Raw genomic sequence first — 55985 nt, 5'->3', positions numbered from 1 at the left:
GAGTCCTTGAACTTGCGCACCGCGGCCTGCGTCTTGCGGTTCATCACGAAGCTGGCGTTCTGGCGATAGCCGGCCTTCAGCGCATAGACGAGATCGACCAGGATGTCGGACGGGTTCGAGGCGGCAAAGGCGCCGGCGACGCCGGTCTTCAGCGTGCCGATATTGCCCCAGCTCCAGCTCGTGTCCGCAACGGTCGGATAGGCGAGGAAGCCCTTGGGCTTGTCGACGCCATCGCCCGTGACGAAGGCGGCGCCCTCCTGCTCGGCGAAGGCGCTCTCGACCTCCTCGGCAATCCACTGGTCGATGTCGACGATGGCGTCGTCGAGCAGGGTCTGCGTCGCCGCCGGCATGGCGTAGAGCTCCATCGCCGGGAAGGAGAGCTCGGCCAGCGTCGGCGTGCCGGTCTGTGGACGCGCCGCCGTCTCCGCCACCCAGCCGGAGGCCGGGCCGGTGGTCGAGAACGCCTTCTTGTAGGTGCCGGAGGAAATGGTGCGCACCGTCGCGATCGAACGGATCGGCGAGACGCTGGCGAGGCGCCGCAGGATCTCGCCTTCGACGGCCGAGGGCGCCAGATAGCCGCCATCCGGACCGGAGCCGGCCGATAGCGCCTTGGCTTCGAGCCGCTTCAGGCCGGTGGCCTCGCCATGGCGAACGTAAGAGGCGAAGGCCGCCTTGTGCTCGGCCACGGCCGGGTCGCGCTCGTCGCTCGCGCCCAGCGCCGGGCGGCGACTGTCGAGGCTGAGCCGGTCGAGCCGGCGGCGGGTCTCGTCGAGCGCACCGTCGAGGCGGGCGAGCTTCTCGCCGGTGAGCACGTCGCCGCCCATGCGGGTCTCGAGCTCGGCCAGGCGCTCGTCATTGGTGACGCGATAGGCCTCCAGCGTATAGCGCAGATCGTCATAGATGGCGGCGGCCTCGCCGGTCGCCTTGGTCTCGGGAGCCTGGTTCAGCGCAGTCATGGAATCTCCTGTGGTTCTGCGGCTTCAGGTAGTTTTCAGGCGAAGGCTGCATGGCTAGAGCCGGATCCGATCAGGTTGGAACAACCTGATCGGTGAATCCGTCTCTCACTTTGAGACAGAGGCCGTTTTTGCCGATCAGCTAGCGATGCAAGCTGATCGGAACGGGCTCTGGCGGGCGCAGCGCCTTGACGGCGCTGACCCGGGCCTGCGGCAGCATCGGGAAGGTGACGAGTGAGATCTCCCAGAGGTCGACCTTCTCCAGCCGGCGCAGGCCGGTGCGCGGTTCGCTGCGGGCACGCTGCGAGCGGAACCCGATCGAAAGCCCGTCGACGGCGCCGTCGCGCATCAGCGCATGCAGCTCGCGGGCCCGCGCCACGGCGAGCGAGAGCCGGCCGCGGACATAGAGGCCGCGCGAATCCTCGCGCAGTTCGAGCCAACGGCCGATCGGCTGCGTCGGATCATGCTGCCAGAGCATCCGGATGCCGCCGGCGCCGCGGCGGGCAAGGCTGTCGCGGAAGGCGCCAGGCTCGACCACGTCCTTGCCGAGATCGGCGATGCGGAACAGGCTGGCATAGCCCTCGAAGGCGCCGTCCGGCTCGATTCTCGCCAGCGGCTGCGCCAGGAACTTGGCCTCCCGCGCCAATGCGGGATAACCGGGCGTCGCGGTTCTCATCGCGCACCTCCCCGTCCGCTGCGGCCATTGGCGTCGAGCTGCCCGAGCGTCTCGAAGAAGCGGCCGAACACGTCGCGCGGCGGCTGGCGACCGGGACGCGGCGCCGCCGCGCTCGATCTGACAGCTGCCGGAGCCGGCCTGGGCGGCGATTTGCCACCAGTCTTGCTCATGAATCTCCTCCCTCGTAGCGAGCGTTGAAGCGGGCGAATTCGCGCACGAACTCGTCGAAGCGCCGGTTGGCGGCAATCAGCTCGCGCAGGACGAAGAGGGCGAGCCCGGTGGCGCAGAAGGCCCAGAGCAGCAGCGCGAGATGGCCGAGATCGCCGCGCGCGACGATCCCCGCCGCAGCTTCATCGAATGGGCTCATGACGACACCTCCCGGCGGCCGTAGCCGACCGCTTCGCGTTTCTCGTCTTCGCTAAGGAAGCCGGCGGCGGAGACCCGCCGCCAGAGAGATTCTCGCTCCTCCGCCAGCGCCTCGACGGCATCGAGATCGGGCTCGAGCACCAGCGCATCGCCGAAGGCCGGGCCGAGCCATTGCGCCAGCGACTGGGCCGTGCGCCTGACCAGCGGGATCAGCGTCTGGCGCCAGAAGGCGCGGTTGGCCTCGGCGAAGTTGGCGTGAGTGTTGTCGCCGGGCAGCCCGAGCAGCAGCGGCGGCACGCCGAAGGCGAGCGCGATCTCGCGGGCGGCGACGCCCTTGGCGGCGACGAAATCGAGCTCGGCCGGCGACAGCGACAGCGGCTTCCAGTCGAGCCCGCCTTCGAGCAGGAGCGGGCGCCCGGCATTGCGCGCGCCCTGGAAACCGTCCTCCAGCTCCTGCTTCAGCCGCTCGAACTGCGCCTCGGTCAGCGTGCCGCCTTCCGGCCCGTCATAGACCAGGGCGCCGGAGGGCCGCGCCGCATTGTCGAGCAGCGCCTTGTGCCAGGCGCCGGCGGCATTGTGGACATCGAGCGAGCAGGCGGCCGCCTCGACCGGCGAGAGACCGTAATGGTCGTCGACCGGATGGAACAGCGACAGATGCAGGATCGGCGGCAGCGCGCCCTCGTCCTGCCGGAAGCGGATGGTCTGGGCGCCGACCGTATAGTCATAGCTTTCAGGCCAGCCATCGCGGCCTGGGACGACGCGCATCCGGTCGGGCCGGAGCGCATAGAGCTCGCGCGGCTCGCGGTCGATACTTGCCGCCTCGACATAGGCATTCCCGGCGACGAGCAGGTGGCCGTAGAGCATCTCGCGGAAGGCGATGCCGCCCTGGCGCGGATTGGGCCGCTCGATCAGCGCCAGCGCCGGATGCTCCGGCATCTCGCGCCCATCGACCTTAGCGATCAGCTGAGTCTGCGCCGCCGCCTCGGCGATCAGCCGGACGCAGCGATGCACCACCGGATTGCGCTGGTAGCCCTCTCTTGCAAGGGCGCCGTAGTCGCGCGGCGTCCAGACCGGGCGGCCGGCCTCATGCAAGGCGATCAGCGGCCCGACGCGCGAGCGCTTCTGTTCCGGCGCGGCAGGACCGCGCAGGTTGCGAAGGAAATTGAGCATGGGTTTCTCGCTATGAAGTGCAGATCACGCTCGGGCTTGGCCCAGACATCCCATCAACCATCCGAGTCATCCCGGGCGACCGAAGGGAGACCCGGGATCCATTCCTGAGCTTCTCCGAAAGAGGTTCAGGCATGGATCCCGGATCTCCCTTCGGTCGTCCGGGATGACCTCGGAAGTTGGACTAAAGTCCCCTCACCCGCGGCCGGCCCTTCGGCCCGAGCATCAGATGCGTCAGCGCCCAGACCAGGGCGTCGAGCCGGTCGGGCGAGCGGCCTGAGCTCAGCCCCGTCGGGCCGAAGTCGCACATCTCGTCTTCCAGCGCGGGAAACGCGCCGGCATGACGGACCCGGCCCTGCGCATACAACGCCGCCACAGGCTCCGCCCGGAGGAATTTTCCGCGCGAGGCGCGAACCGGCGTCACCGGGACGCCCGGATCAACCTCGCGGATGACGCTTCCCGCCATCTCGCCGCCCTGGTTGACCTCGACGACCAGCGCATCGGCCTCCAGCCGGCGATAGAGCGCGACGGCCGCTTGAGCCCATTCATGCGGCCTGGCTCCGGCAAGCGTCCCATCCGCCAGCACATGGCCGATGCCGTCGCGATCGATCCCGGCTGCGACGAGCCCGCAGCTATCGGCCCGCTTCGACGAGGAGGCCGGCGGATCGATCGCCACCACGATCCGCGCCAGCGGCGGCGCTTCACCCTCGCGGCGCTCCTCGATCAGTGCTCGGCTCCAGAGCGCATCCGCGCTCTCCTCGACGATCTCGCCTTCGAGCTCCTGCCGGCCGAGCCGGGTGCCGCCATACGCCTGCTGCACGCTGTCGAGAAAACTCGGCGCCAGGTTGAAGCGGTTGGCGCTGGTCGCCGCCCGGCTGACCGCGACACGCGGGTCACCGAGCAACCGCTTGATCAGCGGCAGCGGACGCGGCGTCGTCGTCACCACCTGACGCGGCCGGTCGCCGAGTCTCAGGCCGAGTTGCAGCATGTCCCAGGTCTCCTGAAGGTTCGGCCACTTCGCCAGCTCGTCGGACCAGGCGGCGCCGAATTGCGGCCCGCGCAGTCCCTCCGGGTCCTCGGCGGTGAACACCTGCGCGATCGCGCCATTGCCCCATTCGAGCCGGCGGCGCGATGGCGACCAGACCGGCCTCTCCCAGCGATGATGGATCGCCAGCAGGCCGGAGACGCCCTCGATCATCACGTCGCGAACCTGCGCCTGCGTCTCACCGACGAGGGCAATACGACCGACGGGTTCGGTCGCGAACGGCCAGCGCCCCAGCGCCGCACCACGCACCCATTCGGCACCGGTTCGTGTCTTGCCGGCGCCTCGTCCGCCAAGAACGAGCCAAGTGAACCAATCGTCATGTGAGGCGGGGAATTGATCCACGCGCGCCCAAGTGGCCCAGGTCGTCAGGATAATCTGTTGTTCTTCAGGTGAGGCCGTCTCCATGAGGCGGCGCACCAGCCGTGCCCGCCTCCTCGGCGGCAAGGACCGCAAGACGGCGTCCAAGCTCTCGGCGAAGCTCATCGACCCGGCGCAATCCTTCGGCGGGGCTGGGCTCATCCTCGGATTTTCCTCCCTCCCCCGCTGCAGCAGAATCCAGTGCGACCAGCTCGCGCACGGTGCGAGCCAGCGTCGCCAGCGTCTTGGCGTCGACCTCACTTGCCGCGGCGCCAGCCGGCAGTTCGGCCAGGTGCGCCTCATGCGCTTCGAGCTGCGTCTGCGCCGCCTTCCAGAGCTTGCTGATCACCGCCTTGCGGCCGCTCGGCGCGGGCTTGCGCTTCGCCGCCGGCCGAGCCGGGGCGTTCTCGTCAGTCTCGTCGGTCATCGGAAACCTCGGCTCGGCCCGGACACGCAAAAGCCGCCGGCTGGGCAGCGCGGCGGCTTCGTTCGTCTCAGGCGCAATTCGTGAGCGTTCCCGATCTCTACCCGATCAGTGTCACGATGTCAAGGACAAAATTCCCAATTATATACTTGACAAAGCAATCTTCGACGGTATCCTGATACCGCGTGACAGGCCGGCATCATCGCCGCATCAATGCGACGGATTTGCAAAGTTGATTCGAGAATCAGCGTGACGAGTGCGATGACGCCCCGGTGACGAGGAACGCTGAATTATCCAGTGTGATAACTCAGTGGGTTAAGCGAAGCGTTTGACAGGTGGTCAATTTGGATGCTTGCTTATTTCCAACAAGGCAACGCGCACGCGCCACATGGCGCTAAGCGGAAAACCGCATAGCGTGCCAACGGGAGGAACAAGCAAGGTGAGCATTCGTTAACATTCTGTGGCGATGCTAGGACGCCGACGGCGCATCCTAGTTGGGCCCGTGAGGGCTCGCCAATTCCTGGCCCGAGAAGGCGTGCGCTGCTGGCAGGCGATTCGCACCCGTCGAAGGAACACGAGATGCTGAGTGATCGACGCAGAACGAGTCAAGGAGACGGCCCGGCCGTGTCCACAGACGATCTGTTCGCGCGCACGCTCAAGACCATGCTGAATTCGCCGCCCTCGCCGGCGGTGAAAAAAGAGGGGGCCCAAAGGCCCCCCAAGGTAGTAGCAGCTACTAAGACAGTCCGGCTCAGCGCTCGTAAACCAGCGCAGAGCCGGACTGACACACAAGGCCGATAGCGTGATGGCAGTCGGCCTTGTTGTGGTAGCCCTCGCCGGAGTTCGCAATCTTCCGATTGTTCGCGGCGTAGAGAGTCCACCGCCACTGGCGGTCAGCATCGATATAGACGACGTAGTACATGCCCGAATCTCCTGATCAGGCGGTTGCAGAAAGGCGGTATCTCTTCGAGTACCGCCACGACGGTGCGGAATGGGGTGTCGAGATAGCCGCCCGCTCCCCGGAAGAAGCCAAGCGCCGTCTCCAAGCGATGACTTGGGCCCGCTTTGAAGGCGAGATCAAAGCCAGTGCGCGCATTCCTGGCGCGGGCACGATCCACCGAATCGTCACGCGCTGCCGCCATCTTACCAAGCGAATTGGTTTGTAAATACCCTATCGTTGCATTGTCCACATAGCCGCCCACCGTATAAAGACTTGCTTATGTCTTTATGGAACGGCGCCAGCGCAAGAATGCCTTGGCGGTTTGCTTATGCGATCACGGCATTCGGAGGTCTGCGATAGGTAAGGCGCTTGCCGGTGATGCCCTTCAAGGCGTTCTCAGCGCGCATCGTGTCGTTGATGCCGAGCTTCACGCGGTTGTTGTAGCGAAAGTCGAACTCGGCAAGGTAACGGTGCAGGTGCTTCTCAGCGCAGTGCTGATAGATGCCCTTCATGCCGCGCTTGAAGATTGAGAAGACGCCTTCGATCGTGTTGGTGTGAACGTCGCCGCGAGCGTACTCCTTGGCGCTGTGGCGCACGGTGTCGTGGCGGGCGAACTCAGTGCCGACAACGGTGTAAAGGCGGCTCTCGTCCGTGTGCAGGCGGCTTTCGCGGCGAATGTTGGTGACGACGATCTCGCGCACGCTCTCAGCGTTGGCCTTATCGACATGGAAGGAACGAACACGGCCGCCGCGCTCGACCAGGGCGACGACCGCGCGCTTACCTGACGGGCCGCCCTTGCCCTTCTTGATGAAGGGCTCGCCGCGCGTGTTGAGTTTGGGCTGATACTCGGTCTTGCCGAAATAGGTTTCATCGGCCTCGACAATCTGGCCTTCACCGCCCATCGGGCCGCGCGTGTCATCACGCATGGCCTCGCGGATGCGGTGGCACATGAACCAAGCGGTCTTGTAGGTGACGCCAAGCATGCGGTGGAGCTGATGGGCGCTCATGCCCTTCTTGCTGGCGCACATGAGGTGCACGGCGAGCATCCACTTGTTGAGCGGGATTTTGGAGCGCTCGAACACGGTGCCGACCGTGACGGTGAACTGCTCGCGGCATTCGGCGCACTGATAGAGGCCGGCGCGGTGGGCTTTGCCCTTCAAGCCGGTGATCTTCGCAGGATCTGCATTGCCGCAATGAGGGCAGATCGCGCCGTTCGGCCAACGCTGCGCTTCAAGGTGCTCGCGGGCCTTGTCGGCGTCTGTGAAGATCGGGTTGTCGAGGGCGGCAGACATGGGCTTGCTCCTGTGGTTAGGAGCATAGCCCTAAGGTTTGCTTTGTCAAGTATATAATTGGGACAAAATTCCTATCTAACGGAGAGGCCTCAAACCTCCGTCTTCTCCACCCATTTGATCTGGGTCTGCGGCTGGTAGGCGTCCATCTTGTCGAGCAGCGCCGCCGGATCGGTCTCCATCATCGCCATGTCGCGATGAGCCTGCCACATGAAGCCGGCCTTCGTCGTGTTGTCGAGGAAGGCGGCGAGCGCGTCGTAGAATCCATCGATGTTGAGGAAGCCGAGCGGCTTGCCGTGGATGCCGAGCTGGCTCCACGTCCAGATCTCGAAGATCTCCTCGAAGGTGCCGATGCCACCAGACATGGCGATGAAGCCGTCGGAGAGCTCGGCCATGCGCGCCTTGCGGATGTGCATGGTCTCGACCACGTCGAGCCGGGTCAGCTTGTTGTGGCCGACCTCCTTCTCGCGCAGCGCCCGCGGGATCACGCCATGGACCTCGCCGCCGGCTTCGAGCGCGGCATTGGCGACGATGCCCATCAGGCCAACGGCACCGCCGCCATAGACCAGCGTCAGGCCGCGCTGGGCGATGGCCGTGCCCATGGCGCGGGCGCGCTCGGCATGGATGGGATCATGGCCCGGACTCGAGCCGCAGAAGACACAAACGGATTTCATGAGGCGAGTGCTTGCAAGATGCGGGCCCAAGAGCGCTGGCCCTTGTGGAAGGAGGACAGATCGTACTTCTCGTTCGGCGAGTGGACGCGGTCGTCGTCGAGGCCGAAGCCGACGAAGAGCGTATCGAGCCCGAGCGTGCGCTTGAAGTCGCCGCCGACGGGGATCGAGCCGCCGCTGCCGATCGAGACGACGCGGCCACCCCATTCCTCGGAGAGCGCCTTGCGCGCCTTCTGCAACACCGGCGAATCGACCGGCACCGCCAGCGCTGGCGAGCCGGAATGGCTGATGAACTCGGCGGTGACATCCTCCGGCAGGCGCTCGCGCACGAACTGGTGGAAGGCGGCGGCGATCTTGGCCGGGTCCTGATCGCCGACGAGGCGGAACGAGACCTTGGCCGAGGCCTTGGCGGCGATCACCGTCTTCGAGCCCTCCCCGGTATAGCCGCCCCAGATGCCATTGACGTCGCAGGTCGGGCGCGACTGGATCTGCTCGATCAGCATGCGGCCGCGCTCGCCGACCGAGTGCTTCAGCCCGACCTGGCCAAGAAATTCCTTCTCGGTCAGGTTGAGATCGGCCCATTCGGCCTTCTGCGCATTGGTCGGCTCGTGCACGCCGTCATAGAAGCCGGGGATGGTGATCCGGCCGGTCTCGTCATGGATCTCGGCGATGATCTTGGTCAGCACATGGATCGGGTTCGCGGCGGCGCCGCCGAACAGGCCCGAATGCAAGTCGCGATCGGCCGCGGTCAGCCTGACCTCCTGATAGACCATGCCGCGCAGGGTCGAGGTGATCAGCGGCGTGACGCGGTCCCACATGCCGGTGTCGCAGACCAGCGCGAAATCGGCCTTCAGCTCGGCGGCATTGGCCTTGATGAAGCCCGGCAGGTTGACCGAGCCGGATTCCTCCTCGCCCTCGACCAGGACGGTGAGGCCGATCGGCAGGTCGCCGGTCTCGGCGAGCGTGGCGCGAATCGCCTCGATGAAGGTCATGACCTGACCCTTGTCGTCGCAGGCGCCGCGGGCGAGGATCGCTTTCCGCCCGGGCTCGATCTCCTTGACCGCCGGCTTGAATGGGTCGTTGTCCCAGAGCTCGAGCGGATCGACCGGCTGGACGTCATAGTGGCCGTAGAACAGCGCATGCGGCGCGCCGGGCTTCGGGCGATGCGCAAGCACGACCGGATGGCCGCCGGTCTCGCGCAGTTCGGCCTTGAAGCCGAGGCCTTCCAGATCACGACGGAGCCATTCGGCTGCCTGGCGCGTCTGCGTATCGAAGGCCGGGTCGGTCCCGATCGAGGGGATTTCGAGCCAGGAGGAGAGGCGCGCCAGCGAAGCGTCGAGATCGGCGTCGAGGCGGGAGAGGACTGCGGGAAGCTGGGACATGGCACTCACTGGAGGCTGATTCCGGTGGCGACATCATGCCTAGTCGCGCGCACGATGCCAGCCGTCCTGACGCATAGCAGCTTGCGTCGCGGCGGCGTCTACAACTCGTCCATATCCTCAGGCCACATCCGTGCGCCGTGCAGGACGCGAAGAACCCGAATCTTGTCTGCGGTCACAGCATAGACGGCGATATAGGGCGTGCGCTGAACGACCAATTCGCGGGTCCCTGCGATCCTGCCTGGCCGACCGCTTTCCGGAAACCGAAGGAGCCGGCGCACGGCGAAAGCGATCCGCTCGTCGATCTCGGCGGCGGCCTTCGGATTGTCGGCTTCGATGTAGCTGAAGATCTCGTCGCGGTCGGCAAGAGCGAACGGCGACCAGACCAAGCGCATCATGCTTTACCGCCGGCCTTGCGAAGGGCCGCAGCACGGCGCTCGGCAAAACGGGCCTCGGCCTCGACGTCCTCGACATCGGGACGCTCATCCGCCAGCGCCTGGAGCACTTTCGCGCGGAACCAGGCGTCGTGCGCGTCACTATTGCTGACGAGTTCGAGAGGCAGCGCGCCCTCGTTTGCCGTCCGCGTCAGCAGAATGCGCACGGCGTCCGATACAGTCAGGCCCATGCCCTCGAGAACTGCCGTCGCGCGGTCCTTTACATCAGCATCGATACGCGCCTGCACCAAGGCATTCTGAGTCATGACGAGGCTCCCTGCAGGAGTCTCATGTAATGCATCTGAATGACAATGGCCAGATACAGCGTCTGATCTCGCTACCGCCGCCCGCCTGTTAGGCTCCCGAGCACACCACGCAGGATGGCGGTACCGACCTGCCGGCCGATCGAGGTGGCGGCCGAGCGCGCCGCCGAGGTGATGATCTTCTCGGTCATGCTCTGTGGCAGCGGGCCGCCACGGCTGCCCGGACCGGTCTTCGGGCGCTCCCGAGTGCCGCCCAGCCAGCCGCCGATCGTGTCGAGAATGCCGCCGCCGCCTTCGGTCGAAGCTTCGATCGGCGAGCCGTCGGCATTCATGCCCTTGCGCTTCATCAGCGCCTCATAGGCCGACTCGCGGTCGACCATGGTGTCGTATTTGCCGGTAAAGCCGGAGTCGCGCATGCATTGCGCCCGCTCCTGCGGCGTGACCGGGCCGACCTGCGCCATCGGCGGGGCGATCAGGCAGCGCTCGACCATGGTCGGCGAGCCCTTGCCTTCCAGCGTCGAGACCAGGGCCTCGCCGACGGCGAGCTGGGTGATCGCCTGCTCGGTGTTGATCTTCGGATTCTGCCGGAAGGTCTCGGCGGCAGCCCTGACTGCCTTCTGGTCACGCGGGGTGAAGGCGCGCAGCGCGTGCTGAACACGGTTGCCGAGCTGGGCCAGCACCGTATCGGGAATGTCGAGCGGGTTCTGGGTGACGAAGTAGACGCCGACGCCCTTGGAGCGGATCAGGCGCACGACCTGCTCGACCGCGGTCAACAGCGCCTTGGGCGCGCCGTTGAAGAGCAGATGCGCCTCGTCGAAGAAGAAGACGAGCTTGGGCTTGTCGAGATCGCCGACCTCGGGCAGCTGCTCGAACAGCTCGGAGAGCAGCCAGAGCAGGAAGGTGGCGTAGAGCCTGGGATTGGCCATCAACTTGTCGGCGGCCATGATGTTGATCACGCCACGGCCGTCGCGATCGGTCTTCATCAGGTCGTTGATATCGAGCGCCGGCTCGCCGAAGAACAGGTCGCCCTTCTGGTTCTCCAGCACGAGCAGAGCGCGCTGGATCGTGCCGACCGAGGCGGAGGTGACGTTGCCGTATTTGGTCGTCAGCTCCTGCGCGTTCTCGGCGATGAAGCTGAGGATCGCGCGCAGGTCCTTGAGGTCGAGCAGCAGCAGCTTCTGCTCGTCGGCGATGCGGAAGGCGATGTTGAGCACGCCTTCTTGCGTGTCGTTGAGGTCGAGCAGGCGCGCCAGCAGCAGCGGGCCCATCTCGGAGATGGTGGCGCGAACCGGGTGGCCCTGCTCGCCGAACACGTCCCAGAACACGGTGGTGAACTGGTCGGGCTCGTATTTGAGCCCAAGCTCCTCGGCGCGCTTGACGAAGGGCGGCTTGGAATTGCCGGGCGCGGCGATGCCGGAGAGGTCCCCCTTGATGTCGGCAGCGAAGACCGGCACGCCATGCTTGGCGAAGCCTTCCGCCAGCACCTGCAGCGTCACCGTCTTGCCGGTGCCGGTTGCGCCGGTCACCAGGCCGTGGCGGTTCGCGAGCTTGAGCAGCAGCACCTCCGGCTTCTCGCTCTTGCCGATCAGGATCGTGCCGTCATCCGCCATGGTCGCGCCTGTTCCGTTGCCATAAGGTCGTGCAAGGGATGTAGCGAAACGCGAGGTTGGGCGGAAGCATGAAGATCGCTTCCATCCAAGATAGTTTATGTGTAAACTATCTTGAGAGCACCAGCAGGCTCGTCATAAGAGGATCGCACGATGGAAGAACTGATCTCCCGCATCACGGCCGTTTCCGGCCTCGACGAGTCGCTGGCGAAGAAGGCGATCGGCATCATCCTCGCCTTCCTGCAGAAGGAAGGCCCTGCGGCGGAGATCGGCCAGCTGATGGCGGCGCTGCCGGGCGCGCAGGAACTCGCCGAGACCGAGGGCGGCGCCAAGGGCGGGCTTCTCGGCACGATCGGCGGCCTGATGGGCGGTGGCGGCGGCGTGATGGCGCTCGGCGGCCAGCTGATGGGCGCCGGCCTGTCGATGGGCCAGATCCAGAGCGTCTCGAAGGAGATGTTCGCCGTCGGCCGCGAGCAGGCGGGCGAGGACACGATGGGTGCGATCGTCGGCGCGATCCCGGGCCTCGGCCAGTTCGTCTGAGCCAACGCAACCCTCACAAGTTTCCGGAACGCCGCCCTATCGGGCGGCGTTTTCGTTTGCAGGCATAGGAGTTCCCTGTCGCGGGGATCGGCATTTCGGCACGGCTTTCCGACCAAGGGGGCATTTGCGTTCGCGCCGAGCCATGGCAATCAGGACTTCGCGGTTGCACAATGGACCGCCAACTGGCGTGTGCTCCACCGCCTGACGGAAGTGGCGGGAGGAACGCGTGCAAGGAGTTCGTTGCTGATGACCTCGACAGTCCTCGCCGATCTGCCCTTCATGGACGCCTTCGCCACGCCGGGCGAAGCGCAGTGGCGTGCCGCGGTCGACAAGGTGCTGAAGGGCGCCGATTTCGAGAAGAAACTGGTCGGGCGGACGGCGGACGGTGTCCGGATCGAACCGCTCTACGAGGCGGCAGCCGAGGAGGGCGCACGCCCGCTGCGCGCCGAGGCCGGACGTTGGCGCGTCGCGGCGCGCGTCGATCACCCTGATACGGCTGAGGCAGCAAAGCTCGCTCTCGCCGAACTGGAAGGCGGCGCCGATTCTCTCAGCCTGAGTTTCGCCGGCGCGCCCGCGGCGCGCGGCTTCGGCCTCCAGGCGACGACTGTCGAAGAACTCGACGCCGTCCTCGACGGCGTCATGCTCGATCTCGTCCGCCTGCGGCTCGATCCATCGCCTGGCGGTCGCAAGCAGGCGCTGCTGCTGGCCGATCTGGCCGGGAAGCGCGGCCATGCCCCCTCCTCCCTCCAGATCGATTTCGGCATGGAGCCGATCGGCGTACTGGCGAGCTCGGGGGCGCTCACCCCCTCCTTGCCCGAGCTCGGCAAGCGCATTGCCGAGACGATCGCCGCGCTGAAGGCGCGCGGCTTTGCCGGTCCCTTCCTCGCCGCCGATGGCCGGATCTGGCATGAGGCCGGCGCAACCGAGGCGCAGGAGCTCGGCGCTGTGCTGGCCACGGCGGTGACCTATCTGCGTCTGCTGGAAGCTGAAGGACTCCCGCTCGCCGAGGCGCGCGACGCCATTTCCTTCACCCTCGTCGCCGATGCCGACGAATTCGTCACCGTTGCCAAGTTGCGCGCCGCGCGGCTGCTCTGGGATCGGGTGCAGCGCGCCTGCGGGCTCGACCCCAAGCCCGTGTTTATTCATGCCGAGACGGCGTGGCGCTCGCTGACACGGCGCGACCCCTGGGTAAACCTCCTGCGCGGCACCATCGCCGCCTTCTCGGCCGGCATCGGCGGGGCGGATTCGATCGGCGTGCAGCCCTTCACTGCGGCGCTCGGCCTGCCCGACGGCTTCGCCCGGCGCATCGCCCGCAATACCCAATTGATCCTGCTGGAAGAAGCCAATCTCTGGCGCGTCGCCGATCCGGCCGCCGGGGCCGGCGGCTTCGAGGCACTGACACAGGCGCTATGCGAACAGGGCTGGCGCAAGTTCCAGGATCTCGAAGCCGAAAACTCCGGAGACCTGACCGGCATCGTCAGCGCACTCGCCAACGGCCATATCCAGAAGGGGCTGGCGCGAGAACGCGACGCCCGGGCCAAGGCGATCGCGACCCGGCGCGAGCCGATCACCGGCACCAGCGAGTTCCCGAACCTGTCGGAAGCCTCGGTCGCGGTGCTGGCACCGCCGCCGGCAGCCACGCCGAGCAGCGACACGAGCGGTGATGCGATCACCGTGGAAGCCCTGCCGAGCATCCGTTTGGCCGAGCCGTTCGAGGCGCTGCGCGCCAGCGCCGACATTGCGGAAGCTGCCGGTGAGCGGCCGAAAGCCTTCCTCGCCACGCTGGGGCCGATCGCCGGCTTCACCGCCCGCTCGGGCTTCGCCCGCAACCTGTTCGAGGCCGGCGGCATCGCCGCGCCCTCCGGCGACGGCTTCGCCAAGGCCGGCGCGACCGATCTCGACGCGCTCGTCGCGGCCTTCCGGTCCTCCGGTGCAAAGCTCGCCTGCCTGTGCGGCTCGGATGACAGCTATGCCGCCGAGGCAGTCGCTGCTGCGAAAGCGCTGACCGCGGCTGGCGCAACCGTCTGGCTCGCCGGCCGCCCGGGCGACCAGGAGGCAGCGCTGCGCGAAGCCGGTGTGACGAACTTCGTCTTCGCGGGCGGCGACGCCATCGCCGTGCTGCAGGACGCGCTGGCGATCGCCATATCCCCGGTCAGCACCAGCAAGGGATAAGCATGCCGATCGCTCTCACCATCGCCGGCTCCGACTCCAGCGGCGGCGCCGGCATCCAAGCCGACCTCAAGACCTTCGCGGCGCATCAGGTCTACGGCGCCAGCGTCATCGTCGCGCTGACCGCGCAGAACACCACCGCAGTGACGGCGATCCATCCGGTGCCGGCCGATTTCGTCGCCGCCCAGCTCGATGCCGTCTTCGATGACCTTGCGGTCGATGCGGTCAAAATCGGCATGCTCGCCACCGCCGAGCTGATCGAGACCGTCGCCGACGGGCTGGAACGCCACAATGCCAAGAACATCGTGCTCGACCCGGTGATGATCGCGGCCTCCGGCGGACGCCTCCTGCGCGAAGACGCGATCGAGGCGCTGAAGCGCCGCCTGCTGCCGCTCTGCACGATCGTGACGCCGAACCTGCCCGAGGCAGCCGCCCTGCTCGGAACCGCCATGGCGGAAACCGAGGATGCCGCGGCCGAGCAGGCCGAAGCGCTACTCGCGCTCGGCCCGGCCAATGTGCTGGTCAAGGGCGGCCATGGCACCGGCGACGACAGCGTCGACATCCTGGTCGGCAAGGACGGTCGGCACGAGCGCCTGGTCGCGCCACGCATCGCCACGCAGAACACCCACGGCACCGGCTGCACGCTGTCCTCGGCGATCGCGTCGGGCCTCGCCCATGGCATCGCCCTCAACGAGGCGGTGGTGCTGGCGAAACGCTATATCTCGGCAGCGATCGCGGCCTCGGACACGGTCAAGGTTGGCCGCGGCCACGGACCGGTGCATCATTTCCACCATTGGTGGGACAGGACAGACGGGAGCAAGCCATGACCGCGATCCCGGATTTCACGAAGCTCGCCTTCGCCGACACGACGGCGACCGCGACCACTCCGCAGAGCACGGGCGATCTCTGGCAAACGCCGGAGGATATCCCGGTCAAGCCGCTTTACACCGCGGCCGATCGTGACGGCCTGCCCTTCGTCGACACATTGCCCGGCATCGCGCCCTATCTGCGCGGCCCCTACCCGACCATGTACGTCAACCAGCCCTGGACGATCCGGCAATATGCCGGCTTCTCCACGGCAGAAGACTCGAACGCCTTCTATCGGCGCAATCTCGCAGCCGGCCAGAAGGGCCTTTCGGTCGCCTTCGACCTCGCCACCCATCGCGGCTACGACAGCGACCACCCGCGCGTCGGCGGTGATGTCGGCATGGCCGGCGTCGCGATCGACTCGATCTACGACATGCGCACGCTGTTCTCCGGCATCCCGCTCGACCAGATGAGCGTCTCGATGACGATGAACGGCGCCGTGCTGCCGGTGCTGGCGCTCTACATCGTCGCGGCGGAAGAACAGGGGGTGCCGGCGGCCAAGCTCTCGGGGACGATCCAGAACGACATCCTCAAGGAGTTCATGGTCCGCAACACCTATATCTACCCGCCCTCGCCCTCGATGCGGATCATCGGCGACATCTTCGCCTACACCTCGGCGAACATGCCGAAGTTCAATTCGATCTCGATCTCCGGCTACCATATGCAGGAGGCCGGAGCGACGCAGGACCTCGAGCTCGGCTACACCCTCGCCGACGGCGTCGAATACATCCGCGCCGGGCAACGGGCGGGCCTAGGCGTCGACGTCTTCGCGCCGCGGCTCTCCTTCTTCTGGGCCATCGGCATGAACTTCTTCATGGAGGTGGCGAAGCTGCGGGCGGCCCGACTGATCTGGGCCAAGCTGGTCAAGGATTTTGGGGCACAGAACGAGAAGTCGCTTCCCCTGCGCACCCATTGCCAGACCTCGGGCTGGTCGCTGACGGCGCAGGACGTCTTCAACAACGTGCCGCGCACCATGATCGAGGCGATGGCGGCGACGCAGGGGCATACCCAGTCGCTGCACACCAACGCGCTCGACGAGGCGCTGGCGCTGCCGACCGATTTCTCCGCCCGCATCGCCCGCAACACCCAGATCGTGCTGCAGCAGGAGAGCGGCACCAACCGGATCATCGATCCCTGGGGCGGTTCCTATTATGTCGAACGGCTGACCGCGGAACTCGCCGCCAAGGCCTGGGGCCACATTCAGGAGGTCGAGAAGCTCGGCGGCATGGCCAAGGCGATCGAGGCCGGCATCCCCAAGCTCCGGATCGAGGAGGCCGCGGCCAAGACGCAGGCGCGCATCGACGGCCGCCAGCAATCGATCATCGGCGTCAACATCTTCAAGCCGGAAAACGAGGCGGCGATCGACGTGCTCAAGGTCGACAATGCCTCGGTCCGCGCCCAGCAGCTCGACAAGCTCCGGCGACTCAAGGCCGAGCGCAACGAGGCCGAGACGCAAGCGGCGCTCATCGCGCTGACCAATGGCGCACAGGGCGGCGGCAATCTGCTCGACCTCGCCGTGAAGGCGGCACGGGCGAAGGCGACCGTCGGCGAGATCTCGCTGGCGATGGAGCAGGTCTTCGGGCGTCACCGCGCCGAGATCAAGGCGATCTCGGGCGTCTACAAGCGGGAGGTCGGCGAGATGAACCCTGCCGTGACGCGCGTGCAGTTGATGTGCGAGGCCTTCGAGGAGGCGGACGGGCGCCGCCCGCGCATCCTCGTCGCCAAGATGGGCCAGGACGGCCACGATCGCGGCCAGAAGGTGATCGCCTCAGCCTTCGCCGATCTCGGCTTCGACGTCGACATCGGCCCGCTCTTCGCCACGCCCGACGAGGCGGCGCGGCAGGCTGTCGAGAACGACGTCCACATCGTCGGCGTCTCTTCGCTGGCAGCCGGGCATCTGACGCTGGTGCCAGAACTGAAAGCCGCGCTCGCCAGCGCCGGCCGGCCGGACATCATGATCGTGGTTGGCGGCGTGATCCCGCCGCAGGATTTCGACGCCCTGATCGAAGCCGGCGCGAGCGCGATCTTCCCGCCCGGCACCGTCATCGCCGACGCGGCCGAGAAACTGCTGGAAGAGCTCAACCAGCGCCTGGGCTACTCGCAGAAAAACGCGGCGGAGTGATCCGCCGCGCTCTCTTGGCTTTCAGAGCTTACCAGCCGCCGCGCCAGCGGTGATAATAGCGCGGCGGGGGCGGCGGGCCGTAGAAGCGCGGACCCTCGTAGTGGCGGCGCCAGCGCGGCACGCCCCAGTAGCCATAGGCTGGCGGCGCACGCCAGCCATAGCCGGGACCGTCATAGTAGGCCTGCTGGATCAGGACGCCGGCCTGCGCCTCGCTGGGCGATGCCGCGCTGATCCCGAGCGCGGCGGCAGCGATGAGGCCGGCAGAAGCGAGAGTGCGAAACATCGTGATGTCTCCTTGTGCCGGAGCAGGAAGGCTTCCCGCTCTTGCAAGCACCATCGCGCAGCCAGGCTGAACCGGCTTTGAGCGGGACGTTCAGCGGGTGTTTAACCAGGCCGTTCCGCGAATGACCGAAACCATTTAGACTTGGGCGCCAACGAGCATCCGGCACCGACGACAGCGCGATGATGAGTCAAGACGAGATCAAGCGGCGGATTCTGGCGAGGCGGCCGGAATTGCGGGCGCGCGGCGTCAGCCATGTCGCGCTCTTCGGATCGCAGGCTCGCGGCGACGCCAGGCCCGACAGCGATGTCGACCTGATGATCGATGTCGATGATCCCAAGTTCTCGATCATCGATCTGGCCGGGGTCGAGTTGGATCTGTCCGAACATCTCGGTCTGCCGGTCCAGATATCGATGCGCCGGAGCCTGTCGGAACGTATGGAACAAGCAACGAGAGACGAGCGGATCGAGGTGTTCTGATGGCGCCCTCTCCGCAAGAACGCGTAATCCATATCAAGGACGCCATTGCCAATATCCGGACGCTGCGCAGTCAGGCCAGTGATGATCGGATCAAGGGAGATCCGATTCTGCGTGCGGCCCTTGAGCGCTTCTTCGAGATCATCAGCGAAGCGAGCCGCCATGTTCCGACAGAGTGGAGCATCAAGTACGCGCATATCCCCTGGAAGCAGATCGCGGGCATCGGCAACGTCTTGCGCCACGCTTATGACGGCGTCGATGTAGATGCCCTGCTCAACGCCACGACCACCGACCTCGACGTGCTGGAGCAAGCTTTGGATGCGTTCCTCGCAACGGGCAGCACCTCATCGGAATAACGCTCAGCGCCCCGCCAGCGCGTCCCGTTTCATCAGCAGGGACGCCCCGATCACCGCGACCGCCACCGCCGCGATCATGATCGTGCAGGCGGCGTTGATCTCGGGCGTCACCCCGAGGCGGATCGCCGAATAGAGCCGCATCGGCAATGTCGTCGCGCCCGGCCCTGTGGTGAAGCTCGCGATGACGAGGTCATCGAGCGAGAGCGTGAATGCCAGCATCCAGGCGGCGGCGACGGCCGGCCAGATCAGCGGCAGCGTCACCGTCCGGAAAGTCTCCATCGGCGTCGCGCCGAGATCGCGCGCGGCCTCTTCCAGCGAGCGGTCGAAACCGGCGAGCCGCGCCTGCACGACGATGCAGGCGAAGCCGAGGCTGAAGGTCGCGTGGGCGATGACCACGGTCCAGTAGCCGCGCTCGATATCACCGGCGACGAAGAGCAGCAGCAGCGACAGGCCGGTGATCACCTCGGGCATCACCAGCGGCGCCATCACCATGCCGGAGAAGAGCGTGCGTCCGACAAAAACCCGGTAGCGCGCCAGCGCGAGCGCAGCCAGCGTCCCGAGCACCGTCGCTAAAGTCGCCGAGACCAGCGCGACGCGGATCGTCAGCCAGGCCGCATCGAGCAGGGGCTCGTTGCGCATGAGCGCGCCATACCAATGCGTCGAGAAGCCGCCCCAGACCGTCACCAGCCGCGAGGCGTTGAAGGAATAGGCAATCAGCGCGACGATCGGCAGATAGAGGAAGGCGAAGCCGGCGACGAGCGCGGCGAGATGGAAGGCTCCGAAGCGCCTCATCGCGCATCCCCTGATGCTGCTCCACGCGCCCGCTGCAGCAGCATCAGCGGTAGGACGAGCACGACGAGCAGCACGATCGCCACCGCCGAAGCGAGTGGCCAGTCGCGATTGGAGAAGAACTCGTTCCAGAGCACCTTGCCGACCATCAGCGTGTCGGAGCCCCCCAGGAGGTCGGGGATGACGAACTCGCCGATCGCCGGGATGAAGACCAGGGCCGAGCCGGCGAGGATGCCGGGGATCGACAGCGGCAGGGTCACGGTCAGGAAGGTGGTCAGCGGCGTCGCGCCGAGATCGGAGGCCGCCTCCAGCAAGGTGCCGTCGAGCTTCTGCAGCGTCGAGAACAGCGGCAGCACCATGAACGGCAGGTAGGAATAGACCATGCCGATCAGCACGGCGGCATCGGTGTTGAGCAGGCGCAGCGGCTCAGCCGTCAGCCCGACGCCCATCAGCGCCATGTCGAGCAGCCCGTCCGGCCGCAGGATGCCGATCCAGGCGTAGACGCGGATCAGGAACGAGGTCCAGAACGGCAGGATGACGAGGACGAGCAGGATGCCTTGCCAGCGCTTCGGAGCCAGCGCCATCGCATAGGCGAGCGGGTAGCCGATCGCGAGCGCGATCAGGGTCGTCAGCGCCGCAATGCGCAACGAGGAGAGATAGCTCTGCCAATAAAGCGGGTCGTCGCCGAGCAGGCGGAAGTTCTCGAAATCGAGCTGGCCAAGGAACTCACCGAACTGGCTGATGCCGGGGAAGTGCGGCGCATAGGGCGGCTGGTCGGTCGCGGCATCCGAAAGCGCGATCCGGAGCACGATGACGAAGGGCGCCAGGAAAAAGGCGGTGAGCCAGAGATAGGGAATGGCCGCGACAAGCAGGCCGCGCCCCGTCCCGCCGCTTCGGGGAACCGGCGTGCTCACGACGCCAGCACCATGCCGGCCTCGACGTCCCAGGACAGCCAGACCTTGTCCTCCCAGGCGAAAGGCCGCTCGATCCGCCTTGTGCGGTTGGTCAGCGAGACCTTGAAGAGCTTGCCCTCGTCGCCGCCGACCATGACCTGGACCATGGTCATGTCACCGAGATAGCCGATGTCCCAGATCTCGCCGGCGACCTTGTTGATGGCCTGCGCGGGCTCGTCATGGCTGAGCACGATCTTCTCGGGCCGCAGGCCGATGGTGAGCGCATCGCCCGGCCGGCAGCTCGGCGCATCCTCGTCGAGCTCGACCGTGCCGACGGGCAGGCTCTCGAGCGTGATGAGGTCGCCTTCCACGGCGGTCACCCTGCCCTCGATCAGGTTGATGTCGCCGACGAACTCCGCGACGAAGCGATTGGACGGCGCCTCGTAGATCAGGTCGGGCGGCGCGATCTGCAGCAGCCGGCCATGGTCCATCACCGCCATGCGGTCGGCCATGGTCATGGCCTCGTCCTGGTCGTGGGTGACGACCATGAAGGTCAGACCGAGATCGGCCTGCAGGTCCATCAGCTCGTATTGCGTCTCTTCACGCAACTTCTTGTCGAGCGCCCCGAGAGGCTCGTCGAGCAGCAGGAGCTTGGGCTGCTTGACCAGGGCACGGGCGAGCGCGACGCGCTGGCGCTGGCCGCCGGAGAGCTGGTCCGGCCGGCGCTTCTCCATGCCCTTGAGGCGCACGCGCCCGAGCATGGCCTCGACGCGCGCGGCGATCTCCGCCTTCGGCAGGCCCTCGCGCTTCAGCCCATAGGCGATGTTGTCGCCGACGCTGAGATGCGGGAACAACGCATAGGACTGGAACATCATGTTGACCGGCCGCTGGTGCGGCGGCACGGCGGTGATGTCGACGCCATCGAGCAGGATCTCGCCCTCGTCGGGCTGCTCGAAACCGGCGAGCATGCGCATCAGCGTGGTCTTGCCGCAGCCGGACGGCCCCAGCAGGGCGAAGAACTCGCGCTGATGGATCGCCAGCGAGAGTCGATCGACCGCGACCACCGCACCGAAGCGCTTGGTGACGTTCCTGAACTCGACCAGCGGTTTCGCCGTCGGATCGTTCCAGGGCTGGAAATCGCGCCGGACGCTGCCCGGCGAGGCGCGCCTTCCACCCGCCTCCGGCCGGCTCACCTGCCGCTCTTGACGCGGGTCCACAGCCGGTTGACCACCCGCTGCGTCTTCTGGTCGTAGGGCGTGATCGTGTAGAGGCGGCTCATCACCGCATCAGTCGGGTAGATGCCCGGATTGTCGCGGACCTCGGCCGAGAGCAGAGGCTTGGCCGCGAGATTGCCGTTGGCGTACTGGATGAAGTCCGAGTTCTTCGCCGCCATCTCAGGCCGGTTAACGAAGTCGATGAACTTCAGCGCCGCATCCTGGTTGCCGGCATCCTTCGGGATCACGAAGGAATCGAACCACATCAGCGCGCCTTCCTTCGGGATGACATAGCTGATCTCGACCTTGTTCTTGGCCTCGACGGCGCGCTTCTTCGCCTGGAGCACGTCGCCGGAATAGCCGACCGCCAGGCAGATATCGCCGTTGGCGAGCGCGTTGATGTATTCCGACGAGTGGAATTTCTGGATGTGCGGGCGGATCTTGCGCAGCAATTCGCCGGCTTTTTCGAGGTCGGTTTCCTTCTTCGAATCGGGATCGAGCCCGAGATAGCGCAGCGCCGCCGGGAACATCTCCTCGACCGCGTCAAGCACGTGCACGCCGCAATTGGAGAGCTTCTTCAGCTTTTCCGGATCGAAGACGATGCTCCAGCTGTCGATCACGGCGTCGTTGCCGAGCCGTTCCTTGATCTTGGCGGTGTTGTAGCCGATCCCGGTGGTGCCCCACATATAGTTCACGGCGTATTTGTTGCCGGGATCGTATTTCGACAGCCGCTGCTTGATCTCCGGCCAGGCGTGCTTGAGGTTTTGCACCTTGGCGGTGTCGATCGGCGTGTAGAGACCGATCGGAATATGGCGTGGCAGGAAGGAAGCGGTGACGACGACGAGGTCGTAGCCGGTCTTGCCGGCGAGGAGCTTGGTCTCGACCGTCTCCATCTGGTCGAAGGTGTCGTAGACGACGGTGATGCCGGTCTCTTTCTTGAAGGCGTCGAGCACCTCCGGATTGACGTAGTCCGACCAGTTGAAGATGCGCAGTTCCTTGTTGTCCTGCGCCCCAGCCGGGCCGGGCGTAAGAGCGAGCCCGAGAGCCGCCGCAGCGGCCAAGCTATGCATAACCGACGTCAACGTGCGCAATCTGCCCCTCCTTTAGATTTCGCGCGGGCACGCTAGCAGCTTGCAGCAAAGCCTCAACCTCGATTTCGTGATCGGCGACGCTCCGTCGCGCCTTGTTGCGGCCCCGCCTCGCCTCCTATTTTCCGCAGAAGAATGATCCGGCGCTTTTTCCTCTTCTTCACGATCGTCTTCCTCCTGCCGCTCGGCACCCATGCCGCCTGGTGGCAGTTGCAGCCGCTGGCCTCCGACTGGGCCCGCGCCGACTGGTCCAGCGCCGCGCTCCTGCCCGCCCCCGCCATCGAGCCCGAAGCGACCGTCCACATCTTCGCCGCCCGCGTCGGGCGCTGGCGCGGCGTCTTCGCCCACCACTCCTGGGTGGTGGTGAAAGAGAAGGATGCCTCGGCCTATACCCGCTTCGACGTCGTCGGCTGGGGCAATCCGGTCCGCGTCAATGTCCGCGTCGCCGATGGGCGGTGGTACGGCAACGTCCCGGAGCCGGTCGGCGAGATCAAAGGGCAAGCTGCCGAGGCGCTGATCCCGCGCATCCGCGACGCCGTGAAGAGCTATGACTACAGCGAGTACGGCTCCTATGCCGCCTGGCCCGGGCCGAACTCGAACAGCTTCGTCCAGCACATCCTCGCCGAAGTGCCTGAGCTCGGCCGCGCCTTGCCGCCGACAGCGATCGGCAAGGACTGGCGCGAGAGCGGGCTCTTCGCTGGCCTCACGCCGAGCCGCACCGGCCTGCAGGCCTCGCTCTACGGGCTCGCCGGGGTCACCTTCGGCTGGGTCGAGGGCGTCGAGATCAACCTGCTCGGCCTGGTCGCCGGCTTCGACCTGCAACGGCCGGCTCTGAAGCTGCCGGGCTGGGGACGGATTGGGATTTGACGTCATGCTCGGGCTTGACCCGAGCATCTCAGACCGGAGGAGGCTCCCATAGCGCCTTCTCGTCACGAGATTCTCGGGTCTGCGCTGCGCTTCGTCCGAGAATGACGCTCTTCAATTCCGCAACACCAGGCACGCCCCGCCCGCCTGCCGCAGGCGATTGCAGGCCAATGTCGCCTCGCGCAGGCTGTGCGCCGGCAGCCTGACGCGATAGAAGCGGCCTCTGCCCCGTCCCGGCACGGCCGAGCCCAGGATCATGGTCGGCTTGCCCGCCAGCAGCGAGGCGAAGCGCGCCGCGACACGCTGATAGGAGGCGATGGCGCGCGCCTTCGAGGTGTTGCCGGCGAGCTGCACGCCGAACGGCCCATAAGCGCCCTCGACCAGCACGGCCGGCGTGGTGATGCGGATCGAGGCGACCGTGGCGAGGCAATCGGTCTCCTCGCGCGTCGCCGGCGGCGGCGTCTCGCCCGCACCGAGCCGCCATTCCTCGACGGGGCGGCCGGTGATGAAGCGGACATAGGCCTGCGTCTCGTAAGGCAGCATGCCGCCGCGCTCGACCCAGCGCGCGACCCGGTTCGGCCCGCCATTATAGGCAGCCGCGGCAAGGCCGAGATTGCCGAACTGGTTCTTCAGCGCCGCTAGGAAGGCGGCCGAATGCGGGATCGCCGCCTCCGGATCGAAAGGGTCGGCGAGGCCGCGCTCGTTCGCCGTACCCGGCATGAACTGGGCGATGCCTTGCGCCCCGGCCGGGCTGACGACGTTCGGCCGGAAACTGCTCTCACGCCAGATCAGGCGCGTGAAGAAGGCGACCGGCAGGTCGTGCGTCTTCGCGGCGCCTTCGATCAGCCGGCAGATGGTCTGGGCCACGCCCTCGGTCTGCGGCTCGGCCAAGGCCGGGCCGCCGAGCAGCGAGGCGGCGAGCACCACCACAAGGATACGGCGCCGCCCTGCCCTCACGCGGCGTCGAGCGCCTGGGCGAGATCCGAGATCAGGTCCTCGATGTTCTCGATGCCGACCGAGATACGGATCAGCGCGTCAGTGAGGCCGATCTCCTCGCGCAATTCGCGGGCGACGCCGGAATGGGTCATCGCGGCGGGATGCGAGACCAGCGTCTCGGTGCCCCCTAAGCTGACCGCGAGCTTCATGATCTGGAGGTTGTCGAGCACGGCGAAGGCCTCCTTCTCGCCGCCCTTGACGTCGAAGGCGAAGGTCGAGCCCGGCTCGATGCATTGCCGATCGAACACGGCCTTGCGCGGGTCACCCTCGGCGAGGTCGCCGAGATAATGGACCTTGGCGATCTTCGGGTGCTTGCGCAGATAGTCGGCGACCTTGCGGCCGTTCTCGTTGGCGCGGTGCATGCGGATGTCGAGCGTCTCGAGCGAGCGCATCAGCATCCAGCAGGAGTTCGGATCGAGCTGCGTGCCGAGCGAGCCACGCCAGCTCTTCACCTGCCGCACCAGTTCCTTCGAGCCGCTGATCGAGCCACCGACGAGGTCGCTGTGGCCGCCGACATATTTGGTCAGCGACAGCAAGGTGAGATCAGCGCCGTGCTTGAGCGGCTTCTGGAAGATCGGCCCGAGCATGGTGTTGTCGACCACGACCGGCGGGCGATGGCCCTGCGACTTCTCCAGTTCGTCGGCGATCGCCTTGCAGGCGGCGAGGTCGACGAGGCCGTTGGTCGGGTTCGCCGGCGTCTCGACCAGGATCATCGCGACGCGACCCTTGGCGGCGGCATCCTGCGCGACCTTGCGCATCTGCGCGACATCGACGCCGTCGGTGAAGCCGAAGGGCGTGACGCCGAAGGCGCCCATCTGGTTCTTCAGCAGCGTCTCGGTGCCGCCATAGAGCGGCCGGCTGTGGATGACGGTGTCCCCCGGACGCAGGAAGGCGAAGCAGGTCGTCGCGATCGCCGCCATGCCGCTGGCGAAGACGGCGCAAGCCTCGGCCTCGTCCCAGATCGCCAGGCGATCCTCGAGGATCTCCATGTTGGGATGGTTGAAGCGCGAATAGACCAGGCCCGACTTCTCGCCCGGCTTGAGCTGCCGGCGGCCGGCGGTCAGGTCGAAGAAATCCTTGCCCTGCTGAGCGCTCTCAAAAACGAAGGTCGAGGTCAGAAAGACCGGCGGCTTGAGCGCGCCTTCCGACATGGCCGGCGAATAGCCATAGCCCATCATCAGGGTCTCGGGATGAAGCCGGCGATTGGCGATCCGGTCCTTGTGGTAGTTGTCGTCGCTCATGACTGCCTCCTCGCCGGCCCGAGCGGCCGCGACGCGAGCCTAGGATGATCCTAAGGCCATTGCATGAACGATCATCCGTGCTCTAGAGCAAGATTTTGCAGCTTCCTGCTCACCTGAGCGCCAGACGGAGCAGATCATGCTCGATACGATCGACCGCCGCATGCTGACCCTGCTGCAGGAGGATGGCCGCATCACCAATCAGGATCTGTCGGAGAAGATCGGACTGTCGCCGACGCCATGCCTGCGCCGTCTCAAGCGGCTAGAGGAGACGGGCGTCATCAGGGGCTATTCGGCGATCGTCGACCCCAAGGCCTATGGCCTACCCTTCAGCGTCTTCGTCTCGGTCCGGCTCAGCCAGCAGAATACGGAGCAGATCGCCGAGTTCGAGAAGGCGGTCGAAAGCTGGCCGGAAGTGGCGGAGTGCTACCTGATGACCGGCTCGCAGGACTACCTGTTGCGCGTGCTGACCGACGGCATCGAGGGCTATGAGCGCTTCCTGAAGCAGAAGATGACGCGGCTGAAATGCGTCCAGTCGGTCGAATCCAATTTCGCCCTGGCGACGATCAAGAAGCGCGTCGGCCTGCCGCCGCTCTAGGTGGTCTCGCGGAGAGAAGGCTGCAACGCCGTGGACATCAGAATCGAAACCTCGCGCCTCGTTCTGCGCCCCTGGAGCGAGGCAGACATCGAACAGCTCGCGCTGGGCTTGAACGATCTCGAGGTCGCAAGGTGGCTGGCCTTCGTCCCCCACCCCTATTCGACCGCGCACGCCAGGGATTGGGTCAGGCGATGCCGGGAGATGGCGAGTGCGAGCACCCTGCCGACTGCCTACGAATTTGCGATCGAACTCAAATCCGAGCGGCGCGTGATCGGCGGGATCAGCCTCAACAAGATCGACCGGACAGCCGGAACGGCTGGCGGCGGAATCTGGATCGCCAACGGTTATCAGGGGCGCGGCTACGGACGCGAAGCCTTCGGGGCGAAGATCCGGTTCGCCTTCCGCGACCTTGGCCTGACGAAGCTGGTCAACGGCTACTTCGACGGCAATGAGAGCTCCTGGGCGATGCGGCGCAAGCTGGGCTATCGGCCTGCCGGCGAGGTCGCCAGCCGCTGCCTGGCAGACGGGCGGCCGACGATCGAGCATGTGACAACATTGCTGCGCAGTGACTGGGAGGATCGCGAGGACTGAACGTCCAGCCGCGCAAGGAACGATCCAGATCACATGCCGGCGCGGCAGGGCCGCCATGTGGCCATGAGCGGTGGCTGGCCTCCGCTCTCCCCCTAAGCTCCTCCGGCAAGGCCCATCGCCAAAGATGGGCCGCACGGAGGAACACCATGAGCAGAGCTGATCGCGCCTACAGCGCAGCGTCGCTGTTTGCCATTGCCGCCGTCACCATCGCCGGATGCCTGCCCGCGAAGGCCGAGCTGTCGAGCGCTGTGAAGCGCTCCGAACAGACGGTCGCCGGTTTGCAGGGACCGGCGGAGCTGATCCTCGATCAATGGGGTGTGGCACACATCTATGCGGCCTCAAGCCGCGATGCCCTCTTCCTGCAGGGCTACAACGCGGCGCGCGACCGACTCTGGCAGATCGATCTCTGGCGCAAGCGCGGGCTTGGGCTGCTGGCCAAGGATTTCGGCCCGTCCTATGTCGCGCAGGACCGGGCCGCCCGGCTCTTCCTCTATCGCGGCGAGATGGGCAAGGAATGGGCGGCCTATGGCCCCGACGCCAAAGCCTATACCGACGCCTTCGTCGCCGGCATCAACGCCCGCGTCGACGAGGTACGCTCCGGCAAGCAGCCGCTGCCGCTCGATTTCCGCGTCTCGGGCACCTTGCCGGATCGCTGGAGCGCCGAGGACGTGGTGCGCATCCGCAGCCATGGCCTGACCCGCAACGTGATGTCCGAGGTGGTGCGCGCCCGCGTCGCCTGCGCCGCCGGCATCGAGGCTGACCGCTTCCGGCGCGTGCTGGAGCCGAGCGTGAAAACCAAGGTACCGGACGGGCTCGATCCCTGCGCGATCAAGCCGGATATCCTCGACGACTACAATCTCGCGACACGCGACGTCACCTTCGCCGCTCCCGGCGAGAAGCGCGCGGCGCTCGACCGCGACGCCATCTTCGCTGCGGCCGGCGACAGCGTCTCGACCATCGGCTCGAACAACTGGACGATCGCGGCGAGCCGCACCGCGACCGGCCGCCCGATCCTGGCCAACGATCCGCATCGCGCCCATGGCGTGCCGTCGCTGCGCTATGTCGTGCATCTCAACGCGCCCGGCCTGTCGGTGATCGGCGCCGGCGAACCTGCTTTGCCCGGCATCTCGATTGGCCATAACGGCGAGATCGCCTTCGGCCTGACGATCTTCGCGATCGATCAGGAGGATCTCTACGTCTACGAGACCAACCCGGCCAATCCGAACCAGTATCGCTATGGCAGCGGCTGGGAGGAGATGAAGACGGTCAGCGAAACGATCGAGGTCAAGGGTGAGGCGCCTCGCCAGATCGACCTGAAGTTCACCCGCCACGGCCCGATCATGAAGGCCGAGCCCGAGGAGAAGCGCGCCTTCGCCATCCGCACGGTCTGGTTCGAGCCGGGAACCTCGGCCTATTTCAACTCGGCCGAATACATGACGGCGAAGGACTGGCCTGGTTTCAAGAAGGCGATGGCTGAATGGGGCGCGCCATCCGAGAATCAGGTCTATGCCGACAACAAGGGCAATATCGGCTGGATCGTCGGCGGGCGGGCACCACAGCGGCCGAACCATGACGGCCTGATGCCAGTGCCCGGCGACGGCCGCTATGAATGGACCGGCTTCCTGAAGGCGGGCGAACTCCCCGAGGTCTACAATCCGACCGAGGGCTTCTTCGCCACCGCCAACGAGATGAATATCCCGAAGGATCATCCGCTGCTCGCCAAGCGCATCGGCTACGAATGGTCCGATCCCTCGCGGATCAACCGGATCAAGGCCGTGCTCGGCACCAAGAACAAGGTGACGCTCGCCGATGCGATGGCCCTGCAGAACGACGACAATTCGGAGAATGCCCGCAAGCTCGCCACCCTGCTGGCGCCGCTCTCATCGGACGATCCGGTCACGGCCGAGGGCCTGAAGCTGATCAAGGGCTGGAACCAGGAGATTGCGGTCGACAGCGCCGCAGCAGCCTTGTCCGAAGTCTGGATGAGCAAGCATCTCGGGCGTGCCCTGACGGCCAAGGCCGTGCCCGAGAAGGCCCGCAGTGTCATCGGCCCGCTCGATGTCGCGGCGGTGGTCGCCTATCTCGAAGCGCCCGACAATGCGCTCGGCGCTGATCCGAAGGCCGCACGCAATGCCCTGCTGCTCGAGACGCTGAAAGCGGCGATGGAGGAGTTGCGCCAGACGCTCGGCCCCGACACGGCGACGTGGAACTGGGGCAAGATCCATCACGCCCAGTTCGATCATGCCCTGTCGCCGCTCGCCGGCGGCCCGGACCGGGCACAGCTCAATGTCGGCCGGCTCGCCATGGGCGGCTCGGCCTTCAGCCCGCGCGCGGCCTCCTACCGCATCTCCGATTTCAAGGTGATCGCGGGCGCCTCGTTCCGCATGGTGCTGGACGTCGGCAACTGGGACGACAGCCGCTTCATCAACACGCCCGGCCAGTCGGGCGACGCCTACAGCCCGCATTATCGCGATCTCGCGCCGCTCTGGGCCGCCGGCGACTATGCGCCGCTGCTCTATTCGCGCGAGGCGATCGAAAAGGCGGCGCGCTCGGTCATCGCGCTCAAGCCGGCTGGCTGACGCAGCAAGACCCGGGAACGGAGGCTCCAGCCTCCGTTCTCAGGAGCGCGCCCGGTCAATGGCGCGGCGTACGACCTGCGTAACTTCGCTGTTCGACAGGAAGAGGTCGTGGCGCAGCAGGCTCCAGCCGCGGCCGGCAGTATCGGCGACGCGCACGCCGAGCTGCTCCAGCCGCTCGCGATCGGCGGCGCCGGCGCGAGCAACGCCGCCGGCGATGCGCGAGGAGATGGCGAGCGCCCTGTCGCCGGGATCGATGATCACGGTCATGCGCTGGGCGATCGGCCCGAGCCGCGGCACAGTCTGCTCGAAGGCGTCGATGTCGACATCGGGCGAGGCCAGCACGACAGCCCCGATCCGGTCGGACAATCCCTCGAAATCACGCAACTCGCGCAGACCTTCCATAGCCAGGAAACTGCCCATGGAATGGGCGACGATGTTGATCCGCCCGATCGTCGGGTTGGCGACCAGGGCCTTCAAGGTCTGGACGAAGCCGTCGCGCGACCAAAGCGCGCTTTCGCGGTCATAAGCATAGGCGAGCAGGCCGCCGCCCGACGGCCAGGTGAACAGCGCCGTGCGCCCCTCGAAGGCGAGCGCATGCGAGAGCTGGCCGGCGCTACGCGCGGCCGATTCGAAGGTCTCGTTGAAGCCGTGGACATAGAGCAGCACGTCGCGGCCGGTCGCAGCGTCCGAGAAGGCGCGGGCGGCATCGCTCGCACTGCGCCGGGTCACGCCGAGCACGGCCCAGTCACCGCTGACGACGGAACTCACCTGCGCAGCGACGCCGCGGCCCGGCGCCGACAGCCTGACCTCGGCGAAGGTCAGCCCGGTGCCGCGCTCCGAGCCGAAATACGGAGCGCGGTCGCCCATCGGCTTGCGCGTGGTCGCAACCAGCAGCTGCGGCTCCTTGCCAAAGCTGGACGAATCCGCCGGCCCGATGAAAGGCGACACGGAGGCTTCGCTCTGCGCGCAACCGGCCAGTCCCGCCCCGAGCAGGGCGACGAAGGAGCGGCGTGAAACGACGTATCGCGAAGGCGAGGTCACTGGTCGGGTCCGAACTGGGGGGCGCGGACCTTTTGGCCGCGAACCCTTAAGGCCAGATCAACGCGGCCAGAATTGGGCAGCTATTTGTCGCGGGCGGCGAAAGACGGCGAAGCCTTGGAGTCGAGCCCGAGCATGCTGCCACTCGCGCCACCGTCGAGCCCATCGGCCCCGAGCCGCCGCCCGATCATCTCGACGATGCGCGGCGTCGTCGCGAACTTGCCGTGATTGTACTCGTCACTGCTGCGGTCTTTCGAGAGATCGATGATCGTCGCCCCGGCCTTGCGCAGATCGGCGACGACGTCGGTGTCCTTTTCCGAAATCGCCCCGAGCCTGGCCTTGTCCCCGGCGAATTGGCGCGAGAAGTCGAGCGCGCGATCATCCGAGGAGACGAAGACGGTCACCGGCCGCCTGATCGTGGCGAGCTGGGTCTTGAAGACGTCGAGATCGATGTCGGGCGCCGCCAGCATCACATTGCGCAGCTTGCCGCCGAAGCTGCCGTCGCCGCGGATCGCCGCCTGGCGCAAGGTCTCGACCGTCAGCAGCGTCCCCATCGAATGCGCGAGGATATCGAAGCGGTTGGCACCGAGGTCGCGGGCGATCACGCGCAGGCCGGTTTCGAGCGCGTCCCGCGAGAAGTCGGCGCTATCGCGGTCATAGGGGTAGGCGAGGACCTGGGCGCGTGACGGCCAGGTGAACAGCACCGGCACGCCCTTGAAGCCGGAATCGGTGACGATCTGGGCGAAGCGGAAGGCAGCGTCGGCGAAATTGGTGTTGAAGCCGTGGACGAAGACCAGCACCTCGCGCTCGGCCGGCGGGCGCCTGGCGATCTCCGCCCGCACCTGTTTCAGGATCTCAGGCTCGGTGAGACGCTCGACGCCGCTCACGGTGAAATGGCTGGCCGGATCGCCGGCGCTGGTGACACTGCCCGGCAACTCGACCTGACCGACCTGGTGAGCGCGCGGGACGCTGATGTCGAGCCGGGCGAAGCCGACCGACGGACTGCGTTCGCCGCTGAAATATTCAGGCTGCCTGGTCGTGGCGCGCGAGGTCGCGACGAAGATGCGAACCGTACCGGCGATATCCTCAGGCTTCGCGGCCGAGACCACCAGAGTACGTGGTGGACCGCCGCAGGCGGCGAGCATGAGCGGCAGCACCAAAGCCAGAACGACAGACCGCAAACCGAACAAGAGACGCGCTCTCCGTACCCCGCGCGACTCGTCTCACCCTCCTCGCCACTTGGCAAGAGCGGGGACGATGGCCTGGGCCGCCGAAAGCCTCGCTTCCGTTGCAGGCGCTCGCTTGCTACCAGCGGGTATGGTCGACCTCACGGCGCTCGGCGATGCGATTCTCAGGGGCGAGCGTGCGGCGCTGGCACGAGCGATCACGCTCGCGGAAAGCCGGCGTGCCGACCATCGCGACCAGGCGCAGGCCCTGCTCTCCCGCCTGCTGCCGCATACCGGCAAGGCGATCCGGGTCGGCATCACCGGCGTGCCCGGCGTCGGCAAGTCGACGACGATCGACGCGCTCGGCAGTTATCTGACAGGCCAGGGCCACAAGGTCGCGGTGCTCGCGGTCGATCCGTCCTCGACGCGCAGCGGCGGTTCGATCCTCGGCGACAAGACCCGGATGGCCCAGCTCGCCGTCGACCCGCACGCCTACATCCGGCCCTCGCCCTCCTCCGGCACGTTGGGGGGCGTCGCAGCCAAGACGCGCGAGACCATGCTGCTCTGCGAAGCCGCCGGCTTCGACGTCATCCTGGTCGAGACGGTCGGCGTCGGCCAATCGGAGACGGCGGTCGCCGATCTCACCGATTTCTTCCTGGTGCTGATGCTGCCCAATGCCGGCGACGAATTGCAGGGCATCAAGAAGGGCATCATCGAGCTCGCCGACATGCTTGCGGTCAACAAGGCCGATGGCGACGGCGCGACCGCCGCGCGCGCCGCAGCCGCGCAATACAAGGCGGCGCTGCATATTCTCGCGCCGACCTCGCCGCTCTGGTCGACGCCGGTGGTGACGATCTCCGGCCTGACCGGGGCCGGCCTCGATGCGCTCTGGGCCAAGATCGAGGAGCACCGCGCCCGCTTCGAGGCCAAGGGCCTGATCGCCGAAAAGCGCCGTCGGCAGGACGTCAAATGGATCTGGGCGATGGTGCAGGACCGGCTGCAGGCCAAGCTCCGGCATGACCCGGCCCTGAAGGCGCGCACGCCGAAGCTGGAAGCGGCCGTCGCCGCGGGCGAGATGGCCCCGACCGCCGCCGCCGACGAGATCGCCAGGGCACTCGGGCTGTAATCGGCAATCGTGCCCGGTCGCGGCATGCCTCTTGAACCCTGACGGGCATGATGGAGGCTTCGATGATGCTTTCGCGCCGCGACTGGCTGCGGACGGCCCTTTTCGGCACGGTCGCGGCCTCCGCGGGTCCCGTCCTGGCACAGGCGCCGCGCCCGAGCACGCCGACTCCGCTCGGCATGCTCGGGCTCGAGGCGGTGCAGTTCGGCCTGCGCCCCGGCTCGGCCGAGGATCAGTCGCGTGTTCTTCAGGCCGCGCTGGTCGAGGCGGTGAAGCGCGATGCGCCGCTGATCGTCGCCCCCGGCCGCTATCGCATCGCCAATGTCGTCCTGCCGGAGAATGCCCGGCTGACCGGCGTGCCGGGCGCGACGCAGTTCATCGCGGCGCAGGCCGGACCGATGCTGGTGGCGCGGCGGATCAAGCGCGCCGCCATCGCCGGCATCATGCTCGACGGACTCGACATCAAGCTCAGCCAGCGCGTCGGCCTGCTCAATGCCGAGGAGGTGCTCGATCTCGCGCTGTCCGACTGCGAGTTCGCCAATGCCGGCTCGGTCGGGCTGACGCTCAGCCGCACGGCCGGGCGCATCGAGCGCAACCGCTTCCGCTCGATGCGGGATTCGGCTCTGTTCTCGCTCGATTCACGTGGGCTCTCGATCGAGGCCAACACGGTCGAGGATTGCGGCAACAACGGCATCCAGCTCTGGCGCAGCCAGGCCGGGGACGATCAGAGCCTCGTTCGTGGCAACCGGCTCAACCGCATCCGCAGCGATGCCGGCGGCGACGGGCCGAACGGCAACGGCATCAGCCTCTTCCGCGCCGGCGGCGTCGTGATCGAAGGCAACACATTGCGTGACTGTGCGCTGACCTTCATCCGCAACAATTCCGGCTCGAACGTGCAGATCCTCGGCAATCAGGGCCGGCGCTGCGGCGAGACGGCGCTCTACTCGGAATTCGCTTTCGAGGGCGCGATCATCGCCAATAACTTGATCGAGGACTGCGCACAGGGCGCCAGCGTCACCAATCTCGACCATGGCGGGCGGCTCGCGGTCGTTGCCAACAACATCATCCGCAACGCCCAGAAGGGGCTGGCGCCGAAGGGCAAGGAGCCCGTCGGCGGCTCGGGCCTGCATGTCGAGGCGGAGGCGGCCGTCACCGGCAACGTCATCGAGAACGCCAGCGATGTCGGCATCACGCTCGGCTGGTCCTGGGCGATGCGCAACCTCGTCGCGACCGGCAACGTCATCAGGCGAACCGGCATCGGCATCTCGGTTTCGCTCGTCCCCAAGGAGCGCAACGCGTTGATCGCCAACAATGTGATCAGCGAGGCGAAACTCGGCGCGGTCGTCGGGACCGAATTCGGCAAGGTGGTGACCGGCGACCTGACGAAGGGCGAAGACAAGCGCGCCGCCGGCATCCGGATCGAGGGCAATTCCGTCGGCTGACGCTCAATCCAGGGGCCCGCACCAGCCTGGCAGATGCTCGGCCTCGCGTGTCCGGGCCAGGTCCAGCGCCTTGCGCAGCGCTTTGGGAAAGAAGCGACTGACGAGGTCGGGCTTGATGCGCCGGCGCAGGAAATCAGCCCAGAGAAACTCGCTGAACGGCGCCTCGGCCTTGGCATAGCCGCCGGCGAGCCGCAGCGCCCCCGCCAGCGAGCGATAGGGATCGTCGACGAGGCCTGAGACCTTGCGCGGGATCTCGTCGCGGCCGCGCCTGGTGCCCTCGGCATCGAAGGGGTGCATCCAGCTGCGATTGTCGAGGACGCTCCAGAACTCGTCCTTGCCGAGCCGCGACAGGTCGGCGACCACGGTGATCAGCACCCGCTCCTCGCCCTCCAGATGCAGAGCGAGCGCGAGATGGTGGTGGTCGATCAGATAAAGGCGGCGCTTGGGACCGATGACGACCGGGACGGCGTGGCTGCCGAGAAAGTCGGCACCCTTCTCCTCGCGTTCAGCCCGCCAATGGATGCGCTTCATCTCGACTTCGCGCATGCCGACGGTGATCTGCGTCGGCCTGAGCTCGACGATGGCGACGGGATGCAGCCGCGGTTCGACCGAGTAGCTCATGAAGCCTCCTTTGCGATTGAGGCAAGCGCCCTCACCGCTTCCTCGACGCTATGGAAGACATGCTCTGCCCCGATCTCGGCGGTCACGCCGAAATCCTGCAAGGCCTGGAACGCCCGCACCGACTCGGCCCGGGCGATGGCGAAGGTGCCGCCCTGCTTGCGGCAGGCCGCCGCCACGGCCAGCAGACCTTGCGCCGCCGTATAGTCGATGGCGGGGATGCCGCCGGCGTCGAGGACCAGCAGGGTCGGCCTGCGTTCCGCCAGCAGCGCCAGCACGCCGCGCCGGAAGATCTCGGCATTGGCGAAGAGCAGCGGCGCCGGAAAGGCGACCACCAGCACGCCTTTGACCTGCTCTCCACGGCGGCCGGGCTCGGGCGGCCACCAGATCGTCGTGCCGGGGATGCGCAACTGCTCGATCGGCTCGCTGCGCGTGGTCATCCAGACGCCGTGCAGCAGCGACAGGCCGATCCCGACGGCGACGCCGGTCTCGACCGGCAGCCAGACGATCGCCAAGGCGGTGAGCAGGACGAGCGCGAATTCGGTGCGGGACTGGCCGGCGATCCGCCGGATAACGTCCGCCCGGACGATACGCTGCGCCACGAAGAGCAGCACGCCGGCCAGCGCCGCCACCGGCACCTGCGCCAGCAGCGAGCCGCCGGCAACGGCGAGCGCGAGCACGATCAGCGCCGCCGTCGCCGCGGCGAGCTGCGAGCGCCCACCGCTCTCGGCGACCACAGCCGTCCTCGGCGGGCTGGCATTGACCGGAAAAGTGCTGGCCAACCCCGCAAGGAGGTTCGCAGCGCCGAGCCCGATGAAATCGCGGTCGACCTTCGGCTCGGCGCCATCGGGATCGCGAAAGGAGCGGCTAACGGTGGCCGTCTGCATCATCACCACCAACGCGATGACCAGGGCGAGCGGAACGAGACTGCGGATATCGGCCCAGTCGAGCACGGGCGGCGCAAGACTCGGCCAGCCCGTGGGCAAGGCGCCAAGCACGGCAACACCATGCGTCTCCAGTTTGAAGAACACGACGGCCGCAGTCGCGCCCACGAGCGCCAGCAATGCCCCCGGCACGCGCGGCGCGAAGCGCTCGCACAGGTTCACGATCGCGAATGTCGCGATACCAATCGCCAGCGAGATCGGGTTGACGCTGCCGAGCCCGCGCCAGAGCGCCGCGAACTGGTCGGCGATGTGATGACCGCCGCCGGGAATGCCGAGCAGGCCGGGGAGCTGCGACACGGCGATATGGACGGCGATGCCGGTGAGGAAGCCGGTCAGCACCGGCACGGACAACAGATCGGCGATCCAGCCGAGCCGAAGCAGGCCGGCGACGATGAGCGCCGACCCGACCAGCAGTGCGAGCAGGGTCGCAGAGCCCGCCGGGATCGCGCCGCCCGCGGCCAGTGCCGCGAGCCCGCTGACGAAGATCGGCGTGATCGTCGAATCGGCGCCGGCCGTCAGCAGGCGGCTCGCACCGAACAGGACGAAGCCGAGCGTCGCCGCGACGAAGGCATAGAAGCCGACCTGCGGCTCGAAGCCGCCGAGCCTTGCCGTCGCCATCTGCTCGGGAATGGTGATCGCCGCGAGCGTCAGCCCGGCGAGCAGGTCACGGCCGAAAGCGCCGGCGCGATCCGGTGCAGAAACATTCTCATCTGGCGTGGAAGCAGGCGGCATCGCGCGAGACCGAAGGTGGGCGGCGAACCTCGCGCCGGTACGCCACTGCCGTCAAGCGCGCGACCGCAGCGTCTCCGCCGCGCGGACTCGGCCAACCTCGATGCCGTTCCAGTTCTTCATGACCGTCTCGCGGAAGGGCGCGAAAGCCTCTTCGTCACCACCCTGCCGCGGCAGGAAGCGCTCGACCAGCGCCGCCATCGCAATCTCGGTGGCGCGGCCGGCGCCGTCATCGCATTTCAGCGCGATGCCATAGCCGAGCCCGGGCAGCGTACCGCAATAGACGCCCTCGGCCCCGGTCTTGATGAAGGCGCGGGCGCCGAAGACTTCCATGAAGCGGGTGTCGAAGCGGCCGGTACCGGCGACCATGAACGGGTTGGCGGCGACCGCCTCGCGGATGCGCCGCGCCGCCTCGGCGCGCTTGGGGCCAAGGCCATTGCCGGTGCCGAAACGGGCGAAGCCGAGCGCCAGCGCCTTCAGCGGCACGGCATAGGTCGGGATCGAGCAGCCATCGGTGCCGGAGAGCTCGACCTTGTGCACGGCGCCGGTCACCTCCTCCAGCGCGGCCCGTATCGCCTGCTGCACCTTGTGGCCCGCCTTCACATAGCCGGTCGGATCCTCGTCAATGCCGCAGGACAGGCAGACGAAGCCGGCATGCTTGCCGGAGCAATTGTTGTTGAGCGCGCTCGGCTCGCGGCCGGCCTTGGCGAGGGCTCGCGCCGCCGCCTCACCCATCGGCCAATGCGCGCCGCATTCGAGACAGCCCACATCGCGGCCGGCCTTCTTCAGCATGGCGAGCGAGGTCTCGGCATGAAGCTCCTCGCCGGAATGCGAGGAGACCGCGAGCGCGATCTCCGCCGGGATCAGGCCATAGCGATCGGCGGCGCCGCTCTCCAGCAGCGGCAGGGCCTGCAGCGCCTTCACCGCCGAGCGTGGAAAGACGGGATGCTCGACATCGCCCAGCGAAAACACCACGGCCCCGTCCGCATCGACGACGATCGCTGCGCCGCGATGGCGCGATTCGACCGTGCTGCCACGGGTGACTTCGGCGAGAACGGGATTGTCCATCTGGCATCTCCGGCGGAACGAGCATCGCCTTGTCGCGTTTGTCTCTCGACCTGTCAAAGCCCATGGCGCACAGTGCAGGCATGGGCTTTGACAGCGCCCTCACCCACCCGCGAGCTTGAGCAGATGCCGTGCTTCACCGAGGCATGGCGAGGATCCGATGAGCGACACCAGCACGGCCCCCGACTACGAAGTCGAATACAACAACCGCGCCCGCGTTCCCGAGCACCCCGGCCTCATCGCCGGCTGGGCCCGTGATGCGGCGGCCTATCGCGAGGTCGCCGTCAGCGAGCTCGGCATCCGCTATGGCGAGGGCCCGCGCCAGACTTATGACCTGTTCAAGCCGGAGGATGTAAAGAGCAAGGCGATCGTGCTCTTCATCCATGGCGGCTACTGGCAGGCGCTCGATCCGAGCTTCTTCTCGCATATGGCGCGCGGGCTGAACCAGCGCGGCGTCCCCGTTGCGGTCGCAGGCTACGACCTCTGCCCGCAGGTCGATGTCGGCCACATCGTCTGGGAGCTGCAGCAGGCTGCTGCGACGATCTGGCTGCGCTACAATCTGCCGGTGGTCGCGGCGGGGCATTCGGCCGGCGGACAGCTCTCCGCCTGCCTGCTGGCAACGGGCTGGAAGAATGTCGATCCGGAGCTACCGGACCAGATCGTGCCGGCCGCCTATGGCATCTCCGGCCTCTACAATCTCAAGCCGCTGACCGAGACCAGCATCAACAAGGCGCTCGGCCTTACGCATGAAGGGGCGGAGCGCGAGAGCCCGCTGTTCTGGCCGGCGCCCTCCGGGCTAGTCATGGATGCGGTCGTCGGCGGCGCCGAGAGCACCGAATACCTGAAGCAGAGCCGCAGGCTGACCGATATCTGGGGCCTGGAAGGCGTGCGCACGCGCTATGAGGAGATCGACGGCGCCAATCATTTCACCGTGCTGGACACGATTCCCGATCCGGACAGCGCCATGACGCGCCGCATCGCCGAACTCGCAGGCGCTTGACCCGACCGCAGCAGGCTCTATCCAGAGGCGACAGGATTCCGGAGCGCGCGATGCAGACCTTCTTCGTCGAGATCAAATGCAAGCTCGGCAAGACCTATGAGGTCGCCAGCGAACTCGCAGATCGCGAGATCGCCTCGGAGATTTACTCGACCGCCGGCAATTACGACATCTTGGCCAAGTTCCATGTCGCCGCCGATGTCGATATCGGCCATTTCGTCGCCCAGAAGGTGCAGTCGATCCCGGAGATCGCCGACACTCACACGATCATCACTTTCAAGGCGTTCTGAGCGCCTCCGGTCAGCTCGAAGCTACCTGATCGGCACGGTCAGACCGTCCTCCGGCTGCATCGCGATCAACAGATCGGCAAAGCGGCGTGCCGCCGGCGCGACAGACCCGGCGGACGGAAATAGCAGCATCGTCCGATAGGCGATGGCCGGCGCGAAGCGGCGGGCCACCAGCCCTCGCAGGCCACCAAGCGTCAGTGGAAACGGGTTCAGCAAGGCCAGGCCGACACGCTGCCTGACCATCTCCGCGACGAAAACCGCTGCCGTGCCCTCCCCGACCAGGCGAAGAGCCACACCGGCGTCAGCGAAGGCCTGCTCCACCTTGATGCGCTCGGGAAAGCGCCGCGCCAAGGCGATGATCGCCTCGTCGGCGAGGTCCTGCGGGCTCAACACCTCGCGATCCGCGAGCGGATGCTCCTCCGGCATCAGCACATGTGCGACGGCCTCGCGGATCGCTTCGCCATGGATGCCGATATGCGAAGCCGACATGTCGACCAGGCCGAGATCGACGGCACGGTCCGCAACCTGCGTGATCACGGTCGAACTGGTGTCGATCTCGACATTCGCGACGACATCGGGCTCCTGCCGGCGGAACTCTGCCAGAACAGGTGGCAGGACGAACTGGGCCAGGGTCGGCGGGGTCGCGATGCGCAGCACGCTGGCCTGGACGGCTTGCCCGGGCCAGCTGTTGAGCCTCTCGAGCGCCGCAAAGATCGGCTGTGCCTCTGCGTCGAGTGCAAAGGCATCTGCAGTGGGCACAAGCCTGCCGCCTTCGCGCGCGAAGAGCGGGCGGCCGACATGGGCTTCCAGCGCAGCGAGCGCCCGCGATACGGCAGGCTGCGAAATCCCCAGCATCTGGGCGGCCGCCACCGTCTTGCGGGTGGCGATCATCGCCTGCAGCACCTCGAGTTCGCGCAGGCTCGGCGGGCGACGCTGGTTGGCCGATATCGGCGGGCGAGCGGCTCTTGCCGTGGTCACCATCGTCCTGCCCACCCTATCCGCGCCCCGCATCCATCTATGCATTCAGATTATACACTGTCGCAAGCCATATAATTTACAGGTATAAGAAATCGTTCTACAAACCCGGCCGGGCGAGAAGAGGGGCAGACCGGCCAATCCGGCGACTCGCCACGCGCGGCTCAGTTGTGAAAGATGGCGCCTCGAAGCCATCGGGAGGTTCGGAATGAAAACGCTCAGCGCCAAGGGGCTGAAAGCTCTCAAGCTCGCCATTCTGGCAGCTCCGGTCATCGGCATCGCCGGCATCGCATCGGCTCAGGAGCTCAAGATCGGCCTGTCGGCCGAACTCAGCTCGCTCGACCCGCATTATCACAACCTCACCCCCAACAACCTGATGGCTCGGCACATCTACGAGCCGCTGGTCGGGCAGGACGAGAAGCAGCAGCTGAAGCCGGGGCTCGCCGAGAGCTGGAAGGCGATCGACGACACGACCTGGGAATTCAAGCTGCGCAAGAACGTCAAGTTCCATGACGGCTCGCCGTTCACGGCGGACGACGTGATCGCCACCATGCAGCGCGCGCCCAACGTGCCGAAGAGCCCGTCGAGCTTCAACGCCTATGTTCGCGGCAAGGAATTCACCAAGGTCGACGACCACATCATCCGGATCAAAACCACGGAGCCGGCCCCGCTGGTCCCGACCGACCTCTCGACCTTCGGCGTCATCTCGGCCAAGTGCAAGGACACGACCACCGAGGACTTCAACCTCGGCAAATGCGCCGCCGGCGGCACCGGCCCGTACAAGCAGGCAGAATATGTCGCGGGCGACCGCGTCGTGCTGACCCCGAACGAGAACTACTGGGGCGGCAAGGAGCCCTGGTCGAAGGTCACCTTCCGGATGATCACCTCGGCGCCGACCCGCGTCGCGGCGCTGCTCGCCGGCGATCTCGACGTGATCGAGAACGTGCCGACCTCTGACGTTGCCCGCCTCAAGGGCGATGCCAAGCTCAACGTCTCGAGCACGGTCTCGAACCGGGTGATCTATTTCCACATGGATCACTTCCGCGAGGTCTCGCCCTTCATCAAGGGCAAGGACGGCTCGGAGATCAAGAACCCGCTGCGCAACCTCAAGGTCCGCCAGGCGCTGTCGATGGCGATCAACCGCCCGGGCATCGTCGAACGCATCATGGAGAAGGAGGCGATCCCCGCCGGCCAGCTCCTGCCCGACGGTTTCTTCGGCACCTCCAAGAAGCTGAAGCCGGTCGCCTTCGACCTCAACGGCGCCAAGAAGCTGCTCGCAGAGGCCGGCTATCCCAACGGCTTCAAGATGAAGCTGCACGGGCCGATCAACCGCTATCTCAACGACACCAAGATCATCGAGGCTGTCGCGCAGATGTTCTCGCGCCTCGGCATCGAGACCGAGGTCGAGACGCTGCCGTCGGCGAATTTCTTCACCCGCGCCTCGCAAGGCGGCCAGGGCAATGTGCCTGAGTTCTCCTTCATCCTGGTCGGCTGGGGCGCCGGCACCGGTGAATCCTCGGATTCGTTGAAGGCCCTGCTCGCCACCTTCGATCCGAAGAAGGGCATGGGCGCGACCAATCGCGGCCGCTACTCCAACCCGGCCTTCGACGCCAAGCTGGACGAGGCTCTGCGCACCGTCGACGACGCGAAGCGCGACGCCGCTTTGGCCGAGGCGATGGAGATCAGCATGAACGATGTCGGCCTGATCCCGACACATTACCAGCTCAACACCTGGGCCTCCCGCAAGGGCGTCAAGGTGCAGGCCCGCACCGACGAGTACACGCTCGCCACCGGCATCCGTAAGGAATAACCGGCCCCGTCGATCCGGTCCGGACCGGCTTGAAGCCCGGTCCGGACCGCGCGACACTCTTTCCTTGTTGAAATGCGAAGAGACCACCCCTCCGGCCCTGCCCGAGGGGTGGTCTCCCGCACTCCCGATCCGGAAGGCCCCGGACCATGCTGGCATTCGTCCTGCGCCGCCTGGCGCAAGCTCTCTTCGTCATCGCGGCGATGCTCGTGATCGTCTTCTTCGGCGTGAACGTCGTCGGCGATCCCATCTACATGCTGATCTCGCCGGAGATGGACCAGCAGCAGATCGCCGAGACGGCCCGCGCCCTCGGGCTCGACCGGCCGATCTGGGAACAGTTCCTGGTCTTCCTGAAGAACGCCGTCCAGGGCGATCTCGGCCGCTCCTTCGTCCATGGCGAATCCGCGATCAAACTGATCCTCAGCCGCATGCCGGCGACGCTGGAGCTCGCCTTCGTCGCGCTGGTTCTGGCGGTCGTGATCGGCCTGCCGCTCGGCCTCTATGCCGGCCTGAAGCCGGAGAGCCGGCTGTCGCGCTTCATCATGGCGGTCTCGATCCTCGGCTTCTCGCTGCCGACCTTCTGGGTCGGGCTGATGCTGATCCTCACCTTCGCAGTCAGCCTCGGCTGGCTGCCGGCGACCGGGCGCGGACCTACCGTCTCGATCTTCGGCCTGGACACCTCGCTGCTGTCGCTGAAGGGCTGGCAGCATGTCGCCCTGCCGGCCTTCAACCTGGCGCTGCTCAAGATCTCGCTGGTGATCCGCCTGGCGCGAGCTGGCGCGCGCGAGGCGGCGCTGATGGACTACGTCAAGTTCGCCCGGGCCAAGGGCCTGTCGCAGAGCCGGATCATCGGCGTCCACATCCTCAAGAACATCATGATCCCGATCGTCACTGTGCTCGGGCTGGAGTTCGGCTCGCTCGTCGCCTTCTCGGTGGTGACCGAGACGATCTTCGCCTGGCCGGGCATGGGCCGCCTGCTGCTGGAGGCGATCACCCGGCTCGATCGGCCGGTGATCGTCGCCTATGTCATGGTCGTCGTCGTGCTGTTCGTCACCATCAACCTCCTGGTTGACCTGATCTATTCGGCGCTCGATCCGCGCGTCCGCCTGACGGAGGCGACATCATGAGCGACACCTCTTTGCCCGCTGCCGCACCGCCTGCCGAGGCCAAGGAGGAGACGCCGTTCCGGCGCTTTGTCCGCTCCTTCATCGAGGACCGGCTGGCGCTGTTCGGGCTCGCCCTCTTCATCCTGATCGTCCTGCTCGCCCTCGCCGCCCCGCTGATCGCGCCGCAGAACCCCTACGATCTCGCTAGCGTCGACGTGATGGATTCGCGCCAGCCGCCGGGCTCGGTCTCGGGCGAGGGCTTCACCATGTGGCTCGGCTCGGACGGTGTCGGCCGCGACCTTTTGTCCGGCATTCTCTACGGCCTGCGCATCTCGCTGATGGTCGGCGCCTTCTCGGGCATCCTGGCAGCGAGCATCGGCTCGGCGGTCGGCCTGATCGCAGCCTATGCGGGCGGGCGTACTGAGAACGCGATCATGCGCCTGGTCGACCTGCAGCTCTCGCTGCCGTCCGTTCTGGTCGCCCTGATCCTGGTCGCGGGCCTCGGCAAGGGCGTCGACAAGATCATCATCGCGCTGGTGATGGTGCAATGGGCCTATTACGCCCGCACCGTGCGCGGCTCCGCCCTCGTCGAGCGACGCAAGGAATATGTCGAGGCGGCGCAATCCTTGGGCCTGTCCCATGCCCGCACCGTCTTCCGGCACATCCTGCCGAATTGCCTGGCGCCGGTCATCGTCATCGTCACCGTGCAGACGGCCCATGCGATCTCGCTGGAGGCGACGCTGTCCTTCCTCGGCGTCGGCCTGCCGCAGACCGAGCCCTCGCTCGGCGTGCTGATCGCCAACGGCTTCCAGTACATGCTCTCGGGCAGCTACTGGATCTCGGTCTTCCCCGGCTTTGCGCTGCTGATGACGATCGTCTCGATCAACCTGGTCGGCGACCGCCTGCGCGACGTGCTCAACCCGCGCCTGGAGAAGTGAGCATGGCTCCCGTTCTCGAAGTCAGCGGTCTCAAGACCCATTTCTTCACCCGCGCCGGCACAGTGAAGTCGGTCGACGGCGTCTCCTTCCATGTCGACCGTGGCGAGGTGCTCGGCCTCGTCGGCGAATCCGGCTCGGGCAAGTCGGTCACCGGTTTCTCGGTGATGGGCCTGATCGATCCGCCCGGCAGAATCGTCGAGGGCTCGATCAAGCTCAACGGCAAGGAGCTGGTCGGGCTCGACGAGGAGGGTTTCCGCAAGGTCCGCGGCCGCGAAGTCGCGATGATCTTCCAGGACCCGATGATGACGCTGAACCCGGTGCTGCGCGTCGATACGCAGATGATCGAGGCCGTCACCGCCCATGACAAGGTCTCGCACAAGGCGGCCCGCGAGCGCGCCCGCGACGCGCTCGCCAAGGTCGGCATCCCCTCGCCCGAGGAGCGGCTCAACGCCTATCCGCATCAGTTCTCCGGCGGCATGCGCCAGCGCGTCGCGATCGCGATCGCGCTGCTGCACCGCCCGCCGCTGATCATCTGCGACGAGCCGACCACGGCGCTCGACGTCACCATCCAGAGCCAGATCCTGGCGGAAATGCAGAGCCTTTGCGCCGACACTGGCACGGCTCTGGTCTGGATCACACATGATCTCGGTGTCGTCGCCGGTCTCGCCGACCGGATCGCGGTGATGTATGCCGGCCGCATCGTCGAGACCGGCGCTGTCGATCCGGTACTCGACACCCCGCTCCACCCCTACACCAACGGTTTGCTCGGCTCACTGCCCGCAGAGGGCGAGCCCGGCGCGCCCTTGCGCCAGATCAGGGGCTCGACACCATCGCTGGCGCGCCTGCCGCAAGGCTGCGCCTTCGCGGCGCGCTGCGACTACGCACAGGCCGATTGCCTCGCCAGCGCCCCTGACGTCACCCCGTTCCCGGGCGAGCGCGGCGTGCGCTGCCACCACCCGCTGAACCTCGCCGGAGTCGCGGCATGAGCACTCCGATCCTCACCTTAGAGGCCGTCTCGAAGCGTTTCACCAAGCCGCTCGACGCCGCCTCGAAATTCGCCAATTTGCTCGGCGCCAAGTACAGCGAGCAGACCGTTCATGCCGTCGACAGCGTCGACCTCTCGATCCGACAGGGCGAGGTCGTCGGGCTCGTCGGCGAATCCGGTTGCGGCAAGTCGACGCTCGGACGCGTCGTCGCCGGTGTCCACCATGCCAGCTCCGGCCGCGTCTCCTGGCGCGGGCGCTACACCGACGAGATGTCGTCGGAGGAGCGCAAGGCGGCGACGCTCGCCATCCAGATGATCTTCCAGGACCCGATGTCCTCGCTCAATCCGCGCCTGCGCGTCACCGACATCGTCGGCGAGGCGCCGGTCGTGCACGGGCTGGTGCCGAAGGCGCAGCAGGACGCCTATGTCGCCGAAATGCTCGATCGGGTCGGGCTCGACTCGACCTATCGGCGCCGCTATCCGCACCAGTTCTCCGGTGGTCAGCGCGCCCGCATCGGCATTGCCAGGGCGCTGGCAGTCAAGCCGCAGTTCCTCGTCTGCGACGAGAGCGTGGCCGCACTTGATGTATCGATTCAGGCCCAAGTCCTGAATCTTTTCATGAAGCTGCGTGACGAACTTAACCTGACTTATCTTTTCATTAGCCATGATCTCTCGGTGGTCCGCCACCTCTCCGACCGTGTCGTGATCATGTATCTCGGCCGCGTGGTCGAGGCGGCGCCGGCAAGCGAACTGTTCAAGGGCCCGCAGCACCCCTACACACAGGCGCTGCTCGCCAATGTCCCGACGATCAGTGCCCGCAAGAAGCGCTTCGCCCCGCTGAAGGGCGAGATCCCCTCGCCGCTGCACCCGCCCACCGGCTGCCATTTCCATCCGCGCTGCCCGCAAGCCGGGCCGCGCTGCAAGGCCGAGCGCCCGGCGCTGAAGGAAATCGCGACGGGGCATGTCGCCGCCTGCCACCTGCACGATGGCGGCGTCGGTGCGCTGGCGGCCTGAGCTTCACCGGCGCCGCTGTCTCAGAGTGGCGAGAGCTGCCACGCGTATTGATAGCGCCCATACTGGGTGCTGGTGACGCCGTTGCGCTCGGTGCCGGGGAACTCCTCCGGCGGCGTCACCACCGTCACCCTGAAGACGGCGCTCTTGCCGGGCTTCAGCAGACCCATATGGACGGCGGCTGCGCCAAGCGTCGAGTCGCCGCTGTAGATGTCAGTGCCCCAGAGTTGGCCTTCCAAGACGCCCGTGATGCGGAAATAGTAGACGGCGCCGACCTTCTCACAGAGCCCGTGCATGTTGGTCGGCGCATCCGAGGCGATCGAGTTCTGCTCGAGCAGCGTCTTGAGCTGCCGGCGCGAGAGTTTCCCGCGCTTGTCGAAATAGGCGACGAGATCCTGAACGACTTTCACGATGCGCCTCCCGCTTGCATGACGATCACGCGTCCATAGGACGGCTGGAACGAGGCTGAAGCTTTCGGCAGCGCCCAGAGCACTGCATAGGGCACGGCCTCGCTGGGATAGGTGATGTCGCCGTCGGTGATGACGATCGCCGAGCTCACGCGCGGATCGTCCGCCAATGCGGCGAGCGCGGGCGTCAGGTCGCTGCCGCCATAGCCGCTGATCTGGTAGTCGGCGAGCGCTGACGGGGAGAGCACCTCGTCTGATGTGACGACGGTGTCGCACTGGACGACGCGGATCTCGTCGACCCCCGCCGCATCGCAGAAATCGGCGATGGCGCCGAGCGCCTTCGGGATATCGTCGCTCATCGAGGCGCTGGTATCGAGGATGACGTTCAGCATCCAGGAATGGCGTTTGCGCCCGGGCATCACGACGTCACCGCGATCATGGCCGCGGCGCGAGGCGCGGGTGTAGGTGCGCTCGCCGGGCGCGGCGCCGTCGAGCCAAGCCTGGAGCGCGACATGCCAGGGCGTGTGGAAGAAGCCGCGTTGCGCCCGCACGCTCTGTTGCTGGCCGCCTGCGCTGTCGCCCCTGCCGCGCAGGGCGCCCATGGCCTTCGCCAGAACCATGCCGCGGCCAGCGAGGTCGCGGACCGCCCGAGCCCGCTCGGCCTGGTCGGCGCTGTCTTCAGGGAAAAGCTCGCGTTCGCGCTGGGCGTCAAGCGCATCGCCCATCGCGCCGTCAGGCGCCTGCCGGGCTGCGCCGAGCACCTGCTCGACGGTGACCGCCTGCCCTTCCCAGACCTGAGTCCGCGACGGCATGTAGCTGCCAGTGCGGCGCATCTCGAGCACGATGTCCTCTGCCGAGCGCTCACGTGCGCCTTGCATATCGAGCCCGCCGGCCGGGATTTTGGTGGTGCCGAGCGCATGCCGCAGCATGTCATTGATGATGTAGTCGTGGGCGTAGTTGAACTCGAGCGTGGCGCTGCCGCGGGCCCGGTCATGGGTCCGTAGCGCCAGGTGCAGCAGCTCGTGGGCGAGCACGAAGACGAGATCGTCGGCGGAGAGCCTCGCCGTGAAGGCCGCGTTGGCCAGCAACCGGCCGGAAGCAAAGACGCCCATGGTCGGCACGCGCTCATCGATCTCGACGCGCACGGCGGCGGCAAGCCCAGCCAGATGCGGGAACGGCACTGTCACCAGCCGCAGGCCCCGCATGATCCGCGCGTGGGTGGCGCGGTCGGCAACCGAAAGATCGGGCGCCGTGCTCATGCCGCGACCTTGCGCAGGAGGTCGTACATCGCCCGGTCCGCGCCGAGCGTGCCCCAGATCTCGACCATGTCGTTGAGGATGAGAAGCTGATGCTCGTGCGACAGGCTGCGCAGGAAGCGATTGATCACCGCCGGTTTGATGCCTTCCGCGCGCCCGTCCCTGACGAACTGGCGGATGCAGTCGAGGATGAACCAGCGGGCGGAATCGCCCTTCGGCAGCAGCTCGGGCTTGCGCAGATAGTCCTCGAGCGGGCGGACCGCGCCGATCGAATCCTCGGCGAGCGCGCAGAACACCACCGCGTCCTCCGGGGAGAGCCGGCCGAAGGCGAGCGCACGCCGCAGCTCATTGCTGAGGAAGCCGGCATTCTGGGCCATGTCGAGCGCCCGTGACAGCAAGGTCCAGGCGCGCGGCGTCGAGAAGGGCACAGGCTCGGCCGGCACCGGCCGCATCAGCGCGTCGGGGATGGTCGCGATGAAGCTGCGGATCTCGGCCCGCACGCCGGCACGCTGGGCCCAGGCGAGCCAATCGGCGGTATCGACGCGCAATTGCAGGATGGTGACGCGGTTGACCAGCGCCGAGCTCATTGCACGCACCAAAGCGCGGTCCTGCAGGCGGTTGCCGGCGGCGACGACCCAGGTGCCCTTCGGCAGGGCATGCTCACCCAGCCGCCGCTCCAGCAGCAGGGAATAGAACGCCTTCTGGACATCGGGCGAGCAGGCCGGCAATTCGTCGAGGAACAGGCAGAACGGCTCGGGCTTCTCCGGCAGCAGCACGCGCGGCGGGCAGAAGACCGAGCGCTCGCCGACGATGCGCGGGATGCCGCTGACGTCCTCCGGGGCGATCTGGGTGCCGAGCAGCGAGCGACAGGGCAGGCCTGCCTCGCGCGCGGCTTCATAGACCAGCTCCGACTTGCCGAGCCCGGGCGGCGAGAGCAGCAGGAAGCTCTGCTCATGCGCCATGCACTGAATCAGCTGCTTGGCCTGTCGCAGCGAGACGACTTCCTCGAAGGCGGAACGCGTCGCTTCCATCAACCCCTCCCAAGAGCGCCCGTCCGGGATCACGTCCGCGGGTACGGCAAGAGGTAGTCTGCAACAGCCGAGGCCTTTGAAATCATTATTTCTTTGTAATGTTTAGTTTTGTTTCACGGCTGTTTCACGGACCGCCTGCCGCCACGATTCCGGCGGTCCGGCCGCACTTGCGGGCGAAGCGCGACCCTGTTTTCACGGCGGCACAAGTCTTTCGCCGCCCGCTCCGGCTTGACGCCCACCCGTTTCCGCGCGACCTCCTCAACTCACAACTGCAGCGCAGAGGAAGCGTGGGATGGCTAAGAGCACCTTGTCGGCGGACCTTCGTTCTGGCGCGCTCGTCTATCACCGCCTTCCCAAGCCGGGTAAGCTCGAGATCCAGGCGACCAAGCCGCTCGGCAACCAGCGCGACCTGGCGCTCGCCTATTCGCCCGGCGTCGCCGCCGCCTGCGAGGCGATCGTCGAAGACCCGGCGCAGGCCGCCGAACTCACCTCGCGCCAGAACCTCGTCGCGGTCATCACCAACGGCACCGCCGTGCTCGGCCTCGGCGACATCGGCCCGCTCGCCTCCAAGCCGGTGATGGAGGGCAAGGCCGTCCTGTTCAAGAAATTCGCCGGGATCGACTGCTTCGACATCGAGGTCGAGCAGAAGAACATCGAGAAGTTCGTCGATGTCGTCGCCGCGCTGGAGCCGACCTTCGGCGGCATCAACCTCGAGGACATCAAGGGCCCCGAATGCTTCGAGATCGAGGAGCAGCTCAAGGCCCGGATGAACATCCCGGTCTTCCATGACGACCAGCACGGCACCGCGATCATCGTCAGCGCCGCCGTCCTGAACGGGCTCGACCTCGCGGGCAAGAAGATCGGCGACGTCAAGATCGTCGTCTCCGGCGCCGGCGCGGCGGCGCTGGCCTGCCTCAACCTCCTCGTCTCGCTCGGCGCCCGCACCCAGAACATCTGGGTCACCGATCTCGACGGCGTGGTCTACAAGGGCCGCAACACGCTGATGGACCGCTGGAAGGAGGTCTATGCCCAGGAGACGCAGGCACGCACGCTCGCCGAGGTGATCCCCGGCGCCGACATCTTCCTCGGCCTCTCGGCCGCCGGCGTGCTGAAGCCGGAGATGGCCAAGGAGATGGCGCCCAAGCCCCTGATCCTGGCGCTCGCCAACCCCAATCCCGAGATCACGCCGGAGGATGCCCTCGCGGTGCGCCCCGATGCGATGATCTGCACCGGACGCTCGGATTATCCGAACCAGGTCAACAACGTCCTGTGCTTCCCCTACATCTTCCGCGGCGCGCTCGACGTGCAGGCGACGACGATCAACGAGCCGATGAAGCTCGCCGCGGTGCGCGCGATTGCCGCGCTGGCCCGCGAGGCGACGTCCGACATCGCGGCGCGTGCCTATGGCGGCGAGGCCTCGACCTTCGGCGCGAACTCGCTGATCCCCAACCCGTTCGATCCCCGCCTGATCCTGCGCATCGCGCCGGCGGTTGCGGAAGCGGCGATGACCACAGGCGTCGCCAAGAAGCCGCTGATCGACCTGGAAGCCTATCGCGAGGACCTGTCGCGCTTCGTCTTCCGCTCCGGCTTCCTGATGAAGCCGCTCTTCGCCAAGGCCAAGGCCGACCCCAAGCGCGTGATCTATGCCGAGGGCGAGGACGAGCGCGTGCTGCGCGCCGCCCAGATCGCGATCGAGGAAGGCATGGCGATCCCGATCCTGATCGGCCGCCCCTCGGTGATCGAGACCCGCGTCAAGCGCTTCGGCCTGACGATCCGCCCGGGCATCGATTGCGAACTGATCAATCCCGAGGACGACCCGCGCTATCGCGACTACGTCCAGACCTATCTCGACATCGCCGGCCGGCGCGGCATCACGCCGGAGGCGGCCCGCTCGCTGGTGCGCACCAACAACACGGTGATCGCGGCGCTTGCCGTAGCGCGCGGCGAGGCGGATGCGATGATCACCGGCCTGGAAGGGCGCTTCCTCTCGCGCCTGCGCCATATCCGCGACATCATCGGGCTGGAGCCCGGCGTCTGCGACATCGCGGCGATGACGCTGATCATCACCAGCAAGGGCGCCTTCTTCCTCGCCGACACCCATGTGAAGCATGATCCGACGGCCGAAGAGATCGCCGACATGACGATCCTCGCCGCCGGCCATGTCGAGCGCTTCGGCATCGCCCCGAAGATCGCCCTGCTCTCGCATTCGGATTTCGGCGCGGCCGACACGCCGTCCTCGATCAAGATGCGCAAGGCGGTCAAGCTGATCCAGGAGCGTGCACCGGAGCTGGAATGCGATGGCGAGATGGAGGCCGACACCGCCCTCCTCGCCGCGATCCGCGACCGGGTGCTGCCGTCCTCGAAGCTGAAGGGCGTCGCCAACGTCCTGATCTTCCCCAATCTCGACGCGGCCAACATCGCCTACCAGTTCGCCAAGGTGCTGGCGGACGCGCTCCCGGTCGGCCCGATCCTGATCGGCGCCGCTAAGCCGGTGCATATCCTCACCGGCTCGGTCACGGCACGCGGCGTCGTCAACATGACCGCCGTCGCCGTCGCCGAGGCGCAAGGGCGGGCAGCCGCCGGCTGACCCTGCGAGAGGCCTTGCTGAAGTCGTTTCTGAGCCAGCTTTCGAAAGCAGGCCAGTGACTTAAGCTCAGCAGTTGATACCGCCTTTTCGCTCTTGGCGGGCGGCGCGCGATAGGCTCATACTTCGTTTCAGAAGCGGGAAAGGGGCCCGTGCGAAACGTTCGGAGAGCGCTCATGCGTGCGACCCACCGTCAATCCGGATTCCGGCGCGCCATCCGGCCGCTCGCGCTGGCGAGCGGCCTTTTTCTTGCGCTCGCAGGCTTTGCCGGCGCCGCCCTGGCGCAGGTCGTGTTCCATCGCGGCAATGACGGCGATCCCGAAACGCTCGATTCGCACAAGACCTCGACGGTCAGCGAAGCCCATCTCCTGCGCGATCTCTCCGAAGGCCTGGTGATCCACCATATCAACGGCGAGGTCGTGCCCGGTGTCGCCGAGAGCTGGACGATGGCGCCCGACGGCAAGAGCTACAGCTTCAAGCTGCGCGCCAACGCCAAATGGTCGAATGGCGACCCGGTCACGGCGAATGATTTCGTCTTCTCGTTCCGGCGCATGGTCAATCCGGAGACCGGGGCGAAATACGCCAACATCCTCTACCCCATCCTCAATGCCGAGAAGATCAACAAGGCAAGCGAAGGCGCCAAGCTCGAAGACCTCGGCGTCAAGGCGATCGACGAGCGCACGCTCGAGATTTCGCTGGAGCGGCCCACCCCCTATTTCCTGGAATTGCTGACGCACCAGACCGGGCTGCCGGTCCATCCGGCCTCCGTGCAGAAATTCGGCAAGGACTTTGTCAAGCCGGAGAACTGGGTCTCGAACGGCGCCTACACGCTGAAGGAGTTCGTGCCGAACTCGCATATCCGGCTGGAGAAGAACAAGAACTTCCACGACGCGGCGAACGTCAAGATCGACACGGTCATCTACTATCCGACGCCCGACTTCTCCGCCGCCGCCCGCCGCTTCCAGGCCGGCGAGCTGCAGATGACGTCGGACATTCCGGCCGACCAGGTCCAGCAACTGCGCGAGAAGCTCGGCAAGGATCAGGTCCGGATCTCGCCCTATCTCGGCACTTATTTCCTGATCATCAACACCGCCAAGAAGCCGTTCGACGACGTCCGGGTGCGTCGCGCGCTATCGCTAGTGATCGATCGCGAATTCATCGCCGAGGAGATCTGGGGCGGCACCATGCTGCCGGCCTATGGCGTGATCCCGCCGAATATCGGTAACTACGGCGAGCGGGCCGAAGCCGACTTCAAGGGCGCCTCTCCGCTCGACCGCGAGGACGAGGCGAAGAAGCTGCTCGCCGCCGCAGGCTTCGGGCCCGGCGTGCCGCTCAAGGTCCAGCTGCGCTACAACACCACCGACAACAACCGCCGCACCGTCATCGCCATCGCCGAGCAATGGAAGGCGATCGGCGTCGAGACCAGCTTCATCAACACCGACGGCAAGACGCACTTCGCCCTGCTCCGCGACGGCGGCGACTTCGACATCGCCCGCTATGGCTGGATCGGCGACTATTCCGACCCGCAGAACTTCCTGTTCCTGTTCCAGAGCGACAACACCGGCTTCAACTCCGGCAAGTACAACAACCCGACATTCGATGCGCTGATGAAACAGGGTGCCGACGAAGTCGACATCGCCAAGCGCGCCGCGATCCTGCGGGAGGCGGACGCGATCCTCGCCGCCGAGGTACCCTGGATCCCAGTGCTCTACTATTCCTCGAAGAACCTGGTCTCGCCCAAGCTCCAGGGCTTCCAGCAGAACCTGCGCGGCGCGCTGCCGACGCGGTTCATGAGCCTGAAGCCTTGAGGGTGCGCGCGTCATGGCCGGGCTTGATCCGGCCATCTCAGGCCGAAGCGGGCGACCGCCAGCGCTCATGAGATGCTCGGGTCAAGCCCGAGCATGACGTAGGGATCGCCCCCGTGCTCACCTACATCCTGCGCCGTCTCACCGCCGCGATCCCGACCTTGTTCGTGATCGTGACGATCTCGTTCTTCCTGATGCGCGTTGCGCCGGGCGGGCCGTTCGATCTCGAACAGCCGCTCGAAGCCAAGGTGATGGAGAACCTGCGGCGCATCTACAAGCTCGACCAGCCGCTGTTCCAGCAATACCTGACCTATCTCGCAGCGCTGCTGCGCGGCGATTTCGGCCCGTCCTTCTATTTCCGCGATTTCTCGATCGCCGAATTGTTCGCGCAGGGGCTGCCGGTCTCGATGCGGCTCGGGGCCTGCGCGCTGCTGCTCGCGCTCGTGATCGGCGGCCCACTCGGCGCACTCGCAGCCTTTCGCCAGAACGGCGCGGCCGATCATGCCGTGATCGGCTTCGCCACCGCCGGCATCACCATCCCCAACTTCGTCGTCGCGCCGGTGCTGCAGATCGTATTCGGCTTGAGCCTGGCCTGGCTGCCGGTCGGCGGCTGGAACGGCGGCGCCTTCCGCAACACCCTGTTGCCGATCGTGACGCTCGCTTTGCCCCAGATCGCCGTGATCGCCCGGATGACGCGAGCCGCGATGATCGAGACCTTGCGGGCCAACCATATCCGTACCCTGCGTGCCCAGGGCCTCTCGACCACGACCATCGCGCTGCATGCGGCGCGTGGCGCGGCGCTGCCCGTCGTCTCCTATCTCGGGCCGGCAGCGGCGAGCCTGCTCACCGGCTCGGTCGTGGTCGAGACGATCTTCGGCATTCCCGGCATCGGGCGCTATTTCGTCGAGGGCGCGCTCAATCGCGACTACACGTTGGTGATGGGCACGGTCGTCGTCGTCGCGATCTTCGTGCTGCTCTTCAACCTCGTCGTCGACGTGCTCTACGCGCTGCTCGACCCGCGCGTCAGGCTGGAGTGAGCGATGAGCGACACTGCCGCCTGCCCCACCCCGCCCATCGGCCGCTCGCTCTGGCAGGACGCCCGCATCCGCCTGCTGCGCAACCGCGCCGCGGTGGCGAGCCTGATCGTGCTGGCGCTGATGACGCTCGCCTGCGCCTTCGGCCCGCTGATGACCGGCCATCCTTACGACCGGGTCTATCAGGACTATGTCCGCGTACCCGCCAGCCTTTCGGCCTATCCCAAGGCCGAGGCCATCCCCGCCGCAGTACAGCGCATCGCCTCCCGTATCAGGGCAACGCCGAGCGAGATCGCGGCAGATGCAACCCGCGTCAAACTGGTGCTGACCGCCCAGCGGCCGATCGACCAGCGCCTGCTCATTTATTTCGACCGCTCCGACCAGTTCGGCACGCCGGTCATCACCGGCAACGAGCAGGAGAGCCGCCGGCTTTCCCTCGATGTTCCGATCAAGCGCCAGTACTTCCTGTTCGGCACCGACTCGAACGGCCGTGACCTGCTCACCCGCACGCTGATCGCCGGCCGGGTTTCGCTCGCGATCGGCCTGCTCGCGACCGGCGTCGCCCTGGTGATCGGCGTCGCCTATGGCGCGACCGCGGGCTATCTCGGCGGGCGCATCGACATGGTGATGATGCGCATCGTCGACGTGCTCTATTCCCTGCCCTTCATCTTCTTCGTCATCCTGCTCGTCGTCTTCTTCGGCCGGAACTTCATCCTGATGTTCCTCGCCGTCGGGGCGATCGAATGGCTCGACATGGCCCGCATCGTCCGCGGCCAAGCGCTCTCGATCAGGCGGCAGGACTATGTGCTGGCGGCCGAAGCGCTCGGCGTCTCGACCGGCGGTATCCTCAGGCGCCATGTCATCCCCAACACGCTCGGACCGGTGATCGTCTATGTCACCCTCTTGGTGCCGAAGGTGATCCTGCTGGAGAGCTTCCTCTCCTTCCTCGGCCTTGGCGTGCAGGAGCCGATGACGAGCTGGGGCGTGCTGATCTCGGACGGCGCCCGCGCCATCCAGGCGACGCCGTGGATGCTGATCTTCCCCGCCGTCTTCCTGGTGACGACGCTGTTCTCGCTCAACTTCCTCGGCGACGGCCTGCGCGATGCGCTCGACCCCAGGGATCGCTGAGATGGGAAGCGAATCCATCCTCGCCATCCGCGACCTCAAGGTCCGCTTCCGCACCAATGACGGCCCCTGCGAGGCGGTGCGCGGCATCGATCTCGACGTCGGCCCCGGCGAGTTCGTCGCGGTCGTTGGTGAATCCGGTTCGGGCAAGAGCCAGAGCGTGATGGCGGCGATGGGCCTCCTCGCCAGCAATGGCGAGGTCTCCGGCGCGATCCGCTATCGCGAGGTCGATCTTCTCAGGCTGCCGCCCGCAGTCCTGAACAGCTATCGCGGCCGCAAGCTCGCGATGATCTTCCAGGAACCGATGACCTCGCTCGATCCGCTGTTCCGGATCGGTACGCAGATGGCAGCCCCGTTGCGCAAGCATCAGCGCCTGTCGCGCAAGGCGGCGCGGGCGCGGGCGCTGGAGCTCTTGAGGCTGGTGCGCATCCCCTATCCGGAGCGCCGGCTCGATTCCTATCCGCACGAGCTTTCGGGCGGGCAGCGCCAGCGCGTGATGATCGCAATGGCGCTGGCCAACGACCCCGACATCCTGATCGCCGACGAGCCAACCACGGCGCTCGACGTCACTATCGAGGCCGAGATCCTGGCGTTGATCGCCGAGCTCCGGCAGCGGCTCGGCATGGCGGTGATCCTGATCAGCCACGATCTCGGCCTCGTCCGCAAATATGCCGAGCGCGTCTATGTGATGAAAGCCGGCGAGGTGGTCGAGAGCGGCCCGGCGCAGACGATCTTCGAAACGCCGCAGCATCCCTACACCAGAGCGCTGCTCGCCGCGGAGCCGCATGGCCACAAGGCGCCGCCGCCCACCGATGCGCCTGTCCTGCTCGAAGCCCGCGACCTGCGCGTCTCCTTCGACCTGTCGCGCGGCTTCCTCAAGCGCGAGAAAGTGACGCTGCACGCCGTCGACGGCATCGATCTGACCATCAGGCGCGGCCAGACCATCGGCATCGTCGGCGAATCCGGCTCTGGCAAGTCGACGCTCGGGCGCGCCCTGCTCAAGCTGCTGCCCTCCTCCGGGATCGTGCGCTTCGAGGACCGGGCGCTGGCCCCGCTCGACCGCGCCGCGATGCGGCCCTTGCGCCGCAGCCTGCAGGTCGTGTTCCAGGACCCGTTCGGCTCGCTCTCGCCGCGCCTCACCGTCGGCGAGATCATCACCGAGGGCCTGCTGGTGCACGAGCCCGCTTTGTCACGGATTGAACGCGAGCGGCGGGCTGCGGCGGCGCTGATGGAGGTCTGCCTCGACCCGGCACTGCGCAACCGCTATCCGCACGAATTCTC

55 protein-coding genes (2 of these 55 only partly in view) are annotated in these 55985 nt (G+C 66.7%); 25 read left to right on the top strand and 30 right to left on the bottom strand.

Annotated elements, in window-relative coordinates; translation table 11 throughout:
* The 8 genes from GV161_RS19710 to GV161_RS19675 form a co-directional block, all read right to left on the bottom strand.
* On the bottom strand, window positions 1-956 hold the 5' portion of the coding sequence (locus GV161_RS19710; protein WP_152017285.1) for a phage major capsid protein. 286 nt of this gene lie to the left of the window's left edge; the window shows 956 of its 1242 coding nt (coding positions 1-956); its start codon is at window positions 954-956; its stop codon lies beyond the left edge, outside the window.
* A gap of 139 nt (window positions 957-1095) precedes the next feature.
* Entirely contained in the window at window positions 1096-1629 is a 534-nt protein-coding gene (locus GV161_RS19705; protein ID WP_152017284.1) for an HK97 family phage prohead protease, read from the bottom strand.
* Window positions 1626-1799: a hypothetical protein gene (locus GV161_RS19700; protein WP_159650299.1), complete on the bottom strand. Its 174-nt coding sequence runs from the start codon at window positions 1797-1799 to the stop codon at window positions 1626-1628. The genes GV161_RS19705 and GV161_RS19700 overlap by 4 nt, the downstream gene beginning before the upstream one ends.
* Entirely contained in the window at window positions 1796-1996 is a 201-nt protein-coding gene (locus tag GV161_RS19695; protein WP_152017283.1) for a hypothetical protein, read from the bottom strand. Before GV161_RS19695 ends, GV161_RS19700 begins: the two co-directional genes overlap by 4 nt.
* Complete coding sequence (locus GV161_RS19690) at window positions 1993-3165, bottom strand: phage portal protein (RefSeq protein ID WP_152017282.1); 1173 nt, start codon at window positions 3163-3165, stop codon at window positions 1993-1995. The genes GV161_RS19695 and GV161_RS19690 overlap by 4 nt, the downstream gene beginning before the upstream one ends.
* A gap of 181 nt (window positions 3166-3346) precedes the next feature.
* Window positions 3347-4612 (bottom strand): terminase family protein, encoded by a 1266-nt coding sequence (locus tag GV161_RS19685; RefSeq protein WP_152017544.1) that lies wholly within the window; start codon window positions 4610-4612, stop codon window positions 3347-3349.
* Complete coding sequence (locus GV161_RS19680) at window positions 4593-4991, bottom strand: hypothetical protein (RefSeq protein ID WP_152017281.1); 399 nt, start codon at window positions 4989-4991, stop codon at window positions 4593-4595. The genes GV161_RS19685 and GV161_RS19680 overlap by 20 nt, the downstream gene beginning before the upstream one ends.
* Window positions 4992-5739: 748 nt before the next feature.
* A complete protein-coding gene (locus tag GV161_RS19675; protein ID WP_152017280.1) occupies window positions 5740-5910 on the bottom strand; it encodes a DUF1508 domain-containing protein in 171 nt (56 codons plus the stop codon).
* Here GV161_RS19675 and GV161_RS19670 point away from each other — a divergent pair.
* On the top strand, window positions 5909-6154 hold the full coding sequence (locus GV161_RS19670) for a hypothetical protein (RefSeq protein ID WP_152017279.1): 246 nt from the start codon (window positions 5909-5911) through the stop codon (window positions 6152-6154). The genes GV161_RS19675 and GV161_RS19670 overlap by 2 nt on opposite strands.
* 100 nt (window positions 6155-6254) lie before the next feature.
* On the opposite strand, the gene GV161_RS19665 is transcribed toward GV161_RS19670, so the two are convergent.
* From GV161_RS19665 to GV161_RS19640, 6 genes are all read right to left on the bottom strand, one after another.
* Window positions 6255-7220 (bottom strand): IS1595 family transposase, encoded by a 966-nt coding sequence (locus tag GV161_RS19665; protein WP_152017278.1) that lies wholly within the window; start codon window positions 7218-7220, stop codon window positions 6255-6257.
* 89 nt (window positions 7221-7309) lie between these two features.
* Window positions 7310-7891 (bottom strand): TIGR00730 family Rossman fold protein, encoded by a 582-nt coding sequence (locus tag GV161_RS19660; RefSeq protein ID WP_152017277.1) that lies wholly within the window; start codon window positions 7889-7891, stop codon window positions 7310-7312.
* Complete coding sequence (locus tag GV161_RS19655; RefSeq protein WP_152017276.1) at window positions 7888-9270, bottom strand: M20/M25/M40 family metallo-hydrolase; 1383 nt, start codon at window positions 9268-9270, stop codon at window positions 7888-7890. Before GV161_RS19655 ends, GV161_RS19660 begins: the two co-directional genes overlap by 4 nt.
* A 98-nt stretch (window positions 9271-9368) precedes the next feature.
* Window positions 9369-9662: a type II toxin-antitoxin system RelE/ParE family toxin gene (locus GV161_RS19650; RefSeq protein WP_152017543.1), complete on the bottom strand. Its 294-nt coding sequence runs from the start codon at window positions 9660-9662 to the stop codon at window positions 9369-9371.
* Window positions 9662-9967: a type II toxin-antitoxin system RelB/DinJ family antitoxin gene (locus tag GV161_RS19645; protein ID WP_152017275.1), complete on the bottom strand. Its 306-nt coding sequence runs from the start codon at window positions 9965-9967 to the stop codon at window positions 9662-9664. Before GV161_RS19645 ends, GV161_RS19650 begins: the two co-directional genes overlap by 1 nt.
* 71 nt (window positions 9968-10038) lie before the next feature.
* Complete coding sequence (locus GV161_RS19640; protein WP_152017274.1) at window positions 10039-11574, bottom strand: helicase HerA-like domain-containing protein; 1536 nt, start codon at window positions 11572-11574, stop codon at window positions 10039-10041.
* Between the two features lie 150 nt (window positions 11575-11724).
* Between GV161_RS19640 and GV161_RS19635 the strand changes: the two genes are divergently transcribed.
* From GV161_RS19635 to scpA, 4 genes are all read left to right on the top strand, one after another.
* Window positions 11725-12111, top strand: coding sequence for a DUF2267 domain-containing protein (locus GV161_RS19635; protein WP_152017273.1), 387 nt, complete (start codon window positions 11725-11727; stop codon window positions 12109-12111).
* A gap of 246 nt (window positions 12112-12357) precedes the next feature.
* Window positions 12358-14283 (top strand): methylmalonyl-CoA mutase subunit beta, encoded by a 1926-nt coding sequence (locus GV161_RS19630; protein ID WP_244624277.1) that lies wholly within the window; start codon window positions 12358-12360, stop codon window positions 14281-14283.
* Complete coding sequence (gene thiD, locus GV161_RS19625; RefSeq protein WP_280179066.1) at window positions 14280-15107, top strand: bifunctional hydroxymethylpyrimidine kinase/phosphomethylpyrimidine kinase; 828 nt, start codon at window positions 14280-14282, stop codon at window positions 15105-15107. The genes GV161_RS19630 and thiD overlap by 4 nt, the downstream gene beginning before the upstream one ends.
* Window positions 15104-17269, top strand: coding sequence for a methylmalonyl-CoA mutase (scpA, locus tag GV161_RS19620; protein ID WP_152017271.1), 2166 nt, complete (start codon window positions 15104-15106; stop codon window positions 17267-17269). Before thiD ends, scpA begins: the two co-directional genes overlap by 4 nt.
* A gap of 28 nt (window positions 17270-17297) precedes the next feature.
* Here scpA and GV161_RS19615 read toward each other — a convergent pair whose 3' ends face one another.
* Window positions 17298-17552: a hypothetical protein gene (locus tag GV161_RS19615; protein WP_152017270.1), complete on the bottom strand. Its 255-nt coding sequence runs from the start codon at window positions 17550-17552 to the stop codon at window positions 17298-17300.
* 179 nt (window positions 17553-17731) lie between these two features.
* Between GV161_RS19615 and GV161_RS19610 the strand changes: the two genes are divergently transcribed.
* Together GV161_RS19610 and GV161_RS19605 are read left to right on the top strand one after the other, a co-directional pair.
* On the top strand, window positions 17732-18028 hold the full coding sequence (locus tag GV161_RS19610; protein WP_152017269.1) for a nucleotidyltransferase domain-containing protein: 297 nt from the start codon (window positions 17732-17734) through the stop codon (window positions 18026-18028).
* Complete coding sequence (locus GV161_RS19605; RefSeq protein WP_152017268.1) at window positions 18028-18381, top strand: HepT-like ribonuclease domain-containing protein; 354 nt, start codon at window positions 18028-18030, stop codon at window positions 18379-18381. The genes GV161_RS19610 and GV161_RS19605 overlap by 1 nt, the downstream gene beginning before the upstream one ends.
* Before the next feature lie 3 nt (window positions 18382-18384).
* Here GV161_RS19605 and GV161_RS19600 read toward each other — a convergent pair whose 3' ends face one another.
* The 4 genes from GV161_RS19600 to GV161_RS19585 are packed head-to-tail and all read right to left on the bottom strand — an operon-like array spanning window position 18385 to window position 22347.
* Complete coding sequence (locus GV161_RS19600) at window positions 18385-19173, bottom strand: ABC transporter permease (RefSeq protein WP_152017267.1); 789 nt, start codon at window positions 19171-19173, stop codon at window positions 18385-18387.
* On the bottom strand, window positions 19170-20084 hold the full coding sequence (locus GV161_RS19595; RefSeq protein ID WP_193219603.1) for an ABC transporter permease subunit: 915 nt from the start codon (window positions 20082-20084) through the stop codon (window positions 19170-19172). The genes GV161_RS19600 and GV161_RS19595 overlap by 4 nt, the downstream gene beginning before the upstream one ends.
* On the bottom strand, window positions 20081-21256 hold the full coding sequence (locus GV161_RS19590) for an ABC transporter ATP-binding protein (RefSeq protein ID WP_152017266.1): 1176 nt from the start codon (window positions 21254-21256) through the stop codon (window positions 20081-20083). The genes GV161_RS19595 and GV161_RS19590 overlap by 4 nt, the downstream gene beginning before the upstream one ends.
* Complete coding sequence (locus GV161_RS19585; protein ID WP_152017265.1) at window positions 21253-22347, bottom strand: polyamine ABC transporter substrate-binding protein; 1095 nt, start codon at window positions 22345-22347, stop codon at window positions 21253-21255. The genes GV161_RS19590 and GV161_RS19585 overlap by 4 nt, the downstream gene beginning before the upstream one ends.
* Window positions 22348-22500: 153 nt before the next feature.
* On the opposite strand from GV161_RS19585, the gene GV161_RS19580 reads away from it, so the two are divergent.
* Window positions 22501-23232: a DUF3750 domain-containing protein gene (locus GV161_RS19580; protein ID WP_152017264.1), complete on the top strand. Its 732-nt coding sequence runs from the start codon at window positions 22501-22503 to the stop codon at window positions 23230-23232.
* Window positions 23233-23343: 111 nt separating this feature from the next.
* On the opposite strand, the gene GV161_RS19575 is transcribed toward GV161_RS19580, so the two are convergent.
* Window positions 23344-24186 (bottom strand): lytic transglycosylase domain-containing protein, encoded by an 843-nt coding sequence (locus tag GV161_RS19575; protein ID WP_152017263.1) that lies wholly within the window; start codon window positions 24184-24186, stop codon window positions 23344-23346.
* Window positions 24183-25466: a cystathionine gamma-synthase family protein gene (locus GV161_RS19570; protein WP_152017262.1), complete on the bottom strand. Its 1284-nt coding sequence runs from the start codon at window positions 25464-25466 to the stop codon at window positions 24183-24185. The genes GV161_RS19575 and GV161_RS19570 overlap by 4 nt, the downstream gene beginning before the upstream one ends.
* Before the next feature lie 136 nt (window positions 25467-25602).
* Between GV161_RS19570 and GV161_RS19565 the strand changes: the two genes are divergently transcribed.
* The 3 genes from GV161_RS19565 to GV161_RS19555 all read left to right on the top strand — a co-directional run bounded on the left by GV161_RS19565 (window position 25603) and on the right by GV161_RS19555 (window position 29231).
* Window positions 25603-26061 carry an Lrp/AsnC family transcriptional regulator gene (locus GV161_RS19565; RefSeq protein WP_152017261.1) on the top strand — a complete coding sequence of 153 codons (459 nt, stop codon included), beginning with the start codon at window positions 25603-25605 and terminating at the stop codon, window positions 26059-26061.
* Between the two features lie 30 nt (window positions 26062-26091).
* Entirely contained in the window at window positions 26092-26652 is a 561-nt protein-coding gene (locus tag GV161_RS19560; RefSeq protein ID WP_159650298.1) for a GNAT family protein, read from the top strand.
* 146 nt (window positions 26653-26798) lie between these two features.
* Window positions 26799-29231, top strand: coding sequence for a penicillin acylase family protein (locus GV161_RS19555; protein ID WP_152017259.1), 2433 nt, complete (start codon window positions 26799-26801; stop codon window positions 29229-29231).
* A gap of 39 nt (window positions 29232-29270) precedes the next feature.
* On the opposite strand, the gene GV161_RS19550 is transcribed toward GV161_RS19555, so the two are convergent.
* Window positions 29271-30272: an alpha/beta hydrolase gene (locus tag GV161_RS19550; RefSeq protein WP_152017258.1), complete on the bottom strand. Its 1002-nt coding sequence runs from the start codon at window positions 30270-30272 to the stop codon at window positions 29271-29273.
* Window positions 30273-30352: 80 nt separating this feature from the next.
* Window positions 30353-31459, bottom strand: coding sequence for an alpha/beta hydrolase (locus GV161_RS19545; protein WP_152017257.1), 1107 nt, complete (start codon window positions 31457-31459; stop codon window positions 30353-30355).
* A 127-nt stretch (window positions 31460-31586) separates the two neighbouring features.
* Between GV161_RS19545 and meaB the strand changes: the two genes are divergently transcribed.
* A complete protein-coding gene (meaB, locus tag GV161_RS19540; protein ID WP_244624276.1) occupies window positions 31587-32561 on the top strand; it encodes a methylmalonyl Co-A mutase-associated GTPase MeaB in 975 nt (324 codons plus the stop codon).
* A 62-nt stretch (window positions 32562-32623) separates the two neighbouring features.
* Window positions 32624-34000 carry a TIGR03808 family TAT-translocated repetitive protein gene (locus tag GV161_RS19535; RefSeq protein WP_159650297.1) on the top strand — a complete coding sequence of 459 codons (1377 nt, stop codon included), beginning with the start codon at window positions 32624-32626 and terminating at the stop codon, window positions 33998-34000.
* Between the two features lie 3 nt (window positions 34001-34003).
* On the opposite strand, the gene GV161_RS19530 is transcribed toward GV161_RS19535, so the two are convergent.
* Genes GV161_RS19530 through GV161_RS19520 form a run of 3 tightly spaced genes read right to left on the bottom strand, consistent with a single transcriptional unit; the run spans window position 34004 to window position 37359 of the window.
* Window positions 34004-34621, bottom strand: a complete 618-nt coding sequence (locus GV161_RS19530) for a ParB-like protein (protein ID WP_152017254.1) — start codon at window positions 34619-34621, stop codon at window positions 34004-34006.
* Entirely contained in the window at window positions 34618-36294 is a 1677-nt protein-coding gene (locus tag GV161_RS19525; RefSeq protein ID WP_152017253.1) for a SulP family inorganic anion transporter, read from the bottom strand. The genes GV161_RS19530 and GV161_RS19525 overlap by 4 nt, the downstream gene beginning before the upstream one ends.
* A gap of 51 nt (window positions 36295-36345) precedes the next feature.
* Window positions 36346-37359: an asparaginase gene (locus GV161_RS19520; RefSeq protein WP_152017252.1), complete on the bottom strand. Its 1014-nt coding sequence runs from the start codon at window positions 37357-37359 to the stop codon at window positions 36346-36348.
* 157 nt (window positions 37360-37516) lie between these two features.
* Between GV161_RS19520 and GV161_RS19515 the strand changes: the two genes are divergently transcribed.
* Entirely contained in the window at window positions 37517-38356 is an 840-nt protein-coding gene (locus GV161_RS19515; protein WP_152017251.1) for an alpha/beta hydrolase, read from the top strand.
* A 50-nt stretch (window positions 38357-38406) separates the two neighbouring features.
* Complete coding sequence (locus tag GV161_RS19510; protein WP_038361355.1) at window positions 38407-38643, top strand: Lrp/AsnC ligand binding domain-containing protein; 237 nt, start codon at window positions 38407-38409, stop codon at window positions 38641-38643.
* A gap of 21 nt (window positions 38644-38664) precedes the next feature.
* On the opposite strand, the gene GV161_RS19505 is transcribed toward GV161_RS19510, so the two are convergent.
* Window positions 38665-39618, bottom strand: a complete 954-nt coding sequence (locus tag GV161_RS19505) for a LysR substrate-binding domain-containing protein (protein WP_159650296.1) — start codon at window positions 39616-39618, stop codon at window positions 38665-38667.
* A 205-nt stretch (window positions 39619-39823) separates the two neighbouring features.
* Here GV161_RS19505 and GV161_RS19500 point away from each other — a divergent pair, with 205 nt between their 5' ends.
* From GV161_RS19500 to GV161_RS19480, 5 genes are all read left to right on the top strand, one after another.
* Window positions 39824-41425, top strand: a complete 1602-nt coding sequence (locus GV161_RS19500; protein ID WP_152017249.1) for an ABC transporter substrate-binding protein — start codon at window positions 39824-39826, stop codon at window positions 41423-41425.
* Between the two features lie 146 nt (window positions 41426-41571).
* Window positions 41572-42549, top strand: coding sequence for an ABC transporter permease (locus GV161_RS19495; RefSeq protein ID WP_152017248.1), 978 nt, complete (start codon window positions 41572-41574; stop codon window positions 42547-42549).
* Window positions 42546-43466, top strand: a complete 921-nt coding sequence (locus GV161_RS19490) for an ABC transporter permease (RefSeq protein ID WP_152017247.1) — start codon at window positions 42546-42548, stop codon at window positions 43464-43466. The genes GV161_RS19495 and GV161_RS19490 overlap by 4 nt, the downstream gene beginning before the upstream one ends.
* Window positions 43467-43468: 2 nt before the next feature.
* Window positions 43469-44452, top strand: coding sequence for an ABC transporter ATP-binding protein (locus tag GV161_RS19485; protein WP_152017246.1), 984 nt, complete (start codon window positions 43469-43471; stop codon window positions 44450-44452).
* Window positions 44449-45465, top strand: coding sequence for an ABC transporter ATP-binding protein (locus GV161_RS19480; RefSeq protein ID WP_152017245.1), 1017 nt, complete (start codon window positions 44449-44451; stop codon window positions 45463-45465). Before GV161_RS19485 ends, GV161_RS19480 begins: the two co-directional genes overlap by 4 nt.
* Before the next feature lie 20 nt (window positions 45466-45485).
* Here GV161_RS19480 and GV161_RS19475 read toward each other — a convergent pair whose 3' ends face one another.
* The 3 genes from GV161_RS19475 to GV161_RS19465 are packed head-to-tail and all read right to left on the bottom strand — an operon-like array spanning window position 45486 to window position 48156.
* On the bottom strand, window positions 45486-45872 hold the full coding sequence (locus GV161_RS19475) for an LCCL domain-containing protein (protein WP_152017244.1): 387 nt from the start codon (window positions 45870-45872) through the stop codon (window positions 45486-45488).
* Window positions 45869-47128 (bottom strand): VWA-like domain-containing protein, encoded by a 1260-nt coding sequence (locus GV161_RS19470; RefSeq protein WP_152017243.1) that lies wholly within the window; start codon window positions 47126-47128, stop codon window positions 45869-45871. Before GV161_RS19470 ends, GV161_RS19475 begins: the two co-directional genes overlap by 4 nt.
* Window positions 47125-48156: an AAA family ATPase gene (locus GV161_RS19465; RefSeq protein WP_152017242.1), complete on the bottom strand. Its 1032-nt coding sequence runs from the start codon at window positions 48154-48156 to the stop codon at window positions 47125-47127. The genes GV161_RS19470 and GV161_RS19465 overlap by 4 nt, the downstream gene beginning before the upstream one ends.
* A 292-nt stretch (window positions 48157-48448) precedes the next feature.
* Between GV161_RS19465 and GV161_RS19460 the strand changes: the two genes are divergently transcribed.
* From GV161_RS19460 to GV161_RS19440, 5 genes are all read left to right on the top strand, one after another.
* A complete protein-coding gene (locus GV161_RS19460; RefSeq protein ID WP_152017241.1) occupies window positions 48449-50743 on the top strand; it encodes an NADP-dependent malic enzyme in 2295 nt (764 codons plus the stop codon).
* A gap of 173 nt (window positions 50744-50916) precedes the next feature.
* Complete coding sequence (locus GV161_RS19455; RefSeq protein ID WP_152017240.1) at window positions 50917-52548, top strand: peptide ABC transporter substrate-binding protein; 1632 nt, start codon at window positions 50917-50919, stop codon at window positions 52546-52548.
* Window positions 52549-52661: 113 nt separating this feature from the next.
* Window positions 52662-53582 carry an ABC transporter permease subunit gene (locus GV161_RS19450; RefSeq protein ID WP_152017239.1) on the top strand — a complete coding sequence of 307 codons (921 nt, stop codon included), beginning with the start codon at window positions 52662-52664 and terminating at the stop codon, window positions 53580-53582.
* A gap of 3 nt (window positions 53583-53585) precedes the next feature.
* Entirely contained in the window at window positions 53586-54707 is a 1122-nt protein-coding gene (locus GV161_RS19445; protein ID WP_152017238.1) for an ABC transporter permease subunit, read from the top strand.
* Between the two features lies 1 nt (window position 54708).
* Window positions 54709-55985 carry the 5' portion of an ABC transporter ATP-binding protein gene (locus tag GV161_RS19440; protein WP_152017237.1) on the top strand. Its footprint extends 319 nt past the window's final position, so the window shows 1277 of its 1596 coding nt (coding positions 1-1277); the start codon lies at window positions 54709-54711; its stop codon lies beyond the right edge, outside the window.

It is taken from the genome of Bosea sp. 29B (assembly GCF_902506165.1).
Lineage (GTDB): Bacteria > Pseudomonadota > Alphaproteobacteria > Rhizobiales > Beijerinckiaceae > Allobosea.
This window is presented reverse-complemented; position numbering and strand designations above follow the sequence as displayed.

Coding starts and splice junctions, on each gene's coding strand:
- GV161_RS19705 (WP_152017284.1), bottom strand. CDS start 1,629: ATGAGAACCGCGACGCCCGGTTATCCCGCATTGGCGCGGGAGGCCAAG.
- GV161_RS19700 (WP_159650299.1), bottom strand. CDS start 1,799: ATGAGCAAGACTGGTGGCAAATCGCCGCCCAGGCCGGCTCCGGCAGCT.
- GV161_RS19695 (WP_152017283.1), bottom strand. CDS start 1,996: ATGAGCCCATTCGATGAAGCTGCGGCGGGGATCGTCGCGCGCGGCGAT.
- GV161_RS19690 (WP_152017282.1), bottom strand. CDS start 3,165: ATGCTCAATTTCCTTCGCAACCTGCGCGGTCCTGCCGCGCCGGAACAG.
- GV161_RS19685 (WP_152017544.1), bottom strand. CDS start 4,612: ATGGAGACGGCCTCACCTGAAGAACAACAGATTATCCTGACGACCTGG.
- GV161_RS19680 (WP_152017281.1), bottom strand. CDS start 4,991: ATGACCGACGAGACTGACGAGAACGCCCCGGCTCGGCCGGCGGCGAAG.
- GV161_RS19670 (WP_152017279.1), top strand. CDS start 5,909: ATGCCCGAATCTCCTGATCAGGCGGTTGCAGAAAGGCGGTATCTCTTC.
- GV161_RS19675 (WP_152017280.1), bottom strand. CDS start 5,910: ATGTACTACGTCGTCTATATCGATGCTGACCGCCAGTGGCGGTGGACT.
- GV161_RS19665 (WP_152017278.1), bottom strand. CDS start 7,220: ATGTCTGCCGCCCTCGACAACCCGATCTTCACAGACGCCGACAAGGCC.
- GV161_RS19660 (WP_152017277.1), bottom strand. CDS start 7,891: ATGAAATCCGTTTGTGTCTTCTGCGGCTCGAGTCCGGGCCATGATCCC.
- GV161_RS19655 (WP_152017276.1), bottom strand. CDS start 9,270: ATGTCCCAGCTTCCCGCAGTCCTCTCCCGCCTCGACGCCGATCTCGAC.
- GV161_RS19650 (WP_152017543.1), bottom strand. CDS start 9,662: ATGCGCTTGGTCTGGTCGCCGTTCGCTCTTGCCGACCGCGACGAGATC.
- GV161_RS19645 (WP_152017275.1), bottom strand. CDS start 9,967: ATGACTCAGAATGCCTTGGTGCAGGCGCGTATCGATGCTGATGTAAAG.
- GV161_RS19640 (WP_152017274.1), bottom strand. CDS start 11,574: ATGGCGGATGACGGCACGATCCTGATCGGCAAGAGCGAGAAGCCGGAG.
- GV161_RS19635 (WP_152017273.1), top strand. CDS start 11,725: ATGGAAGAACTGATCTCCCGCATCACGGCCGTTTCCGGCCTCGACGAG.
- GV161_RS19630 (WP_244624277.1), top strand. CDS start 12,358: ATGACCTCGACAGTCCTCGCCGATCTGCCCTTCATGGACGCCTTCGCC.
- scpA (WP_152017271.1), top strand. CDS start 15,104: ATGACCGCGATCCCGGATTTCACGAAGCTCGCCTTCGCCGACACGACG.
- GV161_RS19615 (WP_152017270.1), bottom strand. CDS start 17,552: ATGTTTCGCACTCTCGCTTCTGCCGGCCTCATCGCTGCCGCCGCGCTC.
- GV161_RS19610 (WP_152017269.1), top strand. CDS start 17,732: ATGATGAGTCAAGACGAGATCAAGCGGCGGATTCTGGCGAGGCGGCCG.
- GV161_RS19605 (WP_152017268.1), top strand. CDS start 18,028: ATGGCGCCCTCTCCGCAAGAACGCGTAATCCATATCAAGGACGCCATT.
- GV161_RS19600 (WP_152017267.1), bottom strand. CDS start 19,173: ATGAGGCGCTTCGGAGCCTTCCATCTCGCCGCGCTCGTCGCCGGCTTC.
- GV161_RS19585 (WP_152017265.1), bottom strand. CDS start 22,347: ATGCATAGCTTGGCCGCTGCGGCGGCTCTCGGGCTCGCTCTTACGCCC.
- GV161_RS19580 (WP_152017264.1), top strand. CDS start 22,501: ATGATCCGGCGCTTTTTCCTCTTCTTCACGATCGTCTTCCTCCTGCCG.
- GV161_RS19570 (WP_152017262.1), bottom strand. CDS start 25,466: ATGAGCGACGACAACTACCACAAGGACCGGATCGCCAATCGCCGGCTT.
- GV161_RS19565 (WP_152017261.1), top strand. CDS start 25,603: ATGCTCGATACGATCGACCGCCGCATGCTGACCCTGCTGCAGGAGGAT.
- GV161_RS19555 (WP_152017259.1), top strand. CDS start 26,799: ATGAGCAGAGCTGATCGCGCCTACAGCGCAGCGTCGCTGTTTGCCATT.
- meaB (WP_244624276.1), top strand. CDS start 31,587: ATGGTCGACCTCACGGCGCTCGGCGATGCGATTCTCAGGGGCGAGCGT.
- GV161_RS19535 (WP_159650297.1), top strand. CDS start 32,624: ATGATGCTTTCGCGCCGCGACTGGCTGCGGACGGCCCTTTTCGGCACG.
- GV161_RS19530 (WP_152017254.1), bottom strand. CDS start 34,621: ATGAGCTACTCGGTCGAACCGCGGCTGCATCCCGTCGCCATCGTCGAG.
- GV161_RS19525 (WP_152017253.1), bottom strand. CDS start 36,294: ATGCCGCCTGCTTCCACGCCAGATGAGAATGTTTCTGCACCGGATCGC.
- GV161_RS19520 (WP_152017252.1), bottom strand. CDS start 37,359: ATGGACAATCCCGTTCTCGCCGAAGTCACCCGTGGCAGCACGGTCGAA.
- GV161_RS19515 (WP_152017251.1), top strand. CDS start 37,517: ATGAGCGACACCAGCACGGCCCCCGACTACGAAGTCGAATACAACAAC.
- GV161_RS19510 (WP_038361355.1), top strand. CDS start 38,407: ATGCAGACCTTCTTCGTCGAGATCAAATGCAAGCTCGGCAAGACCTAT.
- GV161_RS19500 (WP_152017249.1), top strand. CDS start 39,824: ATGAAAACGCTCAGCGCCAAGGGGCTGAAAGCTCTCAAGCTCGCCATT.
- GV161_RS19495 (WP_152017248.1), top strand. CDS start 41,572: ATGCTGGCATTCGTCCTGCGCCGCCTGGCGCAAGCTCTCTTCGTCATC.
- GV161_RS19490 (WP_152017247.1), top strand. CDS start 42,546: ATGAGCGACACCTCTTTGCCCGCTGCCGCACCGCCTGCCGAGGCCAAG.
- GV161_RS19485 (WP_152017246.1), top strand. CDS start 43,469: ATGGCTCCCGTTCTCGAAGTCAGCGGTCTCAAGACCCATTTCTTCACC.
- GV161_RS19480 (WP_152017245.1), top strand. CDS start 44,449: ATGAGCACTCCGATCCTCACCTTAGAGGCCGTCTCGAAGCGTTTCACC.
- GV161_RS19470 (WP_152017243.1), bottom strand. CDS start 47,128: ATGAGCACGGCGCCCGATCTTTCGGTTGCCGACCGCGCCACCCACGCG.
- GV161_RS19465 (WP_152017242.1), bottom strand. CDS start 48,156: ATGGAAGCGACGCGTTCCGCCTTCGAGGAAGTCGTCTCGCTGCGACAG.
- GV161_RS19460 (WP_152017241.1), top strand. CDS start 48,449: ATGGCTAAGAGCACCTTGTCGGCGGACCTTCGTTCTGGCGCGCTCGTC.
- GV161_RS19455 (WP_152017240.1), top strand. CDS start 50,917: ATGCGTGCGACCCACCGTCAATCCGGATTCCGGCGCGCCATCCGGCCG.
- GV161_RS19445 (WP_152017238.1), top strand. CDS start 53,586: ATGAGCGACACTGCCGCCTGCCCCACCCCGCCCATCGGCCGCTCGCTC.